Raw genomic sequence first — 57,671 nt, 5'->3', positions numbered from 1 at the left:
TAGATTAAAGGGTTCAGTTTTGAAGTACAAAATTGCAATCAGAAGCCTAAATTCGCACTAGTAATAGAAGCTGATTTGACAAGTAAAATCACAATATATTAAGCAAAAAATGCCCCAAAACTCTGAGCGTTTGTTTAATGTTTTCTTCAACTACAGCTCCCTATATTTAAAGAAGGACGATCACCACATTTGATGGGATCGTCCTTTTTTATTTCCTACTGAACAGTATCGTTGTACTGCGTAACAACTAGATCTATCATACAGTATCCTCTTTAACTGTTTTCCTATTAAAGATTAAGCCCCTACAGCTAAGTTAAGTTAATTTATTCTACCTAGTTTATTTTGAATTTTTACTATTATTTTTATGAATGAATAAAGAAAATCTCGATGATTAAATGATCATCAAGACTCTATATTATTATTCTATAATATTTATTGCAGAAGATTCCTTTTTTAATGAAAAGTCATAGTTGGTTTCATTTTCAAACATTGGATCCAAGTAACTGGATTGTGAATCACTAGTCGAAGCAAGTTTGAAATCTTGAAAAGAAGTAAATTCTTCTTCATTCCATACCCAAAGACCTTTTTTTCCCTTTTCTTTATGAAAGACATTTCTTCTTAGTTCATTATCTTGATTCGATGTAAAAAAGTTGGCGATAAAAATACGAGATGGCCCAGCGGTTAAGATATTTCTTTCTATTATATTATTTTTAATATCATGCTGTAATAGTAGCTGTCCCCCTGCTAGCCCTTTTGTATCATTTCGATAGATAATGTTTTTTGTAATGGACGAGTTTATCGTTCCTCCACGATTTTCATCATATCCACCAATCGAAATTCCTGTATAAAAGTTGTCATACACGATGTTATCTGTTATTTCAATGTTATCAGCATATTGTTTTGCGTGCTCAGAGGTTGCCTCAATTCCGATATCACAATGATAAATGGTATTCTTTTCAATCGTTATATTTTTCCCACCATCGACATAAATCCCACCGGCATTATATTCTTCTCCATATGCTGGATTACCGTACGAAGATATTTCATACACTTCATTATTTTTAACGATACCATTTCGAACATAGTCAGCTTTTTGATCATTTGATATTCCTTCATGACCAATTAGATCGATCCCAATATTATCGTTTCTGCGAACTACGTTATTTTCAACCCTAAATCCATCGATATTCCCATTAAGAACGAGTGATTCACTCCACCCGAGTTTTAAATCCTCTACTGTATTATTTATAATATGAATATCTTTCATTGGGTCAGTTCCGTATATTGCAATTCCATGGGCATTCCCATCTTCTGCATGCGTTTCTATCTTTCGTACATCATTATGTTCTAACGTAATATGGCTGCTTGAGCCTGTTACATACATTCCTATTACAGTTTCATTCGTTAAGTTAGTCGTTAAATCTTGAATAATGAGCCCACTAATCGTGATATAATTTTTATTGTCTATGTTAACAAGGGACGTATCTCCTTCTACATTCTTTACGTCCTCACCAGTAATAACGACCTTGTCTTGATTGTAGGCTCTAAATGTGATTGGTTTTAATTTTGTTCCACTATATTTAACAATTAGCCTTTCTTTATAGACTCCTTCTTTTATGTAGACAATCGTCCCCGCTCTTGCTTTTGAAGCAGCTTTCTTTAATGTTCGAAATGGTTTTAATTTTGTTCCATCATTTTTATCACTTCCATTAGTAGCAACGTATATAGCTTTTTTATGTGTTGACTCTGTTGTATTTGTTGTCTTAAAAGCATCAACAAATAAAATAGCTACTAAAATAGCAACTGTTGCAAAGAGGTAAAAAATCGTCTTTTTCATTGTACTCAACCCTTTTATCAAAAATAGATGTATTAAATCAATAAATAGTTTCAATTATTGTTCAATAAACCTGACAATAATTAAAAAAACTTGCGAATATTCTTGTTCATGATTCGCACCCTATAGTTTAATAGGGTAAAAAGATATCTATATGAATTCAATAAATATAGAGATAAGTAAACTTTGAATAAGAAGGACCGAAAAGAAACTCCAAGTTAAAATTTTGGTTTTTTTCATCGTAACAAATGTTTGAACTAAGAAATTAATTAAAAACATTATTATCATTACAATTAGAAACGAAAACCAAAATGGTGACGTGAAAATTATAGTCATTTTTTACTCCTCTCTTTCAATTTAATTCTTTTAAACTGCTCCTTTAGTCAACAAGCGATTGTTCTTATTGAAACACTTGCACCCGTTACTTTAATAACATAGAAATCCAATTACGGTCTGATGTATTCAATAAACCAAGAACATCTGAGGCAACTTGTTCAAAATCCTTTTGTGTTTTTGAATTTTCATAGGTAAACCATATTCCATCTTCTTCTTCGGACACGGCACCTAATCTCAATCGTTTATTAACATCATGTGCAGTTACTTTATTTGGTGGTATTTCTTCACCCCAGTGCATTGTAACCCCTTCTAATGGACATATTGCCAATTCAACTACAAACGAACCGCCCCATCTATTAAATTGAAAAGTAACTAAATCAATATTTTTTTCATTCTTCCTTCTAAAATGTGGAAAAGAACCTTTAAATCCTTGCTCTCTTAAAACTGGTACAATCATACCTTTAATTGCCAAATTCATATTCTTTCTATGTTCTGACGACACTTTATTCACACCTTTACCTTGTTGTTACATGCTTTTCTGTTTGTTCCAAATACCTGCCGCGTTATTGAAAAAGCGACTGTTCTTATTGAATGCTTGCATCCGTTACTTCAATAAGAATAATAGCTTTTTTATAATAAACCCTTATATTTCTCATATAAATTAACCATGAATTTATCTCTGATTTTTCTAATCCTCCTTTGAGACTCATTACCACTTAAAATACGAATCTCATTAAAAATCGCATGTTCGTACCCTTCTACATTCCTTAACATCAAATGACTATATTCATTGCACTCATCGATTGGCAGTATTTCTTCAAGTTGTTCGGAGGAGTAAACGAAATTTGAATTATCTATTTTTATAAGACCAAGATATAAATCCAAGATATTTATCAATGGAATATTGAATGCTTTGAAAATAAGTATTGTTTCTTTTATTGGCATTCTCATAATTTTAGATAAATCCATAGGACCACAATATTCATCTTCCTCATTTGGTTTCCTTACAAACTCAATACACCGTTCTTCACAAGCACCGTATTCTAAGAAGTTTTTTTGAGCAGCTCTTAAGGATGGAATATTGGCTCCCCCTTCATAGTCTGGATCACCAAATTGAACACCATCATCTTCCCAAAAACATATACTACAAATATCGTAGGTTCCAGGTGGTTCTTCATCTAGTGTTTTATATCCACAACAAGGACAAGTATACTTCATTTTTTTAATCACCCAATCATTATACAATTTTAATCTGTTAATTAGTTCGATTTAGGGAGCTGTATTCCTTTCTTTATATTAACTGTTACGCCTCTAACCTGCACCGTTAACTTAATCATTTACACATAAAAAGCACTTCTCCTTCTTGAAGAAATGCTCACCGTTAGTATTATAGCGTTGTAGGTTAACCTTGTTTAAGTCCAACATCAATTAAATATTCGTATAAGTCATCATAATCTGTTTCTTCTACTTGATTTATTTTGTCGTTATATTACCTAATCTTTGTACTACATCGGATTGCTTTTTAATCGATTACATGTCGGATTGTTTAGTTTTTAATAAAAAAGGCTGATTAATTAGTTTATCTATCAAGAGAAGTAACTTGATTGCTTTTTTTATCAAATGTAACAATTTTACTTATATTATTTGGATCAAAGTCTACTGGAATTAAAAAAGTATCAGTATAAGAATTATCTTCCTCTTGATTAATTATATACTCTTGAACTTCGTTATTTACAGTTATCTCAATGTGTTTGATATCACTTGCAGATTTATTAAATTTGATCCCCATGTAGTTATTTTGTTCACCATTCAAAGGTATTAAAACGATATCTTCATTATTCGCGATCTCATTAGATGATGTATTATTAAGTGAGTATTCTAAAACCCCAATCTTATTGTCATCTTGTGTTTGATACATTGAGTAAAGGTAGTCTTCTTCTGGATGAATTTCGATACTTTCAGTGTGTTGTTTGTTCATATAACCTTCATAATGTTGAAGCAATTCATCTTTATCACTTTTATTTTCATATCCCAATACTATAGCTGTGGTAGCAAATGAAACGATAAGAACTGGAATTATTAAAAATAGCTCTTTCTTCATTTTTATACACATCCCTACTAATTCTCCCTGTATTTATTTTACAAATATATTAAATTAAGTAAGAACATGATATAATATTTTGAAAAATATTACAATATGTACAATTATAAAAATTTAATATAGCCAGGGGAAGAAGTATGAAAAAGATTCAGTTTTCTGCTGTTTCACTTTTCATAATCACACCTTTATTAGTTTGTTAATTAAGATATTTTTATAAAAACTGCATCCGTTAGTTTAACAATAAAGTAAATCTTGATTTTATTTTGAGATTAAATATTTCTCTTTGAAGATAGGACTAAGTTCACTCCATACATCAAATTTATTACCATCTAAATCATAAAAAATAAAATTCCTTCCAGCGTGTCCTCTGTTTTCAATATCTCCAACTCTTATCTCATTATTTATAAAATCCTTATGTAGTGCTTCCAATGCCTCTAAACCATTTACTTCAAATGTTAAAGAAAAACGTTCACCACCATAAAAATCAATAAAATTAGAACTTTGACTTTCAATTGACTTCTCAAGAAAAACACTTTGATTTGCAAGGTTTAAAATCGCTTTGTCTTCATCTTTATAAGATAACTCTGCACCTATTTTATTTACATACCATTCAGATGAAAACTGTACGTTTGTTACTGGAATATAAGTCGTTCCAACCCTCAATAATTTCTCACCCATTTTATAAACTCCTTCCAATTTCTGATATACAAATTATTCTCTTTTTATATACCTTCTTCCTTCCATTTAACATTATTCACGTTTTATATACATAGAAAAAGGCATCCCTTGTTGTAAAAATGCACCCGTTAATTTAAGTTAATTCCTTCACATGTTCTCATGAATTACAAAAAAAATAACATCACAGCCTTTATCTCTCCTAAGCCATGATGTTTGTTGTTTATATCTTTAAAATTCCTAGCATTGTGAATGATTCGAACCACTTCTATTAAGTTATTGTTAATACGATAAAACAAGACTTTCTCTTTAAGCATTTCGTTATTCATCTCAGAAACTACTCGACCAGAGTATGGGAAGGCAGCCGCCGTTTCAACAGAATCAAAAGATCGAGGGATTTTCACCTCATACATTAAAAGCCTACCAACTTCAAGCAACACTTCTTATTCGTTGTTTTAATGACATAGAGATTTGTAAACATACGACCGAACAATTAAAATGCTAACTATCTAAATCTAGTGAACAACTAAAACCCTCAAACCTTGCAAGTAGGATACGTTTTATGAAGTCTCTGTTTCGTTGGTCACATGAGGAAAAGAAATCCTTCTATTAGCCACAAGTCCACTCTTACCCCAGCTCTTTAAACAGCTCAACCCTTTCTTGCTCTGTTAGCTCACGCCATTCCCCTATAGGTAAATCGTTTAACTCTATGTTCATAATTCGAATCCGCTCTAGTTGCTCGACATAATACCCATGAGCTTTAGACATTCTTCGGATTTGTCGATTGAGCCCTTGTGATAAAACAATTCGAAACACACAATCACCTATTCGTTGTACCTTACATGGCTTTGTAATCGTATTTAAAATTTCAACGCCTTCAGACATTCGACGTATAAATAAATCTGTTATCAGCTTGTCTACCGTGACAATATATTCTTTTTCATGATTATGCTCTGAACGTAAAATCTTATTTACAATATCTCCATCATTGGTTAGTAATATTAATCCTTGTGAGTCTTTATCTAACCGACCTACCGGAAAAATGTGCTCAGGATAATTTATAAATTCCATAATGTTGTTTTCCACATGTTTTGCAGCTGTGCAAGTTATCCCAACCGGTTTATTCATAGCGATATATACTAAATCTTTATCTTTAATAGATTCTCCATCTATAAGCACGAGGTCACCTTCATTTACTTGATCTATATGCTTAGCGGGAATTCCATTTATCGTTACTCTATTTGCTTCAATAACTCGTGCGGCCTCACGTCTAGAACAAAAACCCCTATTACTAATAAATTTATTGATTCTCATGATGGACCGCTCCCTTCTACCTAATATACGCAGCCAGTTATTTAAGAAATTATCCAATATGAACTTGTTGACTGGTTGGTATCCGAAAAATCTAGAGCGGCTAACTGGAAGTGTCCAAACGAATGGTTTCGTCTTTAAGTCTTGTTCCATCTTCAAATAAAATAATTAAAATTCGAGAAGTTAATAATCTGAATTTCAGAGCTACCTCCACCTCATAACCTAAATTATTTTTAGTCTTCTTACTTCCTAATTTTAACATAATTAATTACATATTTCTTGCCTTAAGAAAAAGAGCACAATATAACTAACTGGTTCCACTGCCTATCGAAAAACTCTATTTTGCGTACTAAATTGTAAGTGAAAATGTATATGAAATACGCTGTATAATGCAGCGCTTTTTATTTACAAAAAAATAACCCAGTTCGATAAACTCAGTGATAACTAATATATTTTGCATTTATATTTATGCCTACTTCAACTATAGCACCCTCAGTTCAATTAGCATTTAGATAATCTATCCAATATCAACTCTTTCTTTGACTGAATAACCACCTTCAATTTTTAATATTGGACAAGGTAAGTCTGCCATCCAATGTTCGTGTAAAGATTTACTTCTAACTTCTAATCCCGCACTATCATATAAAGATGCCCACTCTAAAAATGTTTTCGATTGAACATATTTACTACCACCAGCTAATATTTCATTTCCATAACGCTGAAATTCTCTCTGCTGTAACCTTTCAAGCCTTATATCTTGTGGAATCCAAAGGAATATTACAAGGTCAAAATAACTTTTAACGTTATCACCCCAACCACACACTGCACCAGAAAGAATATAGTTTTCATAAAGTGATAAATCTTCTTCAAGCATACTTATTCTTTCAGGTACTTCCCTTTGTTTAGTGAATTTAATTGTCCAAAAATAATCATCGGTATCAAGATATGTATGAGGTAAAACCTTTGATAATGAAGAACCAAGTGTTGAAGTACCAGACCCTGAAGCTCCCAATATATGAATTCGTTTTTTCATTTTTATCCTCCTTAGATACTTATTCTTAACTTAAAATTCATTATGCTTCTTCCACTCTTCTGCCACGTTAGTGAAATAGCAACTGTTCTTATTCCACAATCGCGCTTCTATTGTGGAAGATCATAAATTCAAAATATCCTTGTACTGTGCAATAAATATAAATGGCTTTGTTGTTTTTCAACTTTTCTTCTTCAACATACGCTACCATTTGTTTAAGTGTACACTTCACAAAGTTACATCGATTTTAAGATATATACATTTGAAACTTTTCATACTCACATTTCATTTTATATGATATAGAGTACCTTCCAGTAACAGAAGGTACTCTATACACACGAATTATTAACTCATTTTTATTCATTTATGCTAAACTCCAAAATATTTAAACCCTCGGATGCTTCTGGTGCTTCAAAAAATTTAGTAACATGAATAAACACCGCTTCCGTGTCAAAACTTTCTCTTTCGGGTTGTTCATTACGCCTTTGCGCAATTTGTCGTAAGCATTGCTCGTTACTTAGATTAAGGAAAATTAGTTGATGGCTTGCGTTGACCTCTGACGCAAGATCCAAAAACCAATTTCGCAGTTTTTGAGTATTAGCTGGAAAATCCATCACTACATCTGTACCAACACTTAATATGTTTTGGACATGCTTTTTCACCAACGGCTTGAGCTGCGCTGAGAATTTTATATAGTCCTCAAATGATGCAATCTGATTGGGATAAAGAGATGAAAGCCATTCGTCCTCAGACAATAGTACCGCATGTTTATCCATCGCCAATTGTTTTGATTTAGTTGATTTTCCTGCGCCCATTTTTCCACATAAAAAGTATAGCGTCCCCAATTTTTCCATACTTTTTATCCCCCCACGCTTAGTTTAAGTGAAAACCTCCATAATATCAGAAATCTTCATATTATAACCATACCAAAAAATAACAGATTACGGTTCTTATTTTACGAAATTATTTCAATCGTTGCTGCACAGTATGCGTCGATACCACAACAAAAACGCCTTCCTATTTATTAAACAAAGGCGCATCGATTGCTGAAGATCAGTATTCTGTTGCATAGTATATTTGTACTGTGCAACAAGTGATTCAGTTAAGATTCTTCAACATAAGCACCCGTTAACACAATAAGGCTCTTTAATGCTTACTCAAGAATAAAGATTCCAGCCACAATTGCCATCCAAAGTTCATCTGGAATTATACTATCAAGCACATCGATTTTATACCTTTTAAAATTCATTAAACTTCCTATAAATGATGATAAATATTTTCCCTGAATAACAACTTTGTGTTCAGAATCCTTTACTGCAAAAGACTTGTCTACAATTATAAATTGAACACTAAATCCTTCATTTTTAATTCTAATAGAATATTCCTTAAAAATGGAACTTCTTTTATAAATAGGAACTTCATCGATTGTTGCTACATGAGTTTCCTTTGAATCTTCAATTTCAAACTTAAACCTTAGTACATTAGATTTTCTCAAGGTTGCTTTATAAAGTAATTCTGAACCCCTATAAAAGTGATAATGAGGATTGAATTTTATCTTCGGTTTAACTGTTAATATTATTTTACCATTCTCTCTTTTTATTTTTTGTTTCAAAAAGCCTAATATTGGATAGGTGTAATAAAAAGTGTTCTTTATCGCCACCACTCCCTCAGTTGATTTTTCCACTAATCTTTCATTGACACAATAAGAGGTATCACGAAGACAACACCATATTTAAGATAAGCACCCGTTACTATAAGTACATTTATTCACAATACCTAAACAATAATCAGTTTTTTAGTACTGTTATTTTTTTCTTAACTCGTTTAAATCAGGAATACGTTTATAAATATCAGAAACCTTATCTAAAATCTCTAATTTCGCTGTATCTCCACCATTTCCCGTCATAGCAGTGTTAACAAATCCATAGATTAATCTTAACAATGATTTAGCATCATCTTCTGTAAGATGGTTAACGGCATCTATCGTATTCTCAAACTCATTAGTGTCAATAGTTTCTTTCAAAAAAATCCCTCCTAATAATATAATAAAAAAGTTCAACATCCTTACTACATAAACCTACTTCTTTAGTTTAAGATCAACATTTCACAATTCCACTATTATACATATTGAAATCATACCAGAATATGGTTGTGATTTGGTCAATTTCTCCATGAAAAAAGAAATAATTTACTGCACAGTAAGAGTCTACTACGTAATAACAAAGTTACTCCACAATCTGGCCTAGATTGTGGAACAACAAATCTATTTATTTATGTAAAATCATCTGATCTGTTTCTTTAAATCCTATTGATTTGTATAGTTTTCTTGCATTATCACTGGCTAGTAAACGAATGGTATTGATTTCTTTTTTAGAAAACCAATCTAACACTTCGTTTGTTAACTTTTTTGCATAACCTTGGTTTCTAAACAAAGGCTCTACATATACATCACCAATAAATCCATATTGTTCTTCCTTATAAAAACAATATGGAACATCTTCTTTAATAAATGCCCCAGCACACGCAACAATTGAATTCTCTTTTTCAATGACGAAATGGATAGCCTTTTCTGCTTCATACAATTCTTTATATGTTTTTTCAACAACTTGAATAAAATCACTCCTAAGAAGGTGTACCATACCGACTTCTTTAAACATTTTTTGTTTAAGTAGTGTTATTGCAGAGATGTCTAATAATGTTGCAGCTCGTATCAAATAACTCTCCTCCACATCATTTATAAACATTTATTTCTCTTATCCATAAAGAAAACCCTTTTTTAGAAGTCTCTAATTAAATAATCCTTGCGATTTCGTATAATAACTCAAGTGGTAAAAAACGATAATCATTGATTTGACAAGTAATAAAAACATACCAAACCTTATACGATTTGGTATGTTAATTGGTATGTTATTTCGTATTTTGTACTCGAAAACAGAGCAAGTTTTTAATAGTTACTGACGTTTTTCTAATTACAATACTGCTTTAATAGATTAGTTTTATAAACTTATTGTTCATAAAGTCTTTCAACCAACTGTATATTATATCCTTTGCTTTTCAATACTTTATGTAGCTCTTCGATATGTTCGTTGTTTTTTGTTTCAACAGATATTTCAACTTGTGCAAACCCTGGATAGATGTGTCTACCAACATGCTTGAGATTTACATCCTGAATATTAGCATTTAAATCAGTAATTGTGCTCAATACCTTTTCAAGCTCACCTGGTTTATCTTTTAATGTCATCGAAAAATGAGCATATCTTCCAGCTTCAACGAGACCACGTTCAATAATTCTTGAAATAAAATGAACATCTACATTTCCACCACTTAAAACAGCTGTTACTTTCTTTCCCTTCAATGTTAATTTTTTATAAAGTAAGGCTGCAAGTGAACTCGCTCCAGATCCTTCTACTAATAACTTACTTCTCTCCAAAACCATTAACATCGTGCGAGCAATTTCCATTTCATCTACACAAACAATGTCATCAACATACTCTTTTATGATGTCAAAGTTTTTTTGTCCTGGTTTTTTTACAGCAATGCCATCTGCCATCGTTGGAGTAGCTTCGATCATCACGGGTTTTTTTTCTAGCAAGGACTGCTTCATACTAGGACAGGCGAGGGTTTGAACACCATAAACAGATATATTCGGGTTCATTTGTTTTACTGCCAGAGCAACTCCTGCGATAAGCCCTCCTCCTCCAACAGGACAAATAATCGCATCAACATCTGGAAGTTGTTCAACTATTTCAACACCAACTGTGCCTTGACCAACAATTACATCATGATCATCGAATGCATGAATAAACGTACCACCAACATGTTGACAATACTCTAACGCATAAGCTAAAGCTTCATCAAAAACTGCGCCTTCTAATATAACTTCTGCTCCATATTGCTTGGTTGCTAGTACCTTGCTAAGTGGCGCACCTTTTGGCATCACAATTGTACAAGGAATGCCTAACGTTTGGCTTGAATAAGCAACACCTTGGGCATGGTTTCCTGCAGAAGCTGCGACAACACCTTTACCTAAATCTTCATTACTTAACGAAATTAACTTATTATACGAACCTCTTACTTTAAAAGAACCTGTCTTTTGAAGATTTTCCAGCTTTAAATGTACTTCATTTCCAGCAATTTTACTAAACGTGTTTGAATAATCAAGTGGAGTTGTATGAACAATTCCTTTGAACTTTTCCCTAGCCGCTAACACATCATCTAAGTTCAACTAAGACTCCTCCTACATTTACATTCTTTTCTATAGGATTCACCATTAGAGATAGAAGTATGATGATTAATCTTAAAGGCTTTTTTTAAAGGCTCTTTTCTGAACGATTGTTGCTAATTGACTTAGTTATGAAGTGGAAACATTGCTGTTATGGCAAAATAGGTACTATCCTATGAAGAAAAGATGCCACTATGCTTTATATAGTGCTGTTTACATTGAAGTTGTTAAAGCAACAAAGTTTGCGAAAACAGCCTTTTTAAAAAAATATTTAGATGCGACTTATTTAAAGCAAAATAAAAAAGAGTGAAAAGAGCTAGAAATATCGATCTGCTTTCTTTTACTCGTATAGTATTTTTTGAGGTTATTAATCTTAGCAGCATTTTTATATATTATAAGGAAGAAAGGAAATCTAAATCATATATCTAGATAGTTCTGTTATGAAAGTTTTAGGCCCAAAGATTAACCAGCTAACTTAATAAGACATAAAATTTCTGGACTTGCACTTCACTTAGTTGACATCTCCAATAAACCAAATTTCTCCCTCTTCGTGATAACCTTCTTCATATGTAATGACTTCTTTAAATCCTAATATATCCATAGTTTCAGGTACTGATAACTGCCATTCCTTTGCCATATTTCTCTTTTTAGAAAGAGGCGACCACTTCTGATCATCATTATTTCTTTCAAAGAAATGCTGATAATAAGAATCCCCTCTAAATACAATCAGTTGTGATCTAAACAAATCAGGTAAAGAAATTAAAACTACCACTCGATACTTTTCTTTATCAGTTGGTTTCATTTCAACGAGATGTTTAGCTCTATTTACCATTGTTTGGAGACAAAGTCGTTTTATTTTACTTGGGGTTTTATCAGAATTGATAAAACCTTGTGAAACTGGCAAAAGGATATTTCGATATCCATCATCATCTATCCTTGGAAATTCCATTGTGTTTTCTTCTATACGTTGTATCATTTTATTTGCTTTACGCTTGATTCCACGAACTTTTTTCTCTCTCATGCAAGTTCTCCCTCTTCTTAGATCTTATTGACTTAGAATATAAGCAACAACTCTGATTGTCTTGATATCTAGTATGGCAGGCTAACTACAGTATTTTCAATATCTTAGAAAATCAGAAAGTTACCCTTTTTCTTCATATGTTGAATGATGTTTAAGCGCAAATTCAATGTAATTACATGTGATCATGATTAATATAGGAAAGTTATTTGAGGAATAAAACAAACAGTAGAAAATATAAACATCTAAAACTAGCCGTTTTTCATCATGTTATCACAAGAATATACTGTATTCTGTTAACTGTATTCTCTTGTACCTCTTTTTCAATTTCGTTTGTACAATCAATCCATTGGTATCTTTCCATTTTTTGTCTAGTTCATTGTTTATTTCATCTTCTATACTATGCATTAGGTTTACTGTTTCTTCAATAGACATATTAAAGTGTTTGGCAGCCTGATGATGTGGAGATTGCTCTTTAAGAAGTGTTAAAAACTGCTCTTTTGTACTAGATTGTTGCGCTAAGCTGTCTTCCAAATTTTCTATGTATTGATATAATTTCTTTTTTTCTCTTGGAAGAGAGGCAATGATCTTTTTTGCAATATCTCCATCAACTTGTCATTCATCTTTTCCCTACCATCCTTTCTTTACTTTTCTCATATCCAAGGATCTTTTCTGAAAGGTTGTTGCAAATTGCCTTAATTTCAGTTTAAACAAAGTTCTTACGGGGCTTATTGCATAATAATATTTACTATTCTATTTAGTTTAAAAGCAACAAAGTTTATGAAAACAGCTTATTCAAAAGAAGAAACGTGAAGGGTATTGTAGCCTTCACGTTTTAGATTGGCATCTTACCAACTTGATTTCTTTACACCTGGTACCTGACCTTTGTGTGCTAACTCACGAAAAGCAATTCGGGACATTCCAAATTTTCTTAGATATCCTCTTGGTCGGCCTGTTACTTGACATCTGTTATGAAGTCTTGAAGGTGCAGAATCTCTTGGTAGCTTACTCAATGCTGTATAATCACCCTTTTCTTTTAACTCTTTCCTAATTTCTGCATATTTCTCAACAACCTTTTGTCTCTTTAATTCTTTAACAACTTTAGATTTCTTTGCCATCTGAGATTTCTCCTTTTACATAATCGTAATTATTACGATTTAAATTGTAAATTTACATTAATAAAAAAATGATCGAACCCATTCACCTTATTAGTTATTTTCCTTCATTTTATACTTTTGTAGAAATCGATCGACTCTTCCGCCCTTATCTGTAAACTTCTGAACTCCTGTATAAAATGGATGAGTATCTGAGCTTATCTCCACTTTTATTAATGGGTATGAATTGCCATCTTCCCACTCAATTGTTTCATTCGTCATTTTAGTTGATCCTGTTAGGAATTTAAACCCGCTATTCGTATCCATAAATACTACCTTTCGAAAGTCAGGATGTATATTTTTTTTCATGAAATAATCACCTCTTATTTTTATTTAACGTTAATATTAAACGTAATCATTACGAATTGCAAATAATAATCGTTCCTTTTTTAAACTATTTTAATTATATCTATCGTATACGTACAAAAGAGCCTTCGTTTGGAAAGAAAGCTCTAAACCAGTTGGATATATTGTTTTTTAATTCATTACTTACACATCATAAGCACATTTCCATCAGGATCTTTAAAATTAAACCAATGACCATTTTCTATGTTTGTCATAAACTCAACATTTTTTTGTTTGAGAAATTCATAAGCTTCATGAATATCTTCTGTATAAAATTGAAAGGCAGGGACTTTATACACATTGTCTGGTGAATAAATTTTGCTATCGAGTACAATGTTAGGGCCTTCTAACGGAAGAACATATATATGATCAAAATATATCTCCCCCTCTGTCGATAATCCTAAAATGTCACAATACCAATCACGTGAACGAAGAAGATTACTAACGGGAATAAAAACCCCACCAACCCTAGAAGAAACTGTTTTCATTAATACCCAACCTCCAATAAATGTAATATAATGAATCATTCTACATTTATTTGGAAATTCCTTCTTAAACGGTGCCTGTCACTTCCCGAATTTTCTTGTTTCACACGGAGAATGGCTGATCACCTGTTAATGTTATGATCTTTTCTTCCTTATATCCAATTTTCTTTGAAATCTTCAACATATTTTCTTATATTTGTAGGTTTTTTGCCTGTAATTTTTTCATAATCATGCTTTATTCCTTTTGCAAGCCCAAGCTTTGTTGGCATATGAACACCTACTACAACGTTCACAAACCCTTCATCTTCCCCTACTTTCTTCATTGATTCCTTAAATTCTTTAACCGAAGGGTTTGTGTATTCTATTTTCACATCAAGTACTTCCGTCATTATTTTTGCTACATCGTAGAAGTCGAGTGCCTCATTACCTGTAATAACATAGATTTTATTTTTATGAATTTCCGAGTCAATCAACGATATACCAGAGATTTCTGCAAGATCTCTTGTGTCAACAAAGCTTGTTTTCCCTTTACCAGCTGGAACAAAAATTCGATGTCTCTCTTTAATTTCCTTACATAAAAAGTCATTTAAATTTTGCATAAAATATCCAGCACGTATGAATGTATAAGGAATTTTAGAGTTTTTTATTTCTTTTTCCATTTTGTAATGGTGGATAAAAGGCATGAATTGAACATCTTTTAGTGACAAATAAGCAATGTGTTGTATTCCTTTATTTTTTGCTTTTTTTAAGAAAAGGTCAAATTGAAGATTTTCACCTGGTGGGTACATTAAAAAGATTCGATCAACATGCTCAAGTGCTCGGTCAAATGTACTTGGATCTGCAAAGTCAAGACTTACATACTCATAAATATCTCCAAACATTGCTTTAGCTTTTTTAACGTTTCGAACGGCACATATCATTGGAATATTTTTATCATTGAGGTAGTTTGCAACCTGTGAACCAATCTTTCCAGTAAATCCAGTAACTAAAACCTTCATCATCATTACCCCTTTCATATCAAAAATTGGTAAAAAAACTTACAGTTAAATTTGTTGTTCACCTTATCACTCCAAAGTGCTCTGATATTTCACTTGTTTTAATTTCGCCTTTATTATGAATTTAAAAAAGAGAGAGCATTAGTCCATGATTAACCTCTCCAAGATCTCTAGGCTTCATAATCCCAACACTCACTTCACTTGCTCTCTTTAATGAAGTTAATAAACTTTCACAGATATTCAATAACCAAAAACCTCCTCCTTAAAATAATTTCTTAGTAACTAAGATATATTACTACTAAGTATATTTTAAAAAAAGAGAAAAAATCAATGTGTTCAACAAAGGCTCTTTTCTGAACAATTGAGCTATTTAGCCAAAGTTTGTAGTGAAAACAGTTTTTTTCACTATAATGGTACTATTTTAGGATGAAAAGATGCTACTAGACTTAATAGAGTGCTGATTGCTTAAGATATTTAAAAGCAAAAAAAGTTTTCGAAAAAAAACAGCCTCAACAAAAAAAGTCGATCTCATCTCAATGAAATCGACCTTACCATTTAAATCCAATTTTCATTTCGAAGTAGTCTTAATTAATTGGATAAACTAAAAAACCTACTATTTAATAACAATTTACTACTCATCGAAATCATCATCTTCTTCCTCTGCTGTTGATATGATAAATTCTCTCAAATGAGAAGCATATACTTCAAGTTCATGATCTTCGTGATACCAAATATAAATTTCTTCGCCCATTACTCCATTTTTTACTTTAAAACATAATTTATCTCCAGATCCATCTTCACCTATAGCAATTAAGTCTTTCGACATATGGTCTTCTCTGACTTCCGTGTTTTGTCTTATCATATCATCCCACGTTTTTTTGAGATTTTTAGGATCTTTAATCGGATACAATATCCATTCACCGATTTCTGGAGAATTAACTAATTTGAAAAGCTCCTTATACTGCTCTGGAAAAACTGCACCTAACTCTTCTTCTACTATTTTTATATCTGATTCCTCAACACCTAATTTCTTTGTAGAAATTAAGTTTCTTACATCTTTCATTTATAAAACACCTACCTTTCTAGTAGTTTCAAAAAAACATTCAACTAAATTTAGGATTTATCCAACCTACCTTAGCTTAAAAAAGGAATTTATTTATCTCTTTTCAAAATAGAATAAACAAACGTATCATGTGCCTGACCATTTTGATACATATAATCTCTTAAAACACCTTCTTTTTGAAATCCTACTTTAGTAAGCAGATTACTTGATGCTACATTATTCAAAAAAACAACTGCACCTATACGAGTAAGACCTAGTTCATCAAAACCAAATTCTATTACTTTTAAAACTGCTTCTATGGCATAACCATTTCGCCAGTAATCAGGATGTATTTCATAACCTATTTCCGCTCTTTTATGTTTTGGTGACCAACTATTAAAGCCAATCGTACCTATTATTCCTTTATGACCTTTTCTTTCAATTCCCCAACGAATCCCTCTTTTTTCTTTGTAACTAATCGCAAATAGTTCGACAAATGCTTCCGCTTGTTTTATCGTTTCTAACGTTTCTTGGCCATAATATCGTGTGACATGTTCATTTGAAAAACAAGAAAATATTGCATTAACATCTTTCTGTGAAATTTCTCTTAAAATTAATCGATCTGTTTCTAATGTCGGAAACATATTTTCTCTCCTTACCTCAAACTTCCTAAAGTTCGTTGAAGATTTTCTAATTTATAATTCTAAATCTTTACTCTTGTTTATCCAACCAACGCTTTACTTTTTTATCCATTTCTTTTTCTAAATCCTTTATATTTCCACTATCTTGTTGCGCGAATTTTACATATTTTTCAGGAAACATCTTCTTAAGAGAGGACTGATAAAAGCTACCATCTTCAGGTTCTATGTAATCGGTAACAGCATACGTTTCTTCTTTTTTACTTAACATAATGACCACAGGCAATGAATGTCCTGATTGGAGCCTTACTCCAGTTGATTTATTAAATCCACCATAATAAGACCACATATAAACACTTAGAACTTCATCAGATTCGCTCGTACCATATACTTTATGAACTTCAAATTGCTCTTCAGTATCACCATAAGAGTCGGAATATTTTTGAATAATGTAATCAGAAATAACCTCATCCATCTCCTCAGTGATTAACTTATCACCATCATTTAAGGTAACATCATTACCATTACAACCAGCTAATATGACCACACCAAACACGAAAAATAAAATACTAGATTTTATTACGTTAATCAATAAGTTCAATCCTCCCATTATCGAATTGAAAAAAACTTATTTTAGATAAGCAAATCTAGTGTTGAAGATCACACTTTATTCTGTTAGTAAAGGTTTCGTCATACACTTGTTGTTACGAAAGTTAAATTTTTTATAAAAGTCATGTGCATCTGATGTGGCCAGTGCAAATGCCGTATATTTGATTTCTGGATGTTCAATTATACAATTCATGAACCATTCTCCAAGTCCTTTGCCTCTATAATTCTCATTAATGACCACATCTAAAACCCAAGAGAATACAGTTTTGTCTGTAACTACCCTAGCAAATCCAATTTGTTTGTCAAAATGATACAAGCCAAAAGCTAAAGAATGATTTATACTTTTTTCAATGGTTGCTTTTGTTCTATTCGAAGCCCAATAAGTTGACGATAGCATATGGGCTACACTTTCTAAATTGATTAGATCTTTATTATCACTAACCATAAAGTCTTCATTTTCCCAGTCCAAAAGTAAGCCCCCAATACATTTTTTTAGTTCCCATTTTTCAGCAATTCTTTAAAGATCTAAAATTTTTAATCATACCCGATGATCTATTATGTTGAAGATGAAAAAACAAAAGCATTAGACATCTAATTTAAATTTGATTCCCTCTTTAGCTGCTTGTTTTCCTCCTCTTATTCCCCAATTATCTAAGCTAGGTTCATGCAAAGTGGTAATAATCGAATTCTTACTAATAGATAATACCGTTGATAATTCCTCTGCAAATTCTTCTATTAATTTCTCTTTAGTTTCTTCTTTTCTTCCTGGAAACATTAAAACCTCAACAAATACCATTTCTTCTTCCCAACCTTCTGGCATAAACCAATTTGTTGATTCTATTTCCAAGAATGTTATTGGCTCCTGATATTTTTTACAACTTAATATAATCTTCACTTTATTAATTCAATAGTAAGAAGCACTTCTCCTTCTTAAAGAAAAGTGCCTCGAATGCTTTACGAATGTTAATTTTGTTTCGCAATACAAGTGATATTTTAATACTGATCTGTTGTAGCTCCTAAGGTAGCTGAACGAATCATTGAGTTAGTATCATATTTTTTTAAATCACTAGGTTTTCCTGTAACGATTACACCAATGATTTTAAGATTCTTGGGTTTTAATTTACTTTTACCTTTATTAGTTATCGTGTTATATATTTCAATGGCTTCATGCTGATAATCACCGCCATCTTTTTTTAGCATTTCAAGCGTAGAAATAAAATTCATTGCTGGTTCTGCTTTAGGACTACTATTATATTGAAATCCATATGTATCAAATCCATTTATCGTGTGACTTCTCGGAAAATTTTCGTCATTATTTAATTCATTATGGTCTTTTATAGCGGTTTTATTATAGGTATCTACCCAATACCAAGCTAATTGATCTTTAAAAACTTTGTTCACTTCTTCTATTGAATATTCTTTATTAAATGAAAAGGCCATTTCTACAACTGAAGTATCTTCCATTTCATTAAGTAACACTCTATCATCATAAACTTCCCTATAGGTCACTTTTGGATGAAAAAATTCAGTTACCCTTTCTCCTTGGTAATATAGAGGGATTCTCTCATCATCAATACTTCCTGAACCAGAAGGACCACTTGTAATGATCAAATTTGACGTTCCAAAAATGGTGAAGACTTTCTCCTGTTCTCCCCATGGTATAGGCACCTCTCCAACTTTTTTAATTAGTTTCGTTTTTGCTATTGCTGAAGTAGGAGAATAATTATAAGTAATACCTTCTTCTTCAATATTTGCACCCATAATTCCATTCCAAGTTAAATCTAGAGTAGTCTCCTTATCCATTTTCTTTTTCATTACTGTATCACCAATAAAATAAAGAACAGTTAAAACGATTAAACTAATGATTAAGGATATGACCATCATTTTTACTAGGGAACGTCTTTTTGCCTTTTTCACCAAATTCTCAAACTCAAAATCTTTAGGTAAAAATTCATTGTCATTGCTGTTCATTTTCATACCTCCTAAATTGTTCTACAAATTCATTCCTTGCTCTGTGAAGAATGGTTTTAACAGATCCTTCTTTCATGCTATATAGCTCTGCTATTTCACTTATTTTCAATCCTGTACTATATTTTAGAATAAGAAATTGGCTATATTTAGGTTTTAATCTTTTGAGCAGTACATGTATATCTTTTTCCATTTCACTTTTTAATAGTACATTTTCGGGTGTTTCTTCTTCCAACAATTCTTGTATATTAAATTTCAATAATATGTCTCTTCTCCTAGTATTTTTTCGAGTCATGTCATAATATTGATTTACTGCAACTCTAAAAAGCCAACTTTGGATATTAGTAATTTTAACTGAGTCCATATATTGTAAGAATTTATAGGCAGTATCTTGAATAATATCTTCTGCATCTTCTTTAGAAGCACCCATTTTTAATAAATAAGCATAAACAAATTTAAGTATTTCATTTAGTTTTTTCCCCATCATGGAATCATTCATTTCAAACCTCCTTCTTATAAAACGTTTAACTATTTGAAAAGTAAACAAATATTTATAGTTTAGTAAAAAAATTGTTACTTGCATGAATAATTTTTCAAATAAAAAAACGCTTTTCCCGTCTTTCTAGGAAAGCGTCTCTCAAATACTAAAGTTACTTAGTGGAGTATAGCAAGCACCCTTTAGATGAAAATAGGATACACAACGATTAATTTTGTATAAAGAGTCTTTAACAAATTAAATATATCTACTTGTCCAAAGATATTTTTCATTGTGCCACTATATTACTTATCTATTAATCAAATGAACGATACATTCTCTTTTTTCTCCTACGTCTCAATCCCTAACAATTAATTTACCTTTACTTTGATTAACATTGAGCACAAATTCCTCCCCATTTTCCAAAGAAATCGTAACTATTTCTTCTTCATGGTGATCATCTATATAGATAAATACAAAACCTTCTTCTTCAATGTACACGTATCCTTCATTTGCTGCTTCTTGTAGTTCAAGTAAACTATAGCCTCCTTTGGAATATTCAAATAATGCAATGGCAGGTGTATCATCTATGGTTAATGCAAATGCTGTCAGCTCACCATCTATCCATTCATCTTGTTTGGTTATTTCAGCGATTTCTTTGTCTAAAGTATAGTTTTCCCCATATATAAATTCGAGTTCTCTCCATAATTCTTTTTGTTTAGGATATTCCTGATTTGACCAATTGCTTGTTTGCATTACACTGCCTTCTTCATCAACACTTAATGAAACACCAAATGATGGTGTTTTAATATCATTAACTCTAAATTCTCCCACTCGATAGCCTGCTTCATATTCTTTCGGTAAAACTTGAAACTTTCTATCAGGATAATTTTCTACTAAATATTCAATCACTGTATTATAACGCTCAGTATGCGTGTTACTTTTTAATGTAGGATAGTAAGCATAATATCCTGCAAATCCAATGATGAGCAGACTCGTTAATACAACCGCCAATTTTTTTCGTTTTCTAACTATCCACCAAATAAACAAAATGACCACAAATACGATAATGGCTATTAGAAGAAAATATATATTTTCACTAGGACTCATGTTTTCCCCTCCTAACATTTTTAATTTGGTCGACTACCCTAACATTTAGTATTAGGAAACTAGAATTCAATTGTTACGATTCTTCATTGCAATCTATCACTTAGTCATATTTTAACATTTTATTGAGGTTTGAATTCTTTTTTCTAGAATGAAAGTTTCTACTTTTAAACATTCCGTTATATAAACTTATAATTTTTAAAAGCATCGTGATAAGAAATTTCAATCGATATAAATAAAAAAGCTCAAACCTTGATCTCTGAGGTTTGAGCTTTTTTGAAGAAAATTAATATTTAACTGGTTTAATATATTTTTTTATTATTATTAATGGGAACTCCAACTAAAGAAAGTTGGATGTATTTTGTTTTCTCCGATACAAATTAGCAACAACTACACGATTACTACCCTCGAATAAATCCACCTTCTGAATGTATGATTTGACCAGTTATCCATTTTGCTTCATCACTAGCCAGAAATGCGATAGTACGTGCAACATCTTCTGGTGAACCGATACGACCCATTGGAAATTTAGGAAGTAGATAGTCTCTAATTTCATCTGTCATCCAAGTTGAGTCAGTAGGTCCTGGGTTTACAGCATTAACTGTTATTCCTAGTGGTGCAAGTTCTTGTGATAGTGACCTAGTAAAGGCTGAAATGGCACCTTTAGTTGCTACATAAGCTAACTCCCCAGGCATTGGTCCTAAATCTTGGCCTGATGTCAAATTAATGATTCGACCATTAGATAAATCGGACTGTTCAAAGCGACGAGCAAATTCTGTACTAAGCAGAAATGTAGATCTCATATTAACTGCATAATGTTCATCCAATGTTTTAGCATCAAAGTTTAAATATCCGTCACTTCTTGAATGAGCAGCATTATTTATTAAAATTGAGGGAAAACCGATTTTAGTTTCTACTGCATCAAGTATATCAAATGCAGCACTGGCTTTTGATAGATTTATTAATAAGTGATCGCATAAGACTTCCATATTCATAATCTCTACCTGAAACTCTTTCACCCATTTAGTTTCAGAATTCCAATGTGTAAAGAAAATATTTATTCCCTGTGAAGCTAACTTCCGACAAAGTGCTGTACCTATGTCTCTTTCACTACTCGTTCCCGTAATAATTGCAATTTTATTTTCAATGATAGTCATCATAATCCCCCATAAATAGGGACACGATCATATGGAAAAATTGAGATGTAAGACATTTTCACAAAACAAAAAACAGACCCAAATGGTATCTGCCTAGTTGAGGATCATTACTATTCCACACCACGCATCCCTTTAATGATTTTTATTAAATAATTAGACATACTACTCCCGTACAAGATGGAATGTATATCTATTCATTTTAATTATTAGTCATTAAAGAGTTTGCCACATATCGACTATTCATTCCTATCCATTACATCTCTTTCTTTATCATACTGGTTTTTCTTTTAATAAAAAAGCCTTTTCATAAATTTTTACATGTAGTTCAATATGAAATGAATTTTCAGAAAAAAACGATTGAAATTATTCCTTAAGAGCAACTACATGGGGAATTTCCGCTTTACCAGTTTCATTTACCCTGTAGATTTATTTGTTTTTCTCCAAATTAATGAGGCAATCAGAAGAATAACACCGACTGAAGCTCCAATAAGCTGGTCGAGTAAAATTGCGCTACTTCTTAAATAAATGAACGTAAAAGTTCCACCAAAAATAATTATGATTACAATTGCTAATTGAATAAGATACGTGTTAATTTTCAACTTTATCACTCCCTTGAACTATTTTAGCATAAAAATCCATATCGTTCGTTTTTCAATTTATCGTTCCTTAATATGAAAATGACCCTATTTTAAACATACATACTTCTAGGTAAATTGTCTTTAGAATATACATTCGATGAGGTGATCTTATTGTTAAATATTATTGAGGATGTTGTTCGTTTTCCTGAAGCCCTTGAAAAAGGAAGAACCATTACTCGAACATATAAAACTTACCCTTATCAAGGGTATCAAGCGAGCTGTGTGATTCGCGGCTTTGACTATGGATTTTCTGATGATGAAGGAAGGTTCTTTAGAACAACAATCAATACTGATGCACAAATTGTTTCTCCATATGAAGTGGAAGTAAAAGTCAACTTTGGTTTCCGTTCAAGAGAATTTGATAAACGAACAGACGCAACGATTCAATATTCGTTGTTCCTTCAACAAGTTTACCGGCCTTTTCTGTAAAATTTCCCTTGATTCAAATTAAGTATGGTTTTTATAAAACAATAGGTTTTATTTGCAAAGTCATTTTATTTTTCACCTATTCCAAAGCCAAGCACAAGTAAATAGATTATTGTAAAAAATGCAAGCGTATTAAGTATTATTAGTATCCACTTGCTAAAACGTTTTCTACTTTTTAAAGCATAGAAAATACCTACTAATGGAAATAAACACATTGAAATGATGGTTAATTTACCAAAGAAACCGAAAGATACTCCATTGACCATTAAAGAAAATAATAGACTATATATTCCTAAACAAATAATAGAAAGTACTGAATAATATTTCACTTTTTTTCCCCTCCTGCATTTTACATGCTAATGATGTTGATTAGAAACAATACAGTAAATTAGAGTGTTGAATAAATGTGATCGTTAAAACATGACTATTTAAAATCTTAAAAGCCAAGAGCTATTGCACTTGCTTCAATAGCCTTGGCTCCAAAGTATACTCATCAATTCTTGTTCAATGACAATCACTCATCACCTTGTAAAAAGAATTTTGTTGATTATGACCTCCGTTCTTAACAAAGAAAAAGACAGCAGATGTATTTATTCTTTGATGATCTTCTCCCATACATAAAACATTTCATTCGAAAATTATCACACACCCGTTTGTGCTTCAAGCAATAATCAAGTATGTCTAACTACTTGTTTTTGTCCTAGCACATGTTTTCTAGAAAAACTAACGAGTAGGATCGCAACAATCATTTCCGCAAGTGGAAGCGCGAGCCATACACCAGCGATACCCATGAATTTAGGCAGCAACCATAAAAGCAACAAGATGAACACAAAGCTTCTTAATAAAATGATGGTGATTGATGGACGTATTTTCATGATTGATTGAAAATACGTCATATACACGAAATTAAAGCCTAAGAATAGATAGCCTATAAAAAATAAACGAATTCCGTCAACGGCTAATTTTCGCACCTCATTTGATTCTAATCCAAAAAGTGAAACGAGTAACGGTGCAGCAAATAAACCAATAAGAAGTAAACTACATCCAAGAATGAAAGATGTTTTTTCACCAATTTTTACAGTTTCTTTGATACGATCACTTTTTTTCGCACCATGATAGTAGCTAATCATCGGTTGAAGAGCTGCCTCAATACCAAAGAACGAAAGGAACATGAAGCCGTGTAAATAATTAACAACTGAAAAAGCCGCGACTCCTTCTGTGCCATGCAATCCGACGATTGCCAAGTTGTATCCAACAACGAAAACAAGGGTACCTGCTTCGGCAAGAAAACTCGGAAATCCAATCGAAAATATACCACCGAGCATTTTCCATGACCACTGGAAAGAAAGTTGCCTCAAATTTGAATGTTTTTTCAAAAAATGAAGCATAAGTACAAGTAACCCACCTACACTTGCAAGCACAGTTGCAAGTGCTGCTCCAAAGACACCTAACTTTAAAATAAAAATCATGTAATAATTCAGACCAATATTCACGATTGCCGTCACACCAAGAGCGACCATCGACAAAGTAGGACTGCCATCATTTCTGACAAAAATACTGAGCAGTTGTTGTAGAGCCATTAGCCAACCAAACAGAAACAAAACCGTCAGATATTCAACAGTATGAAAAAGAGTATCAGAATTTGCACCAAGCACATTCGCAATTGCCTCTACATTCAAATAACCAAACACTCCAATGATTAATAAAGGAACAAGTGCACTGGCAACACCTAATGAAAATACACTCCTCGCTTTAGCCATCTTTTCCTCGCCACTATAAATCGAATACAACGTACCTCCACCGATACCGATCCAAAGTGAAATCGAGAAAATTAATGAAAAAACTGGCATGGCAAGGTTCACACCTGCTAATGCCTCCGCTCCTACTCCGTTTCCGACAAACACTCCATCAATTAGAATGTTTATCGACATTAGCATCATCCCCAATAACGAGGGGAAAAAATATTTTAAAAATACCTTTTTAACTGATCCATGTTTCAAATCTCCATGTGTTCCACTCATCTTTTATTCCTCCTGTAACTTCCTACAAAAGAAAGTATAAACCTTCAAGTTACTTGAAGGTCAATCCTTTTCTTCCACTGGAATTTGAATCAAGGTAATAAAAGATGTTTCGTCTTTAATCACAGACTCATCAAGTATGGCTATTTCAACCGGTGCCCCAGTCACACGATAATTATCACTTTGAAGAAAATGAAGCATAGAAAAATAGCTCGTTTTAATTGTTTTATAAGGTCCACGGTGTGGAAAGCAAGCGTATATCCCTTCATCTAAATAAGATGTTTTCAAGCCTTCCTTATTCTTATTATTATGAAGTAATTCAAAAACACCTCGGTATTTCACAGGTCCTTCGTGATCAAGACTATCAATCTCCACAATAGCTCCAAAATCACCTGTAAAAAAACCATCATAATCAATACCTGCTAATGATAAATTCTCAAGATCCTTTAAATACAAGGCATCTGATTCTTTCATCAAATCGATCGGTGCATCATTGTATAAAAAAGAAATCGCCCGTTTTGGAAATCGACGATACTTCAACGAAGGGTTATTGCGCAAATTCATTCCCTCTTCGATCGTAGCAATTTTACTCTCTATTTTTTCAGAAACGCTCTTCAACCTCTCCATTTCATTCTCAACTTCTTTAAGCTTTCGTTCCAAAAGTTCTTTTGTATTCTCTGGAGTTCTCTTCTCTAACTGTTGCTGGATATCCTTAATTGAGAACCCATTTTTCTTTAAGAAAATAATTGTGTCTAGTTTGATAAATTGTTCAATTGTGTAATAACGATAACTACTTTGTGGATCAGTATACTTAGGTTGGAAAATACCAATCTCATCATAATATCGAAGTGTCGAGGAAGAGATTTGAAACAGTTTGGCCACTTCTCCAACACGAAACCTGTGCTTCATTTTGAAAACTCCTTATTTAGAGATAGAAATGCTTCTTCGTTTATATTGATAAGTTCATAAATGTCATTTTTCAGCAAACCACTTTCTCCTGGTTGGAATTAGAATGGGGACCACCAGGCAGCACTCGTTTTTGTCGCGTTATGTCGAATGGTCGTTTTTTTATGAAAGTTGAAAGATTTTCCCTTAAAGTTGAACGATTATCTCTGAAAGTTGAATGATTAACAGGTAAAGTTGAACGATTATCCCCTAAACTTGAATGATTAATGATAGTAGTTGCAAGAATCGATCAAAAAGTAGAAAATTTGATACTTAATTTAATACTTAACAATTGTAGTGACTCCAAATTCGTTTAAAAAGTTTCTATGACTTAATTCTTCTACCCATTTTTTAGAACTTAACTGATATGTGCCATATTTATCTTGATATGTTAAACTTTCAACATTAATGAAAATGGAATCTGGATGTTCTAGTAATCTACTTTCATAATACTCAAAGTTATGTTGATTAGGAAAATGGATAAGTTCCAACACATCTCCTACTTCCATATATTTTTCGAGATACAGTAAAAATAAGTGAGTATCAGCACCAGAAACTTCATATATATAAGGCAAAGTAAAAAGTCCTTCCACTAATTCTCCCCATCCATCGGAATCCACTTCGTACACCCATAACCACATTAGATCTTCAATTCGATCAAAAACAGTACGATTATTGTACTCTTGAATTTCATCAGGAATAACAAAAGGCTTGGATGATGCTAGAAATGTAATTTCAGACATTAGTTAGCCTCCTTTTACTTTATAAGTAAAGATAAAACTTCAGAACGTTATTTTCCACTTATGTACTCATCGTGATAATTCTCATTAAAAAACCGTTTGCTTCGCTATTTTTCTATTTTAACAGGTATAGTAATGAAAGATGCAACTTTAAGTAAAGCACGGATTCGGGAAACCCTATTAGAAGAATGCACTACGAGAAAAACTGTTTTATACTAAATATCTCAATTAATATATATAAACAGAGGAAGCTTGGGTAGTTTGAAGAAAATAAAAGTGAATGATCATTTTTTGTCTCTTAACAAGTATTGTGACAAAGATTATCGTGGACCTTATATTAGATTTAGGAGAGAAAACACGGTAGTAATTGATTTTCATAGCCTATCATGTGAAATGGAAGGTGAACATAGGATGAAGCTTCCTAATGGAATAACTGGTTTTTATGATAGTAAGAAAAACAAGCTTCCACAAGTTGATGGTATGCAATTCAAGCAACTATGCTATGGCTTTGCTTCTCGTCACAATGGAAAAATACTAAATTTCATTAAGCCTCAATATCCGACAAATTTTTATTATGCACAAGTTCAAATGGAGGATCATACGTTTTTTATTCTGCTGAATGAACATTATCACTATCTAGCCTTTGCAGAAAAAGTTGAATTTGGAAACATTACATTTATCAACACTACAGTTCTTGATGAACAATTTTCTACTTTTTATCAAGTAATGGATCCGGGTGAACTTAACATTTCGTTATATCAAAACTTGATCAACAAATCAGAATTAAATCCTGTTGAGCTGGAACAAATTGCTTATTGGAAGCCAGGAACGCTAGGCCAAATCATTTTTAATTATTGGGATTAGTAAATAGGAACTCAATAAAAATTGAGTTCCTATTTCATCTACAATTACTGAATATCATTGTCACTTCTGTATTCCAAAAGATCTCCTGGTTGACAATCTAATGCCTTACAAATTGCTTCTAAAGTGGTTAGTCGAACCGCTTTTGCTTTTCCATTTTTTAAAATAGAAAGATTAGCCATTGTGATGCCAACTTTTTCTGATAGTTCTGTTACACTCATTTTTCTTTTAGCCAACATTACATCAATATTAATTATAATTGCCAAGTTAATCACCTCAAATTATTAGGTCGTTCTCTGTTTTTATGTCGATGGCTTCTTTTAAGAGTTTTTGAAGGACAGCCGCAAAGACAGCAACTACCAAAGGAGCAAAAATCATCACCATTCCAATTATGATGAGTCCTGGGGCATCATCTACCTCTGCTAAAATATAGATAAATGGTATGCCTACTACATATAACCCACTGATAATCAGCGCACAATTTTTGATTTTCTTTAACGCTTTGACAGATAAATCTGAGAATGCTTGGTTCTTGTCAATATAAGTTAGAAGAATAAATGCTTGATACAAAGCGAAGTAAAATGGAACAGCAGAAACATACATTACCATTAAAATCGCATATACCGCAAAAGCCAGATCTGATCCTCTTTTTGCAGCTTCATTTGCTTCAGACGCTATTTGCGGCAACAAAAATAAGCATATAGCAAGTACAGGAATACCAATAAAAATAACAGCCACCTTTAAAAAAAGTGTTGAACTTGGTTTCATAACATACACCTCATTTATTTATTTTCTATTTCAATTTAACACACAATTTATCGTTTCACAATAAAACATTATTGAAATTTATTTATATTTTATTGTTCATTAAAATTATCCCTTTTATATAATTCAAAATAAAAAGCATTCCACCACATACGATGTAAATGCTCTAACCCATAAATATACATTTATCATATTCTAAATTTCTTAAAAAAAGATGATCACTGTTTATTGGTTTGCTCGAAATAGACATCCTTCTTATTCTTCTTGTTTACATTAAACTCAATAACAAGTACAGATATAACAAACGTTGCGAAAAGAATATTCAAAAAAATATTAGTCACCTGGCTGATCGATGAAACTGACTTTACTATCATGAGGAAAATGGAAAGTATATAGATTATTTTTGCATTCTTAGCAATAAACTTCATGTCAGCTCTTTCTCCCTCTTCTTATTTTGAAAAATCTTTTGTTTTGATCTATTCCATTACACTAGTTACCCATCTCTCTAAAAAGAACTCACTAAATGTTTCTTAGCGAAATGAATATTAAGAATAAAACAGCATTATTGCTCAGACTAATAACTAAAACTATTGGTGGTGTTATGACTTGAAGAGACATTTTCATGCTGCACTTCTTTCATTTGTCATGCCTGGTATCGGACAAGTTCATAATAGACAATTTGCAAAAGGAATTCTTTTACTACTTCTTGAACATTTTCCAGAAAACAAACATTTTCTCTTTAAGTTCTTATATTATTGCTTTCACACATCTATCATAACAGGCTTTGAAATATTCGCTGAAAAGTATACTACTATAATAAGATACAAGAATTGGACCTGGTATTGGAGTTTTATAACCATTTGGTGTTCGTATTTTTTATCGAGAATCTATTGTAAATGGTTTTTCCATAATGAATCAGAATCGAATTATTAAACCCAATAATTATTTCAATCATTTGAATGGCTTAAAATTAAGCAGCAAATACACAAACTCTTACAAATAATTGATTACTTTCTTCCAGTAGTGCCAAGCTTTTTGATATTCGTCAAAGTCACTTGGATGATGTTTAATACATGCTCCAAGACGAAGATATAAACCAATAATCAGTTCTTCGTATAAATAGGGATACGTTTTTTCACTTTTTATCGTCAAAGTACTAACGGCAGCATCTAGTGTTTCTTTTGTTAAATCATCTGGAGTGGAACAAAAAGCATATATTAAATCATACAGAGGATAACCGATCATAGGAGTAGGATCAATTACACCCACTAAATGATTGTCATTAAAAATAAAATTATGAACTCCACAATCACCATGTATTAAGAAACGTTTTCTTTCAGATTCGTGATTATTTAAACTTTCACAGACTTTAAGTACAAAATCATATTCTTCGTTTAGCATGTGTGATTTTAAAATATTGTTCGTTTCAACAATTTCATTCAATAGAAAAGCTTTCCAAGAGGATGTTAATTCATCTGTATAGCCAAAGCCAACAATGTCACTTGGTACATTTTTATAGTTGTTTATCACTTTTTTAACAAGTGTTTGTAATATGTTTTGTTTATTTACTTCTGCTTTGTTTGTTGTACCGCACAAATATGAATAGGTAATATATTGATAGTTTGGCTCAACAAAGATAAGGTTCGGTATCATGTTCAAATCCTTGTAGCAAGTGAGAAAATCTGTCTCTAATTTTAGAAAAAATGGTTCATTGGCTTTAACCACATATTTGTTTTCATCACTGTCATGAAGAAGATACAATTCACTGACTGTACCACCCGTTAACTTCTCATATTTAGTGATTTTGGTTTGTATGATTTTATTTTGTTTTAATTCTTTAATTACTAATTCGATATTCATTTTTATCTCCACTCTATCAAATAAAAACCATCTGTCTGTATAATATGAAATTAAAAGGATTCACACCTATTCAGCAAAGCTTTTTTGTTGATAAGTCATACCATTTTCTAAGCTGATTGATATGCGCTTGATGATAGCGGTTATGATCAGCCATATGCCAGAGACCCCATCGAATAGTTGATTGCTTTTCATTTTCAAGACCAAAAGTGACAATTTCATCTAAATCATCATCTGTTAATAATGTACATGTTTCATTCAGCATCATTAATACCGCATCATATTCAGACAAAAGTGTCTCAAGACTATAGCCTTTGACCATAGGAAGGTTATTGTCTTGATCTAACATAGGTCCAAATTTATCATTATAGGATTTGGGAAGTTGTTCGCCTCTTATTCTATAAACCCAATTTAAATCCACAAAGATGATATGTCTTATCAACTGTGCAGTACTATTTCCATTGTTATTAGGCCCTTTGTAATCTACTTCTTCTTGCTCCATGCCTTTTGTAATTGTTTTTAGCCTTTGACTATTTTCTTTTACAGCAGCATACAAAATCCCCACAATTTGCGACATATTTTCTTCACCTTGTAAATCGAAAAACATCTAATGTCATCCCTTCACTATAGCTTAACTTTTCAATTCCTCTCGGTTAACTTTCTTCACAACTTCTTTCATCCCATTATTTCTACATCTTTCACCAAACTATTAATATACCAAAATCGCTTAGCATCTGGTACGGTCATCATGTTGCTTCTTACTTTCCTAGAATTGATTTATCACTTATTGGACAAGTTTACATATATGGTAGTAGATTCATAGAGACAATTTACTTTTTTTCAATTTGATGCTTTCTTACTGACCTACATCATTTCGCACAACTAATTTGATCTTGCCAATAGAAAGGACCTGTTCATTAAACTTCCATTTGAAAATGATGACATGTTATATCTAACCCACCTTTGAGGTAGAATCTATGTGCATCATGTCTTTGAACACCTGAATCTAAATGTAATTGTTCAAAATCATATTTCTTCGCTTCATTTATTAGCCAATTCCAAAGAATGTTCGCATAGCCTTTTTGACGGCTAGATTTATCTGTAATCAAATCATCTACATACAAATAATTTCCCCATGCTAAAGATTCAATTACCCTATATCCAGCAACTGCTTTAACTTCATCATTTTCAATCACTGTCACTACTTTATATTGATATTTATCTTGTAATCTTCTAATTTTCTCAACAAATTCATCTTCCCTTAAATGTGGACGTAGTTGTTTGAACGTATTAAAAGTTGACATTATTTCTTTATCAAATGTCATTACTTTTATACTTGATTTCATGTCATTTCCCTCCTGAAATTCAAGAAATTCTTGTAGATTATGCTTATCGTATTGAAATTTATGTGCATTTTTGTACATACACTCATATGTCTTTCTTTGTAGTGAAATCCTATATTACTATTTCTCGTTTTTAAAAGTGTTTATGCACTTGGTCAACCTTATAATTCATATTCACAAATAACCCATGGGAGCCATAAAACAGGTTCAGTTCCTAATTCCTCATCATTGCTATAGATGCAACAATCTAACGCCATATCAAGTGTGGAAATAAAGCCATTTTCGTTCAGTGAAAATGAACATTCCTTTTTATAATCTTTTTCTAAACTATTGCAAATATATGAATGAAACTTCCCAAATTCAAATCCCAGTACTTCATATCCTTTTATCAATGTTACTTCTGTTTCCAGTTTTGTCTTATTCAATAGTAGTGTTTCAATACCATATCGTTCATTATCAGGCTTAGTTAGTGTCTCTTCTTCTTCTAAAAATTCTTCCACAAGATTTTCCGGTAATCCAATGCCTATGATCCTAATATCATTCATATGGCTAAGAAACATTTTGCTAAATTCTTTTGCCAAATTAACTGTAGTAAAAAGTTGAGGAAATTGATTTTTTTTCTGCTCAAAGTTCTCCTCAACCCATTTTTCCATTTGCACAAACTTTTCTTTTGATAGTTTTAACTCTTTTGCATAGCTTTTTTTATTTTTTGCTGATCCCCCCCAAAGTATATTTACCTCTGGATAAAAATCACACAAACATTCACTTGCTGATAAAATTGTTTCTGGTAATATGGTTTTATCCATATAGTCATCTCGTTTTATAGGTGAAACAATATAATAACCACCTGAAATGTAATTCATTTATACACCCTACCATCCATTAAGCAATATCGTTCATAATATATTTTTAAAAAAACATAACAACAGTATCAATATTTCAGTACCTTATCGTTCAAGAAAGTAACATTACAATTTCTTCCTCATTCTAACATAATCTTCTTATTTTTTATTCAAGATTCTAGGAGTTTATCAAATATGTTGTAACAAGTTCACATTTATCCTTACCCAGATAAAAAACGTCTCAAGTTCTTAGTATGAAAGAATTGAGACGTTAAATATTTGGAGGATTGATTTTCACAGTTTTTCAAAAAAACTACAACAAATTACTAACTTACTAAGCTATTTATGTTTTCATCTATTAATATTATTCATATTTAAGGAGTATAAATATTCGGCATAGCCGGAGTTTTCATGCCACTCCCCAGATAAAAACTTGTATGTGGTGGTTGGTTATACCCAGCATTTTGCCATGCAATACTCGTACGATAAAGAGAATCGTGCATAAGTGTGAAAATTCGCTGATTTGTTATATTAGTCGTTGTATAAATGCGTAAAGCACTACTATCTTCTGTCCTCCAAATCACTTCTTCTCTCCAGTCACCAAACAAATCTGCTTGTAGACTTGGATTTCCTTTTGTCCAGTTATTTGAATACGTTCCTGTTGCCGTCAAAAGGGTATCCAACTTGTTTTGTTGATAATTCCATTTATAGATTTTACCAACACCAGATGAGCCATTCCAATGATGATCAAGAAGCTCGCGACTGACATCTCCATCCCACCAGATAGCAAAATTCATAGAGGAGGGTGCTGTACTACTGATTTTTGATCCAGTAACAGAATATAACGCCTGACCTGATGCCCATAGTTCAGTACCTGCATAGCGTGGATCGATATCAGCAGCTACACCTCGACCAGTATCTTGACCTGTTCGAAGTCCCCACAGAAGCTGACCAGAATCTCCATCACGAATTCCCATACCTATAGGAGAGCCAGAATTTTCATGAACCTGGAAAATCTCAATTCCTGGATAGTTTGGATTTAAATCACCTACATGGTGAGCATCTCCATGCCCCCATCCTGTTGTATGAAGACCTCGACCATTGTCATCAAGCGCCATTGCACCATAAACAATCTCATCTCTTCCATCACCATCTAAATCAGCTGCAGCGAGACTATGGTTTCCTTGTCCTGCATAGCTTTGATTGCCGTAATCATCACTATCAAATGTCCACAATTCGGTAAAATCACCATTTCTGTAATTATAGGCAGTGATCATCGTTTTCTCATAATAGCCACGTGACATAATTAAACTTGGTCTTTGTCCATCAAGGTACGCAACACCGGCAAGAAATCGATCCACTCGATTGCCGTAACAATCGCCCCAATCACATACGTTACCTCTTTCTGGTTTAAAGCGGATATTCTCCAATGCCCGACCAGATCCTCCGCTAAAAATCGTTAAATATTCTAATCCAGATAAAATTCTGCCCTTAGAATCGCGATAATCAGCAGTTGCATTTCCTATCACATTACCTTGACCATCAATTGTACCATCAGCAGTTTTCATCGCGACCTCTGCTCTTCCATTGCCATCTAAGTCATAAACAACAAATTGGGTATAGTGTGCACCTGCTCGTACATTCTTGCCTAGATTTATCCGCCAAAGTTGGGTTCCATCTAAATCATATGCGTCAACAAAAACATTCCCTGTATAGCCATCCTTTGAGTTATCCTTAGAGTTTGACGGATCCCATTTTACGACAATTTCATAATCACCATCACCATCTAAATCACCAACACTTGCATCATTTGCACTATAAGAGTAACTGACTCCATCTGGTGTTACACCACCATTAGGCTTTTTAATAGGAACATTTAGAGCATTCTCTCCCCATACTTTCACTGTTTCAGATGCAGCTTGCTCTGTATTATTAAGTACAGCTTTTACATAATAACTTGAACTTGATGTCCCATTAGTATCTAAAAAATTCGTACTTGATGTAATCGGTGAGGAATTTATTTTCTGACCATTTCTATAGAGATTATATGAAACACTACTTGATTCTGTGGCTAGTAGTCGCCAGCTAACAAATACACCATTGGATGTTTTTACCGCTGTTAAACCTCGGTTTAACGATTCCATTTGTCTTGATGTAGCAGCCTGTACTTGATTGAGGTTAGTATCTAAGAATGGAATTGTTGGTAAAAATACGGAAGAAAAAACAATGCTACCTATTAAAACTACTTTTGCCATTTTTTGATAAGAACGATCCTTTACCACGATAAATCAGCTCCTAATTATTAAATTAAATATGCTGATACTTTGGTGCATAGCTTCACAACACTCTCTTTTACACTAGATCTAGATATTCTCTCATCAATCAAGGTAAAGATCCTTAATGATGAAACTTCTCATATCTTTGGTAGTAATTTAGAACACTTTACCCTATGATGTGTTAGCTAGCCCTTATTTGTGGTAAAAATGCCCGCAGCAATTGACCTCGTTTACAACCTTTCACAAATAAACGAACGCATAATAGAAAAGCCTCACCTCCACACACTAACTTTAGAAAACGCTTACAAATTTATGATATCTTCTTCTCTTCTTAATTTAATAGATAAAAAACAGATATTTTTGTTTAAAAATCAGATATTGATGAAAAATGAATCTATTATACCGGTATGTATCACCTATTTACCAACAAGCATCCTTCGAGGATTCTATTTTTTCATTACATTCGATGGATAAATAATTGAAAAGACAAAATACAACTAATAATAAATGGCTATGTTAAAGATAAAGGTTGATTTAAAATGTATATAAAAATGAGTTGGGATATGTTCTCAGCTCATTTTATTTTGATGATTTTTTTGTTGAAGCACCAATAATATTTGGGAGAAGTTTGACTAGCTAAAAGACATATGGTATTATTTCGGTATTGAATTAGTATTATTAAAATAACGTTAGGAATGTGCTTATATGGAAAAAGATAAGTTATTCAACATCAAAAGTAACTGGAAACATTCAACACAGGAATACCTCATTAAGAAATTGGATGCATCTCAAGATATGTCTAGGTCAGCAGTGTTTGAAAGAGCTGTTAAAGTAGCAGTGAATGTTAAGGATTGGAATTTAATCCAAAAATTATTGTCTGGATTAGAAAAAAACGAAGAGGCACCCGTGTTTACTAATTTTCAAGCAAAGTATGGGGAAGAGACAGAAGAAATATTGATTGATGTTAGAGATAAAATGCTTGAGGATTTAAAGAAGTCAGGACTTAAAGTTCTTCAGTCTCAGTATATGGTATTACTTTTACAAGCGAATTATATTAAAAAATTGAAAGAAGAAAAATTATCTATTATAAGTGAAACACAAGTTGATGAGGAAAATGTCGATATGCCTGAGATGGTTAAGATTTTTTGTGATATGATGCTGACTGATAAAGACTGTCAGGAAATAAAAACAATTAAAAAGATTCTTGTAGAATGGAGGAATAAATAATGAAACCGCCATTTAATACGTTAACAATATCAGATGTTGAAAAACTCCGTAAGAAACGGAGTTGCATTCCAGTTGGAAGAAGTAGCATCATATATGACCATACTATGGCAGAAATTCTATCAGCTCAGACTCATCTTAAGTCTTTGTACAAAGTAAGAGTAACTTTGCCATTTACAGAACGGATTCTATTACTAAATAATATTTATTAGGGTGTGTTTTTCTGATGACTAAACCACAAACTTTTAGATGCAGGTAAAATTCATGATGCTTTTACTAATAATCAACCGTTACCTTTAACAGAGCCTAATAAATGTAGAAAAAAATGTGCGAAGAAAGATATAAGGTAACTAAATCACCGAAGATTTTTTTGCTGGAGATCACTTCAATTTATAGTATATAAAACTATTATCAGTTAAGCTGGAAAATCAAGTCCGTTTCGTTGCGGTTCAGACAACAAGGTTCGATGAGGAGGTAGCTGAGTCTCATTTGTGCATCGCCTGCTCGCTTAGGTCTCAGCTCTTCCTCTACTTCTACTATTTCAAAAAAAGGTTTGCAAAATTAAACACATTGAAGACAGCAAATAAAGACCCGAAAGATTCATTTACCTAATCATTTGGGTTTATTAATTGCTTAAATACTTATATTCCAACCTCTTTTTACACATTCAATATATAGTCATTGATTTCTAAAATCAAATTTTTCATGAGGTACATCTAATTTATGTTTGTTAATCTCTACAGTATCATTATCGATCCAAGTAATATTTGCTGTTTCTTCTTTATAATTCCAATATATATTTTTAGATTGATTTCTTTTATCATTAAAAACTAATTCACCACGAATAGAATATGATGTTGTTGCACCTCCGTTGGTGACATATGCTTTTAAGGTGTATTTTCCATCAGGGGACGTTTTCTCAGTAAGAAATTCTCCAGTTGGCAATCGATTCATATCGAAAAATGCCCAATAAACTCCATATCCTGCTAATGAAATCAGAATCAAGGTTGATATCATAACTATTTTCACAATCTTTTTGTAAAATTTCTTTTCCTCATTACTTACATCTTTGTTTTCATGTTCTTTCGTCATTTCGTTTCCCCTCTTGCTATAAGAAATATATAGAAATTCCATTGATTTAAAAATTTCTCATCGATCTTTATTCTTTAATTCTTTTGCTAAAATAGATGATTTCAATCCTTTTTGTTTAAAAAACTCTTTTATTTCTTGTGGAGTTTGATAGGAAAGTCGGATATGATAGTAATTTATGTATTCTATTAATGCAAAGCAAAACAAAAACAAATAAAAACCATTTAAATTACTTGGTGAGTTAATATTATTTGTAAATAATATAATAATACCTATCATGATTAAAATAACGTTGAATCTTTTTAACCACTGAAAAATCTGTATTTGACTAAGAGTTAAGTTGTATCCTTTGTTATCCTTAACCTTTTTCCATTTAAGATACCAATAGATACTACCTTGTAATAGAATGAATTCGAGCAAAGCAAAAGCATAAATATTATCCCAAGAAGTTAAAGCTTGTTCAAATTGTTCAAAAATATAAATATATAAAATCCATAGAATAGCAAACATGATTAATGCGAAAAATTCACCAAACATTAAACTAAATAGTTTCTTTTCAATTTTCTTCTTCACCTAGTCCTCCTAAATTTTACATTTTTTACTTAGGTTACTTAATTTAGATGTCAAAAAGAGAATTGTAAGGCTATACCGATAAATTAAAGTAAGAAGATTGTATTCAAATCCACACAAAATATAGATCAATCAATCTACAAAAATCTCGGTTGCTACCGCATCACCTTCCATCTTTTCTAATTCTTCTTCACCTTCGATTGATATTTTTACGCTTTGTCCTATTTTTAAATCTGAAAACTGTTTAACTTCACCTGAAAACAAGGTATTTTCTACTATTAAAATTTTATAAGCTGGGTAGATTGCTGTAGGGTCAGTTTCCTCAGATCCAACAAAAATACTTGTTGAGTCTACAATTTCTAATATATGACCTTGAAACTCAAAGTCATCATTTCCTCCACAACCTGTCATTGAAAAAACAGTTAAAACAGTTATAAAAAGGGCAATTTTCTTCATTGTGAAACCTCCCAAAGGAAAATGTAAACATTAATTATAAAAGAGTATTACAACTTACTTTCAATAAATTAAACAAATTTACAATTGAAGAAAATGAATAGTTTCACAAGAAATTCTTTTTCTTTAATCCTACTGCTAAGATCAAAAAAACCTTAACAATTCTGAATATGATGTACTTCTAAATTAGTCCAGATAGTATGCCAGTTCTTTTTTGCCAAACGTTTTTCATACATTTCTAATCGTTCCTTAGACTGTAAAAAGAAAGGAGTAGGCTTGACTTGTAAATTCACAACATCTTTGATGCCATATGGAGCTGTTAATTTTAAATTGTCTCTTTCATCTAATTTCAGGCCAAGGGCTGTAGCTGTTTCTGGAAATTTTGATATAGCGTCAACAGAAGATGAATATGGAGGCATATTACTTTTCCAGTGCATTCTCGCTTCGTTCTTGACAGACCAAGGAATAGCAGGCATTGAGAATTTAAGTATCTCCTCAAATTTCTTTTCTTCATTTTCATTTATATTAGCTGGTTCAAAATAGATAACATCAATATCTGGAATTGTCGTCCTTTCATTAAAATTATGTAGAGTATCCCATATTTTTGAACGAACAAATCCAGCGCATACCCACCAATCAGGTAAATCTAATAATTTTACTGTTTTTAATATTTCCATCATCCATTTATCCTCTGTAACGATTGAAATGATTTCTTCCTCATTCATTACTGAAAACCCCTTAAACTAGTTTATTCGAAAATGTAATTTTCTTATGATTATAGAACTCCATATATAATGGGAATAAGCTCACATCTAAAAGAAATACACTATGTTTGAAGCAGATCCTAATTAATAGTCTTTCTGTAAGAAATTTTACTAGATTTCAAAATTTGCATTTTTGCTAACTCAGTTCAATTAATTCTTTTGTTTTTTGAAAAGATTATCAATTTCCACCCGATCATAATCCAAAATCCAATCATTACACTCTTCATAAAGTGAATATAAATCTTCTTTCTTAGAAGCAATAACATCACAGCCTCGATCATCGTAAAAGTGGTAAATCATTTTCTTTGAAATATTCACAAAATATATATCAATACCATTCTGCGAAAATCCTTTTAAAATTTGTTCTGGGTGTGGAAAATCCTCGTAACTAATCGCTTGCAGAAGTTGTTTATATCGAATGTCAATTTTTTTACATGGTAAAACAAATCTATGTGTGACCATCTTTTCATCATCTTCATCCTCTTCATCTTCAAAAAAGACATTCGGTAAAACACTATGCTGAAGTTTTCTTACGGTGTTCTTGTTTTTTATATATTTTTGGTAAACGTTTGTTGGTCTCTTTTGTAAAAATGTATCATTATGCCTACAATGAATATCTGTAATGAGCAACATCTCATCACTCGAATTAAATAGCTTATTGAATATTTTCATTGTTCTTTCTTCTATTTGCTGCAAGTTATCTTTATCCTCATGCTCTACCCAAGGTATAGAAATTTCAAAACGGAGACCATATTTCCATGAGTAAAATAGCGGTGGTCTTAGATTAAGATTTTCAAAATGGATTTTCATAAATTGCGATAAAAATTTTATCATTTTACACCTTCATCTCTAGCTTTAATTTCACCCATATGATTTATGCTATGATAAGCTTTCACATAATGATCATCTATGGATATTGAATGATTGGTTTGCCCAACGTCAAATCTATTCATCTTTTATACGGTCTATAACAAAGGCTGTTTCCGCAAACTTTGTTGCTGTTAAATTCCCGAACAATCAGCATTGTATTAAGTCTAGTGGGATCTTTTCTTCAAAAAAATAGTACCCTTATAGTGGAAAAATACTGTTTTCCCTCCAAATTTTGGTTTGGTTACATACCAACAATCGTTCAGAGAAGATCCATAACAAAAGAGTATTTAATGCATTCCAGTAGTTTATGATTAGTTAATTATTTATCTCGTCCACTAGACTATTAATTAAAGCAATAAGTTCTTGCTTGGTAGATTCGTCTTTTACTGTAGCATCATCATTAAATTTGGTTCGGACAGTTGGAAATAATAATGATCCATTTTTAACAACAGTAGCATCCATCATACCTAACGTGTACATTAAAGACTCATGAGCTTTGTCTCCTCCCAAAATCGAGGGAGATGCAGTTATAACAGCAACTGGTTTTTTATAAAGTTCAGCTGATGAAACAAGCCACTCTAATGCATTTTTCAAGACACCTGGAACACCTTTTGCATACTCAGGCGTACAAATAATTAATGCATCCGATTCATCTATAATCTTTCGAAAATTTGTAACAACATCTTCTGGCTTCATTCGATCAACATCTGGATTGAAATGGGGTAGATCTTTTATTCCATCATAAATGATATACTCAATATCTTGAGGTATAAAAGCTGCAGCTGCTTTTAATATATTCGTATTTGATGAACCTTCTCGAATGCTTCCAGAAATAGCTACTATCTTTTTTTGTTTGATCATCTTAACACCCCTAAATTAGAATAGTTGTTACCCTAGAAATATTGAGACCCTGTAAAAATACAAAAATAGAATAATAAATAAGTAGTCTATGTATTTTCCTTAATAAATTTGAATGACAAACTCGCGAAAACAAATGAAACTGCAAATAGTACTGGTATTACAACAAAAATACCTAATAAGTCAGTTTTATAATTCCAAGGAACAAACGCGTCCCATAATACAGCTGTTATTTTCCATAACACAATAAAAATAAAGAGTGTAAAAACAAAATATATGATTTTCTCCATTACGATTCTCATCTTTGATCCACTCCATCTATACCAACAAATCATCCTCTTTAACACACCCGCTCGACTTTTGATGATAAGCTATTACTCTTTTCTTTTAAAAAAATGTCCATTACCATAAAAGTACTTCCTCAATTGTTGAGAGAAGTTATTTCCCTAACACGACCTTAAGATAAAGTGGAATTGTACAGCAAAATGATTACATTTCCCATCTTAACTCACGGCCTCCAATAATATGATAATGCATATGGTAAACCTCTTGTTGACCATTTTTTCCTGTATTAGTTATTACTCTAAAACCATCGTTACTAACACCCAATATTTTCGAAACTTTTTGTAACCCTTGATGAATTTTAAATATAATTTTTTCATCATCTTCTTTTATGTCCATAATATTTTCAATATGCTTTTTAGGAATCACTAACGCATGAACTGGAGCACTAAAATGCAATCCGTAAAAAGCTATTACTTCTTCATCTTCATATATAATCTCTGCTGGTTCTTCTTTGTTAACAATCCTACAAAAAACACAATCCATCTTTTGTTCCTCCATATATAAAAGCGATTTATCTTCCTTGAATGTTTACTTGCTTATTTTTATACTTTAACATAAATATCCAATTCCAATACAGCAAATTATGCATCAATCTCTCTTTAACATGTAAAAAGCCCCTTTACTTGTCTCCAGAAAGGCGCTCGATCGTTGAAAATCATTATCAGTGTATCTTAACTGATACTTTAAGTATTAATCTGCACAGTACTCCACATTCATATATGTATATTTCCAATATTTCATTTTAATTTTAATTAAATTTCATCAATAAAATTATTTTAATATTTCTTTTTAAGTTTAAAAACAGCCCCAATAAGATATATCGCACCCGCTAATATAAACAAACTTCCTGATAATTTAAAGATATCACTTACAATCATTTGTACTATTCCAATACAAATAAATAATAATCCAGTGCTTATAGACATCCACCTATATTTGTGCTTTGAATTTCCCCTCATAAAAGTTCTCCTTTACTATTAATAACTCCCCCTGTAAAATCATAAAAAATTATCCTCGTAAATTAAATAAATAATTCATTCATCTACTAGAAATACCGAGAATTATTTTTATTTTCTGGCGTTCTTTCTTCATCTTTTTCAATCCTTCTTTCGTATCGAATATAAAAACAGTTTTACCAACCCAAATTCATAAATAAATAGAGTGCCATTTTATAGGTCCAACTATTCCTTTTTCCTCATATTCGGTTCCATCTTCTAACTCTGTTTCTGTCCTAACTAACCAAGTGTTTCCTATACCAATTTCAATAAACTTCAAGAAATTTCCCCTTTTAAACTATGTCCTGTTTTTTTCATATTCTATCATTGCTCCTTAGCTAGCTATTTTCATGATGAAATTGAAAAAGGCTTACTCTTCATTAAAACTATGTATCTCTCAAAAAATAATCAGATCTTTATACCCTCAACAGCTAATAAGTACATGAATTGGCTTTTTGCTTCTGCTTCAATCCAGGCTCTGTAATCATGTTCAGCCATCTTCCGTTGTTCTTCTTTTATAAATCCCTCATCAACCATTTGTTTCCCCCTTGTCAAAGCAACACCTGACCATATTGACATGTGGGTTTGGAAATCTTTATCTTCTCTATTTGTTTTTTCATGCTGTGATGAGATTGTCACTTCTTCAAGACCAATTTCATTAAACATACCTGAGAGCTTATCTGCAATAGTATTATCCATACCTGATTCTAAACGCCATCTTAAAAAAGCACCGTAAAAGGATTTCATTGACTCTGGAACTTCTGGATCCCATTTGATTTTCTCATGATTATAATCAAGTACAATAACTTTACCGCCGACTTTAGTAGCTCTGACCATATTGATTAAAGCTTCTTTTGGTTGAGCAAGCCATTGAAGTAATCTTGCAGAGGTAACGACATCAAATTTATTAGAGAAAGGTAAATTATAAACATCACCTTCCTTAAAAGATAATCCAGGTATATCTTTGTACTTTTCACGAGCTTTATCAATTAAAACTGGATTATTATCAATGCCAACAACCATTCCTTCCGTCCCAACAACTTTTGCTATACCATAAGTCATGGCTCCTGTACCACACCCAACATCCAAAATTGTCGTACCAGGTTTTATGATTTCCCTTAATCTTTTATGAGAATTCTCTAATGTTCTAGCATCAATAACTCCAGAATTGGTCAATTCCGCTCTTTTTTTGGCTGTTTCAAACATTGCCATTGTTAATTCCTCCTCTACTATTTATAAGAAAACCATCATCAAATAACAGACGACAGTGTTGGTATTAAAAAACGTGCACCACTCTTTTTGTTTTGTTTTCTTCCTTTTTTTCTAAATGAATTTTTTATTCCAAAGAGCCTCAAATACACATCGGGACAATTCATATACTCACTCTTGTATTTAATCACTTAAATTAATTTGAAGCTTATCTAACTTTTAGAAAACTTGTTATTCCTACTTGCTAATAATTCGGTCTAAAATATTGAATATGTACCAAACCAACATTCATTCTTTCTACAAACAACTTTTATATAGTGAACTTCCTTTACAAAGGAAGATTCAAATTAAAAAATGATTTATTGTTTCGTTAAAAAGCAAAAACAAGATAAATATTTTAATTTGATCTAATATGATTTAAGAGAGCAGAAGCCAAAAAAATGATTGCTAGACCTGTACCTATACTATCAGGTTGCGTGTTAAAAAAAATTGGATTAACCATATGATTTAAAATGGTAATTATTATTGCTAAAGTAACCAAGGTCACGTTTGTTTTCTTCAACCTTTCCTTGCTACCTTCCATCACAATACCTCCGATACATAGATAACCTTTTTAAACACTCATCAGATAAATAAAACTTACTTCTTGAAAAAGCTTATTACACTCTTGAATGATAAATTCAATGAATCTTCCGTCTATTTCAAACGGATTTGTATAACGAATTTTATTATCATCTCTTAATCACAATTTTTATATTATTTAATAATATTTACCAATACACTTCATAATTAAGAGTTTCAATTTTCCCCCTAATTAATATCTTATTTTATAATTTTTAACTCTTTTACTCTAAAGTCATCTGGGTTCCAATCATCTTCTCCTGTTTTATCAATCAATGTTACTTTAACTCTTTGACCAATATTAAAATCAGAGGAATTTTTTATTTTTATAGGTCTGTCATCTAGATAGATCATTCCTTCTTCTACTTTTGTAATTTCTCCAGTTATCTTAAGTTCATATTGCTCTCCAGAACATCCAACTAAAGCAAATGCCAATAATAAACTAAATATAGCTTTCATTGTCTTCCTCCAATTATTTTCAAGTTAAACTAACAGATAAGTAGATTAAGTAAATATCCTCTTCTAGTTTTAACCTATTCTTCATCATTAGCACCCTCAAACTTACCTTTTAAAAACATTTCCTTGTTACAACATGCAGTTCTACTTAAGAAGATTAACGTCATTATTTTCCTGACCTACATGGTAATGCATTTAAATTCCATATTATGGTACAATTAAGATAATAAGAAAGGGGATGTTTACTTATGGAATTAGTTGCTTTTCTTGTCATAATAATTGTCACGTCTCTTGTTGACATCTTTTGGCTTGATACTGAAAATAAACGGTGGAACTGGTTAAAAAATCGTTCAAAATCACAAAAATTTTTATTTTTTCTTATTTTTGTAGGAGCTTCTTCAACACTTTATTTTCTTTTTGGATTAAAATTTTTAAGCTTGTAACTTTGTCTAAACAACAAATGAGTCACAAAGAGAGATAATATGCAAAATATTTTGAGCCTTTATGAGTAGTCATCGCTAATCATTGTTGTGATTTTCATTTCAGAATGCAGCATAAATCAAGAACTAGGGAAAAGATGAAGAAAAAAAATTTAAAGAGGCTTAGATCAATTGTAGTAGTAAAATGGTTAACTACTGCAGCAAACATTATATTCCAGACCAAAAAACGGTCGTAAAATTAGAGCTGCAGTTTGATACATATGGTTTTAAAGATTACTGTATGTTTTGCAGAAGAACTAAAAACCGCCGTCTCCACCACCATTACTACTATTAAAAAACTGGTTTCTTATCGTTTCGGACTCTATATTATGATTACCTTTTTTCACATCTGGTGGAACTGCACCTGTTTTCTTACTGAAATATAACGCAAAAGTAACCAAAATACTTAATGGTATCAAAAAAATCAACCAAATCATTAGCTTTCGTCCTCCTTTAACTGAGTTGGGTTGTTTTCTTTCAAAAATTTAATCAGTTCTTCCTTGCTGTACGTTTTATATTCAATATCTTTTGTATCGAATACAACATATGCTGGAGATTTTTCTAGTTCTAAGAACTTAAATGCATCATTTGTTTCCTCTAATGAAGATCGTCCATGAATTTTTTCAACATTATATATTTCGTTCTCTTCTAACCATTTATGATAATCTGACATATTTGTTTCACTTACCACTAATAAAGAATACTTGTTATGATCAGTTGAAAATAAAGGATGAACTGGAATTGGTTCTGTCCCATTAATACTCGAGCAACCAACTAAAAAGGTAGTGATAAAAAACCATATTACTACTATTCTATTCATGTCAAAACCACCTTTTATTCTATAGAAATAATTTTACCATAATCTCTCAATTTTTATTCAAGAAAGTAAATATTTTTAAAAACCTTTTAGTCATTCAAATCCTAGATTCGTCCAACTATATTTTTAAAATAAAAAAGGCGACTTTTCTTGTTTCAGAAAGCCGCTTAATTAGTGCAGATCATTACTTTAATTTACTTTTTACTATTTGCCTTCATCAAGGAGGAAATCTGTTGTTCATTAGAGTTTAAAATTTGATCTAGATGATCGATAACCAGCTGCTGTCTTTCTAATGAATGATTTTGACTTAGCTTAGCTTTTCCTTCAATTTTAGTGATTTTTATTTTAAAGCCTTGTATTGCTTTGTTCATACTAGCTAAAAAGTCAGCATCAACATCTTGTAATCTGTAAGAACTGTCATCAGCTTCATAGTTTAATACCATATCATTTAATGAAGTAATTAACTGATATTCGTTCTCTAAAAATTCGATTTCTCCATAAACATGAATTGTCACGTAATTCCATGTTGGTACTGCTTTATTCGTCTCATACCATGATGGGGAAATATAACAATGAGGACCGTGGAAAATAGCTAAAACGGTTTGATTTTTAATATCTTTCCACTGAGGATTTGGACGAGCAAAGTGTCCATATAAGTATGTATTTTCCGTGTCCAAAATTAGCGGCAAATGAGTGGCAAATGGCATTCCTTCATGCTGTGAAAAAAGAGTTGCAAAACTATGTTCTTTCATAATGTCGAAGGCTTCTGCCTCATCTGCAATCTTAAAGTATTTTGGAATATACAACATGATCTTCCTTTCTAAAATTAGAGGTTGTTAGTAATTCCCTAAAGTTTTTTGTACGTATTTTGTTCTGTAATTTACCTAGTTATTTATGCTACAAATCGTATGTTTTTTGGGATGTGATTTAGATTTCTTTTTATGATATATAACTTAACAAACGATCAAGATAATTGATCTCAGCATATGGCTTTATGTCTGTATGATTCTTGATATTATGTGGATTGAACCAAATGCCATGTATGTTTGCATTTTGACAGCCACCAATATCCTTTTCTATGTCATCTCCAACGAATAATGCGTCTTCATGGTGCACATTAAGTTTATCTAATGCTAATTCGAATATACGTTTGTCAGGTTTACTAATTTCCTCTTCTTCAGAAATAAGAATTACATCAAAAAAACTATTTAAATTAGTGTTCATTAATTTAGCTTTTTGTCTCTGAGTTGAGCCATTCGTAATAATTGCCACTTTAACTTGACTCTTTAAAGTATTTAATAGATTTATAATATTTTGGTTAATTAAAAAACACTGAGGAAAATTAGTGTTCCAGAAATCTTGAATGTTATTGTGTGGCAATCTATATTTTGGTGGGAATTCATCAAATAATGATTTGAATACTATTGTTTTATCATCATATCCATAGCTTTCTTTATCATATTCTTTGAATCTCTGTATCATTTCAGTTTTAACTGAATGTTTAACATCTCCATAACACTTTTCTAATATAATGAAAAACATTTTATCTACTGCCTCATCCCTATTAAGTAAGGTATCATCTAAATCAAAAAGTATTGCTTTACAACCTTTCAATTAACTTCTCATCCATTTTCTCACTATATTAACAATCCCTATATCACTTTCAAACAAATTTGGAAGTCTATATCAATTATAAAATAGATCTCTAACAATATTATACATTTTAAGTTAAAGTATGAAAAAGTGATTCTGAAATATATCATATTTATGAACATACCCTTCTTCAAAGGTAATGACATCTTTTATCTGACAAAAAACCCTCACAAATCTATAGATGTTTGTGAGGGTTTTTATTTATTCTGAAGTACAAGCAGCTTTAGATAAGTAATCGTATTTCTATGATGTGTTAGGTAGAATGCTACAAAAGGGCTTCTACTCAAATCATTTACTAAATAAAAACCGCTTTCTAATGATAAACACAAGACCAACTAAAAGGAATAATCCACCAAGTAAGAGAGTATTATATGTGTTCGTCGCTGTGTCAGGTAGAGTCTTGCCATTTTTGTCTTTCGATTTACTCTGTTCAGGTTTTTCTGTTTTTTGTTCTTTATCACTAGATTTATCACTATTTTTAGGTTCTTCAGTAGGTGGCTGATTACCCACAGAATTTTCAAAAACAGTAAAGATTGTAAAGTGATCCGTTTCTGCCGTTACATAACCATCTTTTACTGTTCCACCTATTGATGTCCAGTCACTTTTCTTTTCATCATAATAATAAATTTTCACTTTATTAGCATCTTTAAATTTATCTACTTTGAACTTAAGGGTTACTGGAGTATCAAATGTATCAATAATTTTTTTACCTTGAGTGATAGTAAAGTCATAAACAGGACCTAAAGCATCTTTAATGTCCTGATATTTTGTCATAGCAATTTGTACAGTACCTTCTCCTGTTAAATTACTCGCTGAGATTAGTAAATCAACTTCACCTTTCTTCAGATGAATAACAGCATTTTTTTCTTTTAATGCTTTCACTTGATTTGAGTCAAGTTCTACTATAACTTTTGTATGATCTTTCGTTTCATTAAGATTAATTTCAAGGGTTCCTTTATAAGTTAATCTCTTAATTGCATCTATCGTAATAGTAGCTTTATTAGTAGCTGCATTAAACTTTGGCTTAACTTGTACAATTGGCTTTGTTACAGGATCTTCAGTGCCTGGATCTTCAGTGCCTGGATCTTCAGTTCCTGGATCTTCAGTCCCCGGATCTTCCGTGCCTGGATCTTCAGTTCCCGGATCTTCCGTGCCTGGATCTTCCGTGCCTGGATCCTCTGTACCTGGATCTTCAGTTCCCGGATCCTCTGTGCCTGGATCTTCTGTGCCTGGATCCTCTGTACCCGGATCTTCTGTGCCTGGATCTTCCGTACCTGGATCTTCCGTGCCTGGATGTTCAGCGACTTCAACCAATCTGACATTATCTATCACGATATTATATGGCGTAGTTATTGTTGGATCATCAGCTGTTTTACCTAAACCAATTAGTAATTGCTTAACTCCATCTGCCCCGACTTCAATAATTGTTTCATGCGTTTGTTTTGTATCTTTAACTGTTAAAGTTTGCATATCGCTTCCTTGAACCTCAACATAAACTGGTCGCTCTAAGTCTGATTTAGCATCAAAAGCAAACTTATAAGTTCCAGCTGGCACGTCAAGGTTTTGTAATAATTGTATATGCCAGAACTCCCATCCTGGTTGTTCAACAGTTACGTTTAGTTCTTTATTGTTAACAGCGAATATCGCTTTTCCTCCATTTGGATCATGCTCTCCCATATTGAAAATGTTCCACCCCTCGACTAGAGCATCAGGAGCTTTACCAAAGGTAGTAGTAGTATCAAATCCACTATCAATGACAAGGTTTTCACCAATTTCAACCCAATCTTTCTCTGGATCTGGCTCTGGTTGAGATGTTTGTTCTTCTACCTCTACAACTCTTACATTATCAATAACAACATCATATGGTACTTGTAGCTCACTGTCAGCTTCTGCTCTTCCTAATCCAAGCAATAGCTTAGCTGATCCATCACTACTAACTTCTAGGATTGTTTCATAGGATTTCATCGTATCATTAATAGTAAATGATTGGCGATCTGTCCCTTGAAGCTCAACATATAAAGGACGTTCTAAATCAGATTTTGCATCAAAAGCAACTTTGTAGGTACCTGCTGATAAATTCACGTTTTGGAACAACTGAATTTGCCACCAGTCCCAACCAACTTGTTGGATTTTAGCGTTTAATGCTTCATCAACAACAGAGAATTCTGCAAGTCCAGCACCTGTCTCAAAATCACCTTGGTTATGAATGTTCCAGCCTTCAATCGGATTTTCACCATTTCCAAATTCGGTTGTGGATTTAAACTCTCCATCGATCACAAGGTTTTCTCCTATTTCAACCCATTCTTTTTCCGTTGGATCTGTAGGATTTTCCTCACCTTCAATAACAATATCCTTTTCTACTATATTATTATCAAAGCTTGATTCTGCAATGTTTTTTTGGTTATTTACATTTACTTTTATTTTATTTGTTCCTGCTTTGGCAGTCCATGATCCAGGAGATCCCCAATCACTTCTTAAGCTCATTGTTACAGTTTCACCAGCTCCGATTGGTGTACTTACTCCACCCCAACCAAGTACTGCGCCATTTACTTGCATATCAAAGCCTACTGCACCATTTCCATCCTTTGCCGCTAAATTCCCTTGATTTTCCACTACAACCTGGAAGGTAACAGTATCTCCTGCTTTTGGTTGGGCTGGTTCCCAAGTAAAGTCTTTTAGCACAAGCTCAGCTTTACGGGTTATGTTAATTTCATTGTAAGGTAGCTGAATTTTCGCAGAAGATTTGCTGTTTACTTTAACATCAATTGCTGATTCAGGAGTTAAGTTAATAAGCTCGATCTGAACTTTACCATAAGCAAAGTTATTATAATCTCCCGTAATTTCTGCACTAGCAGAATCACTAGTAATCGTTTCATAGCCTTCTTTATTATCCAACTCATGTGGAAAGAAAAGCTCTGTGCGATCAATTCTTCCATCATTGTTAAAATCATAAGATAGCTTTACTTGTATAGCTACATCGGTATTTGTTGCAGCGTCTACTTCTAATTCATAAACAGATGATCCTGATCCTTGGTAATCACCAAGAACATCCTTCACCTCATACATAACAGAATGATGATCAGCTGATAAGGTATCGTTCACTTCTGTGCCACCTTGTTCTTTTAATAAAGTACGAACAGGAAGTGAGCCTAATGAACGTAAAAATAGTTCATTTGTTTTAGGCGGATCTTCTACTAGTATCTCTTTACTTAACACATTATTTTCTACATTAACTTCTTCAAAGCCTCTTGAACCATTATCAGGGTTATTTACATGAGCGGTAATGGTGTGAGTACCCTTTGTTGCTGTCCAGCTTGTTGCTGGTGAAGACCAATCAGCTCGTAATGCTAACTCAACGGTTTCACCTGGTGCGATTGGATCACTGCTACCACCCCAGCCTAGCAGCTCATCGTTAACATTTATGATCATGCCTACAGCATCATCAGACTTTTTCGCTTCTGCATATCCTTGGTTCTGAACTTTCACCTTAAACGTAACGTTATCACCTGTTGCAGGTACGGATGGATCTGTCATAATATCTGTTACAACTAAATCTGGTTTACTAGTATCCTTTAAGTTCGTATTTCTTACTGTTGATCCTACTGAATTTGCAGGAACGATCAGTTCAACAGCTGGACTAGAGGAATCAATACTTGTGAAGGTTATCGTTTTAGCTTCTTGATTAGGGTTAAATGCCATGTATGTTTTTACACCATTTTTATCAAAAACTGCATACATAGAAGCATCCGCTGTAACAGAACGGTCGACATTTCCTAATTCAGCAAAGTTTGTAATCCATTGATATGTGTGTGCTTTTGATTCACCATACTCTGCAGCATAATCAGTTGTGTTGAACTTTTGTAGTGCTGTTGCAGGATCGTACATGGCTTGATACATCCAAAAAACCTCTGCCCATTCCTGTTCAACACCACCATTTTCTTCTACCATTGTGTTGTAATTGGCTTTCATATATTCAGGATCAAATCCAAGGTAGAAGGATGATGCAGTAATTGGAAGCATGTTGATTCCATGTACTTCTTCACTGTTTTTTGTCCACCAAACTCGGTACTCACTACCTGAAGAAAATACCATTGGTGCATAATCATACTTATATTCTTCTGGTAGATTCATATTATCAATATCAAACCAATAATTATTAATGGCATCTACTTCAGTCGTGTACATGTAAATACCAGCGTCACGAATTTCATCGTTTCCTGTTGCTTCACCCCACATAATCATTCCTGCCCATGCGTTAATTGATTCTGAGGAGGATTCTTGGTTGTTACCGGGTTCTGCTGTGACAGAGCCATCACCACCATAAAGATCTGTTCCATTCCCAGATGCCCAAGCATGTCCAGCATATGGGTCAAAATTTCGTAGATAAGGAAACATTGATATATCTGTTCGGTCCCAGTTGGCCATATCTTTTATTAAAAGTTCTACCATTTCATCGAAATCATTGGTAGTTGCCCAATTGTCATTTTGCTCAAGTAATGCTGCAGCATATACCCAGTAGCCCCAGTGGAAATGGTGGTCATTAATTGCTGTTTCAGCACCGAATCCATTTGGGTAACCAAGTAAAGTACCCCAGTTATTATCATAATAAAAGAATTTATTATCGCGATCAGTCGGAGCTGTAAACCAATCAGCTAGCTCATTTTGCATCGCTACTTTAAATTTTGTTGCGGCTTCATTGTCACCTAGTTGATTTGCAATTGGTAAAAGCTGAGATAGACGATTTAAGTTTTTTCCAACCCAGTATGGTCCATCACCCTCAAGTCCTGGACGAACCAATTGTTGTTCTCCTTCCACTTGATCAACAAGCTCTTGAAGTCTAGTTTTATCTGCACCTAATGTGGGCATATAAGGAAGCATACCATGGTAAGTAAGAACAGTTGTGACAATGTTTCCTGCTATAGTTTTCATTTTTCCACGTGGGGAGCGATATTCATATTTTAGTAAATCATTCTGAGTGTTTCTCCATTGATGAGGATAAAGCGCCATAATTGTGCTTTTTTCTTTTCCTGCTTCTTTTAATTCTGTTGTTACAGAAAGGTTAGTTGTCACTTGACTCGTTTGTTCATCATAAGAATAATCTACCTTAGAATCAGTAATAAACGAATAAGCATGTTTTTCATAAAAAGCTAAAGTGTCAGTGCTTGAATCTGGTAAAACAGCAATCGATATGTAGTCTGTTCCTGATGGTAGCTTCGCTGTATATGTGTTTGTATCTAATCCAGTCCAAGTGGTTCCTGTTGGGGCAAAAACTCCGTAGTGGTTGCCATTAATTGTTACTCCTAATACAGAGCTATCTTGATTTCCGCTCCAAACGTTTGCTTGTCCATTTACATGAATTTGCGGGATTGTATTAGAGTATGTTGCATAAATATATGGACTACCATGAGAAATGGTCGTTTTTAATTTTTTAGATTTGTTAGCGTTTTCAAATAGTAAATCAACAGCCCAATCACTATATCCATCTACTAATGCAGCTTCTGAGGTAAGACCTTCCCCACCTAATACAAGATCTTTGTCTTTATCTTCATATAATGCATTCACAAAATCCTTACTGTCTTCACGTGTGTTAGGTTCAACAGTTACTTCAGGGTAATCAATTCCTAAACCCTGATCATAAGCTTTTACAGCTAAAGGATGAGGATAGATAGCACTTGAAAAATCCTTCCATATGGCAGAGCTCCACCATTCATTTGTAGGAATAGCTCCTTCAAGGTTAATTGTTTTAAATATAGAACTTTGAGGGCTTCCATAATTTAATCCATCAATCGATGTTCGGTAGTTACCAGCACCTACAGAAACAGAGCCTTCATCTGCAGCAAAAACTGAAGTAACAGGTAGAATAGTAGATAACAATAGGACAATAATAGATAACATAGCTAAATATTTTTGGTGTTTGGACCTACGTTTCAATTCGTATTACCTCCTTAAATTTTTATTAACTATCTGGTCAGTATTTAAAATCATCACCTCCATAAACATCGATGTGTTTTAAAGTAGGAAACCGGTTTCTTAAAGTAAAAAAATAATAAAGAAAGCACAACCGTATTTAAGAAAGCGCTTTCTAAATTATTATAGAAAAAATTCTATTTTTTTGTCAAGGTTTATTGGAGTCTATTAGTTTTTTAATTTAGCTTTGGGAAATTATACAAAGCTCTCTTTTTATTAATATTTTCTAATAAGAGAAAATGTTAAATAAAAAATGAGTCTGAGATATAAGTATTTAAACTAATGATAAACCCGAATTTTAAGGCGACATTTCAATTAATCATTCGCCTAATATTTTGGTTTTTATTTGCTTTTCTTTTATAATTTTTTTGATTTTGAAAACTATTTTAAAGAACTTAGTGGAATGGAGCGGAAGACACTCGACTCCTGCGGGTTTAGAGGAAAGGCTGAGACCCCACAGGCGAAGCGCCGAGGAGGCTCAGCTTCCTCCCCGCGGAAAGCGAGTGTCTGCAGCGCAATGGAACGAATTTGTTTCTTTCAGCTTAACTGAATTTAGATTTATTCGTCTTTTTGTATGACTTTTTTAATTATGTCCCATCCTCTTTATACAAATGATAATATTTTCAGTGTATCTAAATACAAAATTGTGATTTAAAAAAGAAAGCGATTTCTATTTCAAGGGAGAGATTTACATGTTTAGTAACTAGATTTCTTCACTAGATTACATATCTATAAACTCTTCTGCTCATTAAATACTGGCTGAATTGTCTTAAAAAAATAGAACGAATAAATTATTCTTTTATACATTCAAAATGATATTCGCCCTTTGATATATCCTGTATTTCCAATTTTGCAGTACCTCCTATTTCATAGCATTTTGACGTGATGTTATTTAACTCTTTGCTAATAAAATAGTTGTTAGATAAAGTTAAAACTAAGACAACTATTAATACTATATTGATAAGTAATGAACCAATTACTACATTCTTTTTCATTAAGTTATTCAAATGAAGTTACCTCCCTTATTCCAGATCACACCTACTATCCAACAAAACTAAAGCCTAGGCACTTTCTTCTTTTACTATTATAAAAAAGCGTTGAAAAAAATTCGTTTTTGTTGAAATAAATCTTTAAAGTATTTTTAAATATGGTTTAAAAAAAGAAAAACGCAGAGAGTTTGCACACTCTACGTATATTTCATACCATGATCATTGGAATCAAACAATTGTTCTAAATTATTTTAGACTTGAATATCGTGCATTTCCATTTTCAACACAGTCATTTTCTTTTCCTATATACTAGGATTTCTTTCCCATTTATAAATTTATCATTGTTGAATCACCTTATTTTGATAAAACAATGTAATAGAATTCCTTCCCATTTCTTTTGATTGATAGAGAGCTTCATCCGCTTTTTGGATGAGTTGATCTTTTTCAATAAAATACGTTGAAGTAGAATGGGCAATACCTATGCTAATTGTAACACTGTCAGTTACAGTTGAAGTGTGATGTTGGATTTTTAATTTATGAATAACACCATTCAACTCTTTAGCAAGATCAACAACTTCTTCTACGGTTTTCCCATTTAATAATACAAAGAATTCTTCTCCTCCATACCTTGCAAAGAATCCTTCGACCATTTCTACTCTATTTTTTAAAGCTTGGGCGACTAATTTCAATACTTCATCACCTTTTTGATGACCATATGTATCATTAAATAACTTAAAGCAATCTATATCAATCATAAAAACGGTGATAGAATTCAATAACTTCTTATTCTTCTCCCAAACTTCATCGTAATTTTCGTTAAGTGCCCGCCTATTTGGCACATTTGTTAGTGTATCATTGTTTGAAAGAATTTTAAGCTTTTGATTAAGTTGTTTCAGTTCAACTTGTGATCTTTCAAGCTGAGATGTTCTGATTTGTACCTTTTCCTCTAGTGTATTATTCAGTTCTTTTAAAGAAACTGACATCGTTTCGACTTTTTCGAAGGTTGATGTATATTTAATAGCAAGGACGATAGACTGAGCAAAGATAAATATATATAATCCAGCACTCGTAAAATCACCTGTATTTATCCATTCATTGTAATATAATACATCGTTAAGAGCTGTAAATGTAAAAATCAGGCTGGAAATTAGTAAAATTTTTATCCCCGGAACATTCTTTTTCCAAGCTTTTGATAATTCATAAATGACATAACCCATCGTCAAAATCATAGTCAATTGATAAAAATTGATTGTATAAGAAAACACTTTAGCTGGTGTAAATAGTACAAATAAGGAATACAATAAACTAATAAAATAGAAGATTCGTAAAACCGGTTTTTTTAGATAATTAAGAAACATTGTATTCAAAAACAAGATAAATACAGGAAATGCGATTGATATTGTCCAATATTCAATTTTTCTATGCCATTCCCAAGAGAAATCGGGGAGTAATTCTGTTAAAATCACTTCCCCTACTACTAATGATCGTAGAGCAATTAGCAAACAAAGAATCCCAAAATAAAGAGCAGCACGTTCTGTTCTTCGTAAAATATAAATAACAAAATGGTAAAAACCGAAAATGATTAAACCACCAATAATAAACATTTCTTTGAGCATTCGTTTCTCAGCCATACTTACTAATTCTTCTGCATTACCAAACAAAAATTCTCCCCATATTCCTCCTTTTCTTTCAGAGTAATTGGAAACTTGTAATACTAAATCAATTTCAGGTTTATCTAGATCAAGTGTGATGACATGTGGATTGTATGCTGGTTGTTCATTTTTTGAGTTTGAACCAATTTCACCTATTTGACTAACTAATTTTCCATTAATCCATAGCTTCGATGCAGTTGAAATGAGCGGTATGTATAGTGCTTTTTGAGTTGTGAGACTATCCTCATTTACTTTTATTTTCAGTTTATATGTGGCATATCCCTCACCTGATAATGAAACCTTATTCAATTCAGACCCCATCCAGGTATGCGGAAAAGAAACAAAAGTTGTTGGAGAATCCGTCATCGTTCCAGGGCCTATTAGTTTATCCCAATAAATCCCCCACTCCCCATTCATCTCTATATATTTTTGTTCATCAAAATCAATTTCGCGTAAATCAAGTACTCCGTTCTTTGCATTCATCTCATTCTCATTCAATGCAAAACTAATGGTGGGAGAAATTATAATACTAGCGAATCCAATCAATAAAAATAACAAAAAAACGGTTTTAATTCTCACTACATTTATCTCTCCACTCATATCTTTTGAAATAATCCACAATATATTAAAAACGTATATCACCTTGAAATGTATTTTCTGCTAAATATTTTAAGTGAATTTCCCAAGCTTAGTATGTATTACGTAGAATTAGTTCGCTGATCGTTTCCTTTTAATAGGTTAATTATACTCTTTTTATAAGCATATAAAAACTAAAATATTGATTAAATGTAGTTGTCTAATTCTGTAGTTCGTGGAATGAGTAAGTTGTTATAAACTATATTTTCTTCCAAATTTATAATACCTTCAAAAACATACAATTTCACGAAAATAATGTTTAGCATTTCCCGAAAAAGTTTTCTTGATATAATAATATATATAAATATTCGAAACCCATAATTTCCTGAGAGAAGTACTGTTTTCAAATTTCTGATAGAAACCATCCTTTTGACTTTTTTGATCAACATGAAAAATGAGACCAGGATCATCCTAGCCTCACGTTTTTTCAAAATTAGTAGTGTTTCTTATTTCTTTTTTTGTCATCATCATCCATAGCTCCTGCAATAAGATCATTGAGTAAACAACGACGTACTGCATTACAAAAAACTTCCCCCTCAATAAAAGCATTGACTTTGATTTTAAAATTTTCATCAAAAACACCTGCTAGATTTTCTACCTTATTTGAATCGACCACAGAACGTTTATAATAAGTTTGGTTACCATTCCTGTCGAATTCTCTTCTTATCATATTAACTCCTCCTTTCGTTTTATCGTATTGTCAAAACTTTTATATTAAAAAGTTAATAATTCCTTGATTTATAGGGCTTTAAATGCAAAAAACTTGCCACCCCCTGAATTTTAGGTTAAAAGTGAGGTTACCACACACACA

The 57,671-nt window shown here is 32.2% G+C and carries 64 protein-coding genes and 3 pseudogenes; 7 read left to right on the top strand and 60 right to left on the bottom strand.

All coding sequences use genetic code 11. The features are described from left to right. Nucleotides 1-418 precede the first annotated feature (418 nt). From LC076_RS21175 to ilvA, 13 genes and pseudogenes are all read right to left on the bottom strand, one after another. The gene (locus LC076_RS21175) at nt 419-1,837 is read right to left on the bottom strand and encodes a right-handed parallel beta-helix repeat-containing protein (protein WP_226671141.1); all 1,419 of its coding nucleotides are present in this window, start codon (nt 1,835-1,837) and stop codon (nt 419-421) included. 418 nt (nt 1,838-2,255) lie between these two features. Next, complete coding sequence (locus LC076_RS21170; protein ID WP_226671140.1) at nt 2,256-2,672, bottom strand: DUF4304 domain-containing protein; 417 nt, start codon at nt 2,670-2,672, stop codon at nt 2,256-2,258. Between the two features lie 482 nt (nt 2,673-3,154). Then, nucleotides 3,155-3,388 (bottom strand): annotated as a pseudogene (locus LC076_RS21165) (CPCC family cysteine-rich protein); the annotation flags it as partial. Nucleotides 3,389-3,749: 361 nt separating this feature from the next. Further along, a complete protein-coding gene (locus LC076_RS21160) occupies nt 3,750-4,271 on the bottom strand; it encodes a hypothetical protein (RefSeq protein ID WP_226671139.1) in 522 nt (173 codons plus the stop codon). Between the two features lie 258 nt (nt 4,272-4,529). Continuing rightward, the gene (locus LC076_RS21155) at nt 4,530-4,949 is read right to left on the bottom strand and encodes a VOC family protein (RefSeq protein WP_226671138.1); all 420 of its coding nucleotides are present in this window, start codon (nt 4,947-4,949) and stop codon (nt 4,530-4,532) included. A 164-nt stretch (nt 4,950-5,113) separates the two neighbouring features. Beyond that, a complete protein-coding gene (locus LC076_RS21150) occupies nt 5,114-5,359 on the bottom strand; it encodes a type II toxin-antitoxin system RelE/ParE family toxin (protein ID WP_226671137.1) in 246 nt (81 codons plus the stop codon). A 214-nt stretch (nt 5,360-5,573) separates the two neighbouring features. Continuing rightward, entirely contained in the window at nt 5,574-6,260 is a 687-nt protein-coding gene (locus tag LC076_RS21145) for a pseudouridine synthase (RefSeq protein ID WP_226671136.1), read from the bottom strand. Between the two features lie 494 nt (nt 6,261-6,754). Further along, a pseudogene (locus tag LC076_RS21140) lies at nt 6,755-7,290 on the bottom strand (hypothetical protein). A gap of 353 nt (nt 7,291-7,643) precedes the next feature. Continuing rightward, nucleotides 7,644-8,141: an AAA family ATPase gene (locus tag LC076_RS21135; RefSeq protein WP_226671135.1), complete on the bottom strand. Its 498-nt coding sequence runs from the start codon at nt 8,139-8,141 to the stop codon at nt 7,644-7,646. A gap of 299 nt (nt 8,142-8,440) precedes the next feature. Then, a complete protein-coding gene (locus LC076_RS21130; protein WP_226671134.1) occupies nt 8,441-8,971 on the bottom strand; it encodes a hypothetical protein in 531 nt (176 codons plus the stop codon). Between the two features lie 120 nt (nt 8,972-9,091). Next, nucleotides 9,092-9,310, bottom strand: a complete 219-nt coding sequence (locus LC076_RS21125) for a hypothetical protein (RefSeq protein WP_226671133.1) — start codon at nt 9,308-9,310, stop codon at nt 9,092-9,094. A 244-nt stretch (nt 9,311-9,554) separates the two neighbouring features. Next, a complete protein-coding gene (locus LC076_RS21120) occupies nt 9,555-10,001 on the bottom strand; it encodes a GNAT family N-acetyltransferase (RefSeq protein WP_226671132.1) in 447 nt (148 codons plus the stop codon). A 290-nt stretch (nt 10,002-10,291) separates the two neighbouring features. Beyond that, nucleotides 10,292-11,512 carry a threonine ammonia-lyase gene (gene ilvA / locus LC076_RS21115; RefSeq protein ID WP_226671131.1) on the bottom strand — a complete coding sequence of 407 codons (1,221 nt, stop codon included), beginning with the start codon at nt 11,510-11,512 and terminating at the stop codon, nt 10,292-10,294. 172 nt (nt 11,513-11,684) lie between these two features. On the opposite strand from ilvA, the gene LC076_RS24285 reads away from it, so the two are divergent. Further along, nucleotides 11,685-11,819, top strand: a complete 135-nt coding sequence (locus LC076_RS24285) for a hypothetical protein (RefSeq protein WP_264191635.1) — start codon at nt 11,685-11,687, stop codon at nt 11,817-11,819. A 201-nt stretch (nt 11,820-12,020) separates the two neighbouring features. Here LC076_RS24285 and LC076_RS21110 read toward each other — a convergent pair whose 3' ends face one another. From LC076_RS21110 to LC076_RS21040, 15 genes are all read right to left on the bottom strand, one after another. Then, nucleotides 12,021-12,530 carry a DUF3916 domain-containing protein gene (locus tag LC076_RS21110; RefSeq protein WP_226671130.1) on the bottom strand — a complete coding sequence of 170 codons (510 nt, stop codon included), beginning with the start codon at nt 12,528-12,530 and terminating at the stop codon, nt 12,021-12,023. 845 nt (nt 12,531-13,375) lie between these two features. Beyond that, a complete protein-coding gene (rpsN, locus tag LC076_RS21105) occupies nt 13,376-13,645 on the bottom strand; it encodes a 30S ribosomal protein S14 (protein WP_226671129.1) in 270 nt (89 codons plus the stop codon). A 90-nt stretch (nt 13,646-13,735) separates the two neighbouring features. Beyond that, nucleotides 13,736-13,990, bottom strand: coding sequence for a type B 50S ribosomal protein L31 (locus LC076_RS21100; protein ID WP_226671128.1), 255 nt, complete (start codon nt 13,988-13,990; stop codon nt 13,736-13,738). A gap of 176 nt (nt 13,991-14,166) precedes the next feature. Beyond that, the gene (locus tag LC076_RS21095) at nt 14,167-14,514 is read right to left on the bottom strand and encodes a VOC family protein (protein WP_226671127.1); all 348 of its coding nucleotides are present in this window, start codon (nt 14,512-14,514) and stop codon (nt 14,167-14,169) included. A gap of 149 nt (nt 14,515-14,663) precedes the next feature. Next, nucleotides 14,664-15,509 (bottom strand): SDR family oxidoreductase, encoded by an 846-nt coding sequence (locus LC076_RS21090; protein WP_226671126.1) that lies wholly within the window; start codon nt 15,507-15,509, stop codon nt 14,664-14,666. 628 nt (nt 15,510-16,137) lie between these two features. Then, a complete protein-coding gene (locus LC076_RS21085) occupies nt 16,138-16,569 on the bottom strand; it encodes an SMI1/KNR4 family protein (protein ID WP_226671125.1) in 432 nt (143 codons plus the stop codon). Between the two features lie 89 nt (nt 16,570-16,658). Beyond that, nucleotides 16,659-17,192 (bottom strand): GNAT family N-acetyltransferase, encoded by a 534-nt coding sequence (locus LC076_RS21080; protein WP_226671124.1) that lies wholly within the window; start codon nt 17,190-17,192, stop codon nt 16,659-16,661. Nucleotides 17,193-17,259: 67 nt separating this feature from the next. Continuing rightward, nucleotides 17,260-17,778, bottom strand: coding sequence for a hypothetical protein (locus LC076_RS21075; RefSeq protein WP_226671123.1), 519 nt, complete (start codon nt 17,776-17,778; stop codon nt 17,260-17,262). A 75-nt stretch (nt 17,779-17,853) separates the two neighbouring features. Beyond that, nucleotides 17,854-18,264, bottom strand: a complete 411-nt coding sequence (locus tag LC076_RS21070) for a GNAT family N-acetyltransferase (RefSeq protein ID WP_226671122.1) — start codon at nt 18,262-18,264, stop codon at nt 17,854-17,856. Between the two features lie 114 nt (nt 18,265-18,378). After that, nucleotides 18,379-18,642: a tautomerase family protein gene (locus tag LC076_RS21065; protein WP_226671121.1), complete on the bottom strand. Its 264-nt coding sequence runs from the start codon at nt 18,640-18,642 to the stop codon at nt 18,379-18,381. Nucleotides 18,643-18,788: 146 nt separating this feature from the next. Then, nucleotides 18,789-19,766, bottom strand: a complete 978-nt coding sequence (locus LC076_RS21060; RefSeq protein ID WP_226671120.1) for an anti sigma factor C-terminal domain-containing protein — start codon at nt 19,764-19,766, stop codon at nt 18,789-18,791. Further along, nucleotides 19,753-20,262, bottom strand: a complete 510-nt coding sequence (locus LC076_RS21055; RefSeq protein ID WP_226671119.1) for an RNA polymerase sigma factor — start codon at nt 20,260-20,262, stop codon at nt 19,753-19,755. The genes LC076_RS21060 and LC076_RS21055 overlap by 14 nt, the downstream gene beginning before the upstream one ends. A gap of 333 nt (nt 20,263-20,595) precedes the next feature. Then, nucleotides 20,596-21,348 carry a glucosyltransferase domain-containing protein gene (locus LC076_RS21050; protein WP_226671118.1) on the bottom strand — a complete coding sequence of 251 codons (753 nt, stop codon included), beginning with the start codon at nt 21,346-21,348 and terminating at the stop codon, nt 20,596-20,598. 398 nt (nt 21,349-21,746) lie between these two features. Continuing rightward, on the bottom strand, nt 21,747-22,502 hold the full coding sequence (locus LC076_RS21045; RefSeq protein WP_226671117.1) for an SDR family oxidoreductase: 756 nt from the start codon (nt 22,500-22,502) through the stop codon (nt 21,747-21,749). Between the two features lie 413 nt (nt 22,503-22,915). Next, nucleotides 22,916-23,101 (bottom strand): hypothetical protein, encoded by a 186-nt coding sequence (locus tag LC076_RS21040; protein ID WP_226671116.1) that lies wholly within the window; start codon nt 23,099-23,101, stop codon nt 22,916-22,918. A 150-nt stretch (nt 23,102-23,251) separates the two neighbouring features. Here LC076_RS21040 and LC076_RS21035 point away from each other — a divergent pair, with 150 nt between their 5' ends. Beyond that, entirely contained in the window at nt 23,252-23,569 is a 318-nt protein-coding gene (locus LC076_RS21035; protein ID WP_226671115.1) for a hypothetical protein, read from the top strand. A gap of 65 nt (nt 23,570-23,634) precedes the next feature. On the opposite strand, the gene LC076_RS21030 is transcribed toward LC076_RS21035, so the two are convergent. From LC076_RS21030 to LC076_RS21015, 4 genes are all read right to left on the bottom strand, one after another. Next, on the bottom strand, nt 23,635-23,895 hold the full coding sequence (locus LC076_RS21030; protein WP_226671114.1) for a hypothetical protein: 261 nt from the start codon (nt 23,893-23,895) through the stop codon (nt 23,635-23,637). A gap of 342 nt (nt 23,896-24,237) precedes the next feature. Next, nucleotides 24,238-25,587, bottom strand: coding sequence for an MATE family efflux transporter (locus tag LC076_RS21025; RefSeq protein WP_226671113.1), 1,350 nt, complete (start codon nt 25,585-25,587; stop codon nt 24,238-24,240). Nucleotides 25,588-25,647: 60 nt separating this feature from the next. After that, a complete protein-coding gene (locus LC076_RS21020) occupies nt 25,648-26,493 on the bottom strand; it encodes a MerR family transcriptional regulator (protein ID WP_226671112.1) in 846 nt (281 codons plus the stop codon). A gap of 314 nt (nt 26,494-26,807) precedes the next feature. Then, nucleotides 26,808-27,272 carry a hypothetical protein gene (locus LC076_RS21015; RefSeq protein WP_226671111.1) on the bottom strand — a complete coding sequence of 155 codons (465 nt, stop codon included), beginning with the start codon at nt 27,270-27,272 and terminating at the stop codon, nt 26,808-26,810. A gap of 258 nt (nt 27,273-27,530) precedes the next feature. On the opposite strand from LC076_RS21015, the gene LC076_RS21010 reads away from it, so the two are divergent. Then, a complete protein-coding gene (locus LC076_RS21010) occupies nt 27,531-28,133 on the top strand; it encodes a hypothetical protein (RefSeq protein WP_226671110.1) in 603 nt (200 codons plus the stop codon). Nucleotides 28,134-28,177: 44 nt separating this feature from the next. Here the strand turns inward: LC076_RS21010 and LC076_RS21005 are convergent, their stop codons facing one another. Together LC076_RS21005 and LC076_RS21000 are read right to left on the bottom strand one after the other, a co-directional pair. Beyond that, the gene (locus tag LC076_RS21005) at nt 28,178-28,396 is read right to left on the bottom strand and encodes a helix-turn-helix domain-containing protein (RefSeq protein WP_226671109.1); all 219 of its coding nucleotides are present in this window, start codon (nt 28,394-28,396) and stop codon (nt 28,178-28,180) included. 10 nt (nt 28,397-28,406) lie between these two features. Next, nucleotides 28,407-28,898 (bottom strand): DUF2975 domain-containing protein, encoded by a 492-nt coding sequence (locus LC076_RS21000; RefSeq protein WP_226671108.1) that lies wholly within the window; start codon nt 28,896-28,898, stop codon nt 28,407-28,409. 603 nt (nt 28,899-29,501) lie between these two features. Here LC076_RS21000 and LC076_RS20995 point away from each other — a divergent pair. Continuing rightward, on the top strand, nt 29,502-29,828 hold the full coding sequence (locus LC076_RS20995; RefSeq protein ID WP_226671107.1) for a CBO0543 family protein: 327 nt from the start codon (nt 29,502-29,504) through the stop codon (nt 29,826-29,828). 60 nt (nt 29,829-29,888) lie between these two features. Here the strand turns inward: LC076_RS20995 and LC076_RS20990 are convergent, their stop codons facing one another. The 5 genes from LC076_RS20990 to LC076_RS20970 form a co-directional block, all read right to left on the bottom strand. Next, a complete protein-coding gene (locus tag LC076_RS20990) occupies nt 29,889-30,755 on the bottom strand; it encodes a phosphotransferase (protein ID WP_226671106.1) in 867 nt (288 codons plus the stop codon). Between the two features lie 70 nt (nt 30,756-30,825). Continuing rightward, nucleotides 30,826-31,359, bottom strand: coding sequence for a DinB family protein (locus LC076_RS20985; RefSeq protein ID WP_226671105.1), 534 nt, complete (start codon nt 31,357-31,359; stop codon nt 30,826-30,828). Nucleotides 31,360-31,669: 310 nt separating this feature from the next. After that, nucleotides 31,670-32,098, bottom strand: coding sequence for a GNAT family N-acetyltransferase (locus tag LC076_RS20980; RefSeq protein ID WP_226671104.1), 429 nt, complete (start codon nt 32,096-32,098; stop codon nt 31,670-31,672). A 158-nt stretch (nt 32,099-32,256) separates the two neighbouring features. After that, on the bottom strand, nt 32,257-32,958 hold the full coding sequence (locus LC076_RS20975) for a hypothetical protein (protein ID WP_226671103.1): 702 nt from the start codon (nt 32,956-32,958) through the stop codon (nt 32,257-32,259). A 353-nt stretch (nt 32,959-33,311) separates the two neighbouring features. Continuing rightward, complete coding sequence (locus LC076_RS20970) at nt 33,312-35,192, bottom strand: rhamnogalacturonan lyase (protein WP_226671151.1); 1,881 nt, start codon at nt 35,190-35,192, stop codon at nt 33,312-33,314. 726 nt (nt 35,193-35,918) lie between these two features. On the opposite strand from LC076_RS20970, the gene LC076_RS20965 reads away from it, so the two are divergent. After that, the gene (locus LC076_RS20965) at nt 35,919-36,440 is read left to right on the top strand and encodes a hypothetical protein (protein WP_226671102.1); all 522 of its coding nucleotides are present in this window, start codon (nt 35,919-35,921) and stop codon (nt 36,438-36,440) included. Next, nucleotides 36,440-36,649 (top strand): hypothetical protein, encoded by a 210-nt coding sequence (locus LC076_RS20960; RefSeq protein ID WP_226671101.1) that lies wholly within the window; start codon nt 36,440-36,442, stop codon nt 36,647-36,649. The genes LC076_RS20965 and LC076_RS20960 overlap by 1 nt, the downstream gene beginning before the upstream one ends. A 466-nt stretch (nt 36,650-37,115) precedes the next feature. On the opposite strand, the gene LC076_RS20955 is transcribed toward LC076_RS20960, so the two are convergent. The 13 genes and pseudogenes from LC076_RS20955 to LC076_RS20895 form a co-directional block, all read right to left on the bottom strand. Further along, a complete protein-coding gene (locus LC076_RS20955) occupies nt 37,116-37,529 on the bottom strand; it encodes a DUF5412 domain-containing protein (RefSeq protein ID WP_226671100.1) in 414 nt (137 codons plus the stop codon). Nucleotides 37,530-37,586: 57 nt separating this feature from the next. Then, nucleotides 37,587-38,099, bottom strand: coding sequence for a hypothetical protein (locus tag LC076_RS20950; RefSeq protein ID WP_226671099.1), 513 nt, complete (start codon nt 38,097-38,099; stop codon nt 37,587-37,589). 129 nt (nt 38,100-38,228) lie between these two features. Next, the gene (locus LC076_RS20945) at nt 38,229-38,552 is read right to left on the bottom strand and encodes a hypothetical protein (RefSeq protein WP_226671098.1); all 324 of its coding nucleotides are present in this window, start codon (nt 38,550-38,552) and stop codon (nt 38,229-38,231) included. Nucleotides 38,553-38,704: 152 nt separating this feature from the next. After that, nucleotides 38,705-39,274 carry a nucleotidyltransferase family protein gene (locus LC076_RS20940; RefSeq protein ID WP_226671097.1) on the bottom strand — a complete coding sequence of 190 codons (570 nt, stop codon included), beginning with the start codon at nt 39,272-39,274 and terminating at the stop codon, nt 38,705-38,707. A gap of 189 nt (nt 39,275-39,463) precedes the next feature. Continuing rightward, on the bottom strand, nt 39,464-40,147 hold the full coding sequence (locus LC076_RS20935) for a DUF3885 domain-containing protein (RefSeq protein WP_226671096.1): 684 nt from the start codon (nt 40,145-40,147) through the stop codon (nt 39,464-39,466). Nucleotides 40,148-40,498: 351 nt separating this feature from the next. Further along, nucleotides 40,499-41,044: an NADPH-dependent FMN reductase gene (locus LC076_RS20930; RefSeq protein WP_226671095.1), complete on the bottom strand. Its 546-nt coding sequence runs from the start codon at nt 41,042-41,044 to the stop codon at nt 40,499-40,501. 86 nt (nt 41,045-41,130) lie between these two features. Beyond that, the gene (locus LC076_RS20925; protein WP_226671094.1) at nt 41,131-41,343 is read right to left on the bottom strand and encodes a hypothetical protein; all 213 of its coding nucleotides are present in this window, start codon (nt 41,341-41,343) and stop codon (nt 41,131-41,133) included. Nucleotides 41,344-41,530: 187 nt separating this feature from the next. Then, complete coding sequence (locus tag LC076_RS20920) at nt 41,531-41,869, bottom strand: HIT domain-containing protein (protein ID WP_226671093.1); 339 nt, start codon at nt 41,867-41,869, stop codon at nt 41,531-41,533. A gap of 293 nt (nt 41,870-42,162) precedes the next feature. Then, nucleotides 42,163-42,345 (bottom strand): hypothetical protein, encoded by a 183-nt coding sequence (locus tag LC076_RS20915; RefSeq protein ID WP_226671092.1) that lies wholly within the window; start codon nt 42,343-42,345, stop codon nt 42,163-42,165. Nucleotides 42,346-42,424: 79 nt separating this feature from the next. After that, nucleotides 42,425-42,661: pseudogene (locus LC076_RS20910) on the bottom strand (DUF3977 family protein). A gap of 128 nt (nt 42,662-42,789) precedes the next feature. After that, nucleotides 42,790-43,593 carry a methyltransferase domain-containing protein gene (locus LC076_RS20905; RefSeq protein ID WP_226671091.1) on the bottom strand — a complete coding sequence of 268 codons (804 nt, stop codon included), beginning with the start codon at nt 43,591-43,593 and terminating at the stop codon, nt 42,790-42,792. Nucleotides 43,594-43,987: 394 nt separating this feature from the next. After that, nucleotides 43,988-44,173, bottom strand: coding sequence for a hypothetical protein (locus LC076_RS20900; protein WP_226671090.1), 186 nt, complete (start codon nt 44,171-44,173; stop codon nt 43,988-43,990). 239 nt (nt 44,174-44,412) lie between these two features. Beyond that, on the bottom strand, nt 44,413-44,670 hold the full coding sequence (locus tag LC076_RS20895; RefSeq protein WP_226671089.1) for a hypothetical protein: 258 nt from the start codon (nt 44,668-44,670) through the stop codon (nt 44,413-44,415). Between the two features lie 245 nt (nt 44,671-44,915). On the opposite strand from LC076_RS20895, the gene LC076_RS20890 reads away from it, so the two are divergent. Next, nucleotides 44,916-45,110: a hypothetical protein gene (locus tag LC076_RS20890; protein WP_226671088.1), complete on the top strand. Its 195-nt coding sequence runs from the start codon at nt 44,916-44,918 to the stop codon at nt 45,108-45,110. A gap of 293 nt (nt 45,111-45,403) precedes the next feature. On the opposite strand, the gene LC076_RS20885 is transcribed toward LC076_RS20890, so the two are convergent. From LC076_RS20885 to LC076_RS20845, 8 genes are all read right to left on the bottom strand, one after another. Beyond that, the gene (locus tag LC076_RS20885; RefSeq protein WP_226671087.1) at nt 45,404-45,583 is read right to left on the bottom strand and encodes a hypothetical protein; all 180 of its coding nucleotides are present in this window, start codon (nt 45,581-45,583) and stop codon (nt 45,404-45,406) included. Next, the gene (locus LC076_RS20880; protein ID WP_226671086.1) at nt 45,583-45,966 is read right to left on the bottom strand and encodes a hypothetical protein; all 384 of its coding nucleotides are present in this window, start codon (nt 45,964-45,966) and stop codon (nt 45,583-45,585) included. The genes LC076_RS20885 and LC076_RS20880 overlap by 1 nt, the downstream gene beginning before the upstream one ends. Before the next feature lie 191 nt (nt 45,967-46,157). Further along, nucleotides 46,158-46,769, bottom strand: coding sequence for an FMN-binding negative transcriptional regulator (locus LC076_RS20875; protein WP_226671085.1), 612 nt, complete (start codon nt 46,767-46,769; stop codon nt 46,158-46,160). 133 nt (nt 46,770-46,902) lie between these two features. Further along, the gene (locus LC076_RS20870) at nt 46,903-47,559 is read right to left on the bottom strand and encodes an HAD family hydrolase (RefSeq protein ID WP_226671150.1); all 657 of its coding nucleotides are present in this window, start codon (nt 47,557-47,559) and stop codon (nt 46,903-46,905) included. Between the two features lie 345 nt (nt 47,560-47,904). After that, complete coding sequence (locus LC076_RS24435; RefSeq protein WP_319005576.1) at nt 47,905-53,547, bottom strand: glycosyl hydrolase; 5,643 nt, start codon at nt 53,545-53,547, stop codon at nt 47,905-47,907. Nucleotides 53,548-54,374: 827 nt separating this feature from the next. Beyond that, nucleotides 54,375-54,590, bottom strand: coding sequence for a hypothetical protein (locus LC076_RS20855; RefSeq protein ID WP_226671084.1), 216 nt, complete (start codon nt 54,588-54,590; stop codon nt 54,375-54,377). A 320-nt stretch (nt 54,591-54,910) separates the two neighbouring features. Then, nucleotides 54,911-56,707, bottom strand: a complete 1,797-nt coding sequence (locus LC076_RS20850; RefSeq protein WP_226671083.1) for a diguanylate cyclase — start codon at nt 56,705-56,707, stop codon at nt 54,911-54,913. 586 nt (nt 56,708-57,293) lie between these two features. Continuing rightward, nucleotides 57,294-57,530, bottom strand: coding sequence for a hypothetical protein (locus tag LC076_RS20845; protein WP_226671082.1), 237 nt, complete (start codon nt 57,528-57,530; stop codon nt 57,294-57,296). Between the last annotated feature and the right edge of the window lie 141 nt (nt 57,531-57,671).

Origin of the sequence: Metabacillus litoralis (assembly GCF_020524045.1) — a bacterium.
Taxonomy (GTDB): Bacteria; Bacillota; Bacilli; order Bacillales; family Bacillaceae; genus Metabacillus; species Metabacillus litoralis_C.
The sequence above is the reverse complement of the archived record's forward strand: the minus strand, read 5'-3'. Positions and strand labels throughout refer to the sequence as shown.

Excerpts from the sequence above, each read along its gene's own strand:
- LC076_RS21175 (WP_226671141.1), bottom strand. The coding sequence starts at position 1,837 with ATGAAAAAGACGATTTTTTACCTCTTTGCAACAGTTGCTATTTTAGTA.
- LC076_RS21160 (WP_226671139.1), bottom strand. The coding sequence starts at position 4,271 with ATGAAGAAAGAGCTATTTTTAATAATTCCAGTTCTTATCGTTTCATTT.
- LC076_RS21155 (WP_226671138.1), bottom strand. The coding sequence starts at position 4,949 with ATGGGTGAGAAATTATTGAGGGTTGGAACGACTTATATTCCAGTAACA.
- LC076_RS21150 (WP_226671137.1), bottom strand. The coding sequence starts at position 5,359 with ATGTATGAGGTGAAAATCCCTCGATCTTTTGATTCTGTTGAAACGGCG.
- LC076_RS21145 (WP_226671136.1), bottom strand. The coding sequence starts at position 6,260 with ATGAGAATCAATAAATTTATTAGTAATAGGGGTTTTTGTTCTAGACGT.
- LC076_RS21135 (WP_226671135.1), bottom strand. The coding sequence starts at position 8,141 with ATGGAAAAATTGGGGACGCTATACTTTTTATGTGGAAAAATGGGCGCA.
- LC076_RS24285 (WP_264191635.1), top strand. The coding sequence starts at position 11,685 with ATGAAGAAAAGATGCCACTATGCTTTATATAGTGCTGTTTACATTGAA.
- LC076_RS21110 (WP_226671130.1), bottom strand. The coding sequence starts at position 12,530 with ATGAGAGAGAAAAAAGTTCGTGGAATCAAGCGTAAAGCAAATAAAATG.
- rpsN (WP_226671129.1), bottom strand. The coding sequence starts at position 13,645 with ATGGCAAAGAAATCTAAAGTTGTTAAAGAATTAAAGAGACAAAAGGTT.
- LC076_RS21100 (WP_226671128.1), bottom strand. The coding sequence starts at position 13,990 with ATGAAAAAAAATATACATCCTGACTTTCGAAAGGTAGTATTTATGGAT.
- LC076_RS21095 (WP_226671127.1), bottom strand. The coding sequence starts at position 14,514 with ATGAAAACAGTTTCTTCTAGGGTTGGTGGGGTTTTTATTCCCGTTAGT.
- LC076_RS21090 (WP_226671126.1), bottom strand. The coding sequence starts at position 15,509 with ATGAAGGTTTTAGTTACTGGATTTACTGGAAAGATTGGTTCACAGGTT.
- LC076_RS21085 (WP_226671125.1), bottom strand. The coding sequence starts at position 16,569 with ATGAAAGATGTAAGAAACTTAATTTCTACAAAGAAATTAGGTGTTGAG.
- LC076_RS21080 (WP_226671124.1), bottom strand. The coding sequence starts at position 17,192 with ATGTTTCCGACATTAGAAACAGATCGATTAATTTTAAGAGAAATTTCA.
- LC076_RS21060 (WP_226671120.1), bottom strand. The coding sequence starts at position 19,766 with ATGAACAGCAATGACAATGAATTTTTACCTAAAGATTTTGAGTTTGAG.
- LC076_RS21055 (WP_226671119.1), bottom strand. The coding sequence starts at position 20,262 with ATGAATGATTCCATGATGGGGAAAAAACTAAATGAAATACTTAAATTT.
- LC076_RS21050 (WP_226671118.1), bottom strand. The coding sequence starts at position 21,348 with ATGAGTCCTAGTGAAAATATATATTTTCTTCTAATAGCCATTATCGTA.
- LC076_RS21045 (WP_226671117.1), bottom strand. The coding sequence starts at position 22,502 with ATGACTATCATTGAAAATAAAATTGCAATTATTACGGGAACGAGTAGT.
- LC076_RS21025 (WP_226671113.1), bottom strand. The coding sequence starts at position 25,587 with ATGAGTGGAACACATGGAGATTTGAAACATGGATCAGTTAAAAAGGTA.
- LC076_RS21020 (WP_226671112.1), bottom strand. The coding sequence starts at position 26,493 with ATGAAGCACAGGTTTCGTGTTGGAGAAGTGGCCAAACTGTTTCAAATC.
- LC076_RS21015 (WP_226671111.1), bottom strand. The coding sequence starts at position 27,272 with ATGTCTGAAATTACATTTCTAGCATCATCCAAGCCTTTTGTTATTCCT.
- LC076_RS21000 (WP_226671108.1), bottom strand. The coding sequence starts at position 28,898 with ATGAAACCAAGTTCAACACTTTTTTTAAAGGTGGCTGTTATTTTTATT.
- LC076_RS20990 (WP_226671106.1), bottom strand. The coding sequence starts at position 30,755 with ATGAATATCGAATTAGTAATTAAAGAATTAAAACAAAATAAAATCATA.
- LC076_RS20985 (WP_226671105.1), bottom strand. The coding sequence starts at position 31,359 with ATGTTTTTCGATTTACAAGGTGAAGAAAATATGTCGCAAATTGTGGGG.
- LC076_RS20980 (WP_226671104.1), bottom strand. The coding sequence starts at position 32,098 with ATGAAATCAAGTATAAAAGTAATGACATTTGATAAAGAAATAATGTCA.
- LC076_RS20975 (WP_226671103.1), bottom strand. The coding sequence starts at position 32,958 with ATGAATTACATTTCAGGTGGTTATTATATTGTTTCACCTATAAAACGA.
- LC076_RS20970 (WP_226671151.1), bottom strand. The coding sequence starts at position 35,192 with ATGGCAAAAGTAGTTTTAATAGGTAGCATTGTTTTTTCTTCCGTATTT.
- LC076_RS20965 (WP_226671102.1), top strand. The coding sequence starts at position 35,919 with ATGGAAAAAGATAAGTTATTCAACATCAAAAGTAACTGGAAACATTCA.
- LC076_RS20960 (WP_226671101.1), top strand. The coding sequence starts at position 36,440 with ATGAAACCGCCATTTAATACGTTAACAATATCAGATGTTGAAAAACTC.
- LC076_RS20955 (WP_226671100.1), bottom strand. The coding sequence starts at position 37,529 with ATGACGAAAGAACATGAAAACAAAGATGTAAGTAATGAGGAAAAGAAA.
- LC076_RS20945 (WP_226671098.1), bottom strand. The coding sequence starts at position 38,552 with ATGAAGAAAATTGCCCTTTTTATAACTGTTTTAACTGTTTTTTCAATG.
- LC076_RS20940 (WP_226671097.1), bottom strand. The coding sequence starts at position 39,274 with ATGAATGAGGAAGAAATCATTTCAATCGTTACAGAGGATAAATGGATG.
- LC076_RS20935 (WP_226671096.1), bottom strand. The coding sequence starts at position 40,147 with ATGATAAAATTTTTATCGCAATTTATGAAAATCCATTTTGAAAATCTT.
- LC076_RS20930 (WP_226671095.1), bottom strand. The coding sequence starts at position 41,044 with ATGATCAAACAAAAAAAGATAGTAGCTATTTCTGGAAGCATTCGAGAA.
- LC076_RS20925 (WP_226671094.1), bottom strand. The coding sequence starts at position 41,343 with ATGAGAATCGTAATGGAGAAAATCATATATTTTGTTTTTACACTCTTT.
- LC076_RS20920 (WP_226671093.1), bottom strand. The coding sequence starts at position 41,869 with ATGGATTGTGTTTTTTGTAGGATTGTTAACAAAGAAGAACCAGCAGAG.
- LC076_RS20915 (WP_226671092.1), bottom strand. The coding sequence starts at position 42,345 with ATGAGGGGAAATTCAAAGCACAAATATAGGTGGATGTCTATAAGCACT.
- LC076_RS20905 (WP_226671091.1), bottom strand. The coding sequence starts at position 43,593 with ATGGCAATGTTTGAAACAGCCAAAAAAAGAGCGGAATTGACCAATTCT.
- LC076_RS20900 (WP_226671090.1), bottom strand. The coding sequence starts at position 44,173 with ATGGAAGGTAGCAAGGAAAGGTTGAAGAAAACAAACGTGACCTTGGTT.
- LC076_RS20895 (WP_226671089.1), bottom strand. The coding sequence starts at position 44,670 with ATGAAAGCTATATTTAGTTTATTATTGGCATTTGCTTTAGTTGGATGT.
- LC076_RS20890 (WP_226671088.1), top strand. The coding sequence starts at position 44,916 with ATGGAATTAGTTGCTTTTCTTGTCATAATAATTGTCACGTCTCTTGTT.
- LC076_RS20885 (WP_226671087.1), bottom strand. The coding sequence starts at position 45,583 with ATGATTTGGTTGATTTTTTTGATACCATTAAGTATTTTGGTTACTTTT.
- LC076_RS20880 (WP_226671086.1), bottom strand. The coding sequence starts at position 45,966 with ATGAATAGAATAGTAGTAATATGGTTTTTTATCACTACCTTTTTAGTT.
- LC076_RS20850 (WP_226671083.1), bottom strand. The coding sequence starts at position 56,707 with ATGAATGCAAAGAACGGAGTACTTGATTTACGCGAAATTGATTTTGAT.
- LC076_RS20845 (WP_226671082.1), bottom strand. The coding sequence starts at position 57,530 with ATGATAAGAAGAGAATTCGACAGGAATGGTAACCAAACTTATTATAAA.